This is a genomic window from Phyllobacterium myrsinacearum (assembly GCF_002980555.1).
Classification (GTDB): domain Bacteria; phylum Pseudomonadota; class Alphaproteobacteria; order Rhizobiales; family Rhizobiaceae; genus Phyllobacterium; species Phyllobacterium myrsinacearum.
In genome coordinates, this window is record NZ_PVBT01000004.1 from 56,306 (window position 1) to 113,976 (window position 57,671).

The window sequence follows — 57,671 nt, forward strand, 5'->3', positions numbered from 1 at the left end:
TTTTGCCTGTATTGATGGATTTTGCCGCGGCAAGATCGCGGGCGGCGAGGTCCAGGATGTCACTGGCGGCCTGGCGTGCCGCGGCAGCGTCGCGCATCCGCAATGCCTCGACCATGGCGCGGTGCGCCTTGATCGCTTCGCTTCTCTGGTCGTTGGACGTGGTGGCAGTGGTTTCGAGAACGAATTTCAGTGCCGCGTCGATCAGCCCGCCAATCTGACGGAACACCGGATTGTGGCTTGCCGCATACAGAATCTGGTGGAACGCTATGTCAGAACGCGAGAACTGTTCCACGTCGTTCGCAGCGTCGGCCATGCCCTGCCAGGCAAGTTCGAGATCGGCGATTTCCTGCAGCGTGGCCCTGCTCGCGGCAAGTTCCGCAACCAGTGGTTCTATGGCGCGGCGTGTTTCAAGGATGGCGTCAAACAGGCGGTCGTCCAGGAGGTGCGGCGCATGCCATTCCAGTACCTGGGGGTCGATGATGTTCCAGTTATCCGGATCACATACGGTTGTTCCGATGCGCGGACGGCTGCTGACCAATCCCTTGGCAGCCAAAACCTTCAGCGCCTCCCGAATAACCGTCCGGCTAACGCCATAGGCGTCGCCGAGGTCGCTTTCCCGCGGCAAAAGGCTGCCGCTTGGATAACGTCCGGCAAATATGTCACGTGCAAGCGCACGCACCACATCCGGCATCACGCGGGGGCGGCGTGTTTTCTGCGCGCCTGCAATCGACGGATCAGTGGCCTGGCTCATCATTTCTTCCCCTCTGTGACGCGACGGCGTCACAGCCTTATCGATCATCGTGCCGAGAATTCCAATCCCTCGAGCAATAGACTATTTATCATACCAGAGCAATTGACGGGTATGATAAAAATGATTAATTGTAGCACCACGATCGGAAAACGGGATCGTGCTTTTGGGAGGAATGACAATGAATTTAATCAAGACGGCGATTCTCGCCGGCGCACTCGCAACGATGTCTGTCGTGTCCATGGTTCCTGCCAGCGCGCAGGATGCCAAGATCGGATTCATCGTGAAACAGCCGGAGGAGCCCTGGTTCCAGGATGAGTGGAAATTTGCCGACCAGGCAGCCAAGGAGAAGGGATTTACTCTCGTCAAGATTGGCGCCGAGGATGGCGAGAAGCTGATGTCGGCAATCGACAATCTTGGCGCGCAAGGCGCTCAGGGCTTTGTCGTCTGCACGCCCGATGTGAAGCTCGGACCGGGCATTGTGGCCAAGGCGGCTGCGAACAATCTCAAGATGATGACGGTCGATGACCGTTTGGTCGATGCCGCCGGCAAACCGCTTGAGGACGTGCCGCATATGGGCATTTCCGCCACCAAGATCGGCGAAGCCGTCGGGCAGGGCATCGTTGACGAGATGAAGGCGCGCGGCTGGAAGCCGGAAGAGGTGGGGGCCATTCGCGTTTCCTACGATCAGCTGCCGACCGCCGTCGACCGTGTTGAGGGTGCTATTTCGGTGCTGAAGGCAAACGGCTTCAAGGCTGAGAATATCTTTCCGGCCCCACAGGCAAAGACGGATACCGAAGCTGCTCTGAATGCTGCGACCGTGGTGTTGAATGCCCATGCCGGTATCAAGAAATGGGTGGCTTTCGGCCTCAACGACGAGGCGGTGCTCGGTGCCGTGCGCGCGACGGAGAGCGTGGGCATTCCGGCAGATGGTGTGATCGGCGTCGGCATCGGTGGGGCGGACTCGGCAATCAACGAGTTCAAGAAGCCGACTGCGACCGGTTTTGTCGGGACTGTCATCATTTCCCCCAAGCGTCACGGCTATGAAACGGCCACCAACATGTATGAGTGGGTGGCGAACGGCAAGCAGCCGGAAAAGCTTACCCTGACATCGGGCGCTCTCGCCAAGCGGGATACCTTCCAGCAGGTGCGCAAGGAACTCGGTATCGAGTAATCCTCGCCGTATATTGAAATCCCTGGCGGCGGTTCGTTCCGCCGCCAAGCTGAAGGGGAAGCCACGTGTCGTTTTTACAATTCTCAAATCTCACGAAGACCTATCCTGGCGTGAAAGCGCTGTCCGGCATCAGTTTCGATGTGCGCAAGGGTGCCGTGCACGGATTGATGGGTGAGAACGGTGCCGGTAAATCAACCCTCATTCGTATTCTGTCCGGAGATCAGCATGCCAATGAGGGCGAAATACGCATTGACGGCGACGTTCAGGCATATGGCTCTTCAAGAGACGCCTTCGAACATGGTGTGATCGTCATCCACCAGGAGCTGCAGCTCGTGCCCGAGTTGACCGTGGCGGAAAACCTGTATCTTGGCCGGTTTCCGGCAAGGGCGGGTGTGGTTGCTTCCGCAAAAATGTTCGCTGATGTCACCGAAAAACTGAAAATTGCAGGAATCGATATCGATCCGCGCCGGAAGGTAAAGACACTGTCCATCGGTGAACGGCAAATGGTGGAAATCGCCAAGGCAGTGATGCTCGATGCACGGGTGATTGCTCTTGATGAGCCGACCTCGTCGCTTTCTTCCCGCGAAAGTGAAATTCTTTTCACACTGATTGACCGCTTGCGGGCTGAAGGCAAGGTCATCCTCTATGTTTCGCATCGGCTGGATGAGGTTTTCAGGCTTTGCGACAGTCTGACGGTTTTGCGCGATGGCAAGCTCGCAGCACACCATGAGACGTTGCAAGGTGTCACGCGTGATCAGATCGTTGCCGAAATGGTCGGGCGGGAAATCAACGATATCTGGGGCTGGCGTGGCCGTGAGGCAGGCGCCGTGCGTCTGAAGGTGGAGAATGTTTCCGGAGAACGCCTGCCGGAGCCTGCGAGCTTTGATGTGCGCGCCGGCGAGATTGTCGGCTTCTTTGGCCTTATCGGTGCGGGCCGTTCCGAACTGATGCGACTGGTCTTCGGAGCCGATCCGCAGTTTTCCGGTGTAACCTCGATCGATGGCGTCCAGGTGAAAGCCGGGAGCCCGCGCCAGGCGATCCGGTCGGGGATTGTTCTGTGCTCGGAGGACCGCAAGCATGATGGTATTCTCCAGGGACGCTCGATCGAAGAGAACATCAATGTTTCGTCACGGCGCCATTACAGCCCGTTCGGATTGCTTGACCGGAAGAGGGAGGTGGAGGTTGCGGAAACCTTCATCAAGCGCCTGAAGGTACGCACCCCTTCGCGCAAGCAAGACATCGTCAACCTCTCCGGCGGCAATCAGCAGAAAGTCATATTGGGCCGTTGGCTGGCGGAGCAGGGTGTGAAGATACTGATCGTCGATGAACCGACGCGCGGGATCGATGTCGGCGCCAAGTCCGAAATCTACGAGATTCTCTACGAACTTGCCGAAAGCGGGATGGGCATCGTCGTGGTTTCGAGCGAGCTGCCCGAGGTAATGGGTATCTGCGACCGTATCCTTGTCATGTGCGCCGGGAAAATCGCGGCCGGGTTAAACCGTGCCCAGTTTGAAGAAAATGCGATCCTGGCAGCGGCGCTTCCGGACGTGAAGCAGCCGACAGAAATTGCGTATTGAGGACACAGGCATGACCAATCAGTTGAAGAAGATTTTGCTGGGGGACCAGGGCATCGTCCTGATCTTCATCGTGGCCTTCACGATCGTGGCATTGCTGGTTCCCAATTTCCTGACAGAGCGCAATATGCTGGGCCTGCTGCAGTCGGTGGTTACGGTGGGGATTGTCGCCTGCACCATGATGTTTTGTCTCGCAGCGCGGGACTTCGATCTCTCGGTCGGCTCGACGGCCGCGTTCACAGGGATGGTGGCTGTCATGGCGTCGAATACCACCGGATCAATACTGGTCGGGATCGGCGCGGCACTTCTGTGCGGAGCGTTCGTCGGGTTCGTCAACGGCTTCGTCATTGCAAAGTTCAGGATCAATGCGCTCATCACCACACTGGCGACCATGCAGATTGTGCGTGGTCTTGCGCTGATATCGTCGGACGGGCGCGCCATAGGTATCAATGATCCGGGTTTCTATCAGTTGGCGCTCTCGAAATTGTTCGGTATCCCGACTCCGGTCTGGATACTTGCTGGCCTCTTCGTGATCTTTGGCTTTGTCTTGAACCGCACGGTCTTCGGCAAGAATACCCTGGCCATTGGCGGCAATCCGGAGGCGTCGCGCCTTGCCGGCGCCAATGTCGACAAGACCAGAATCTGGATTTTTGCCTTGCAAGGTGTGGTCTGTGCCGTGGCGGGGATACTGCTCGCGTCCCGTATTACCTCAGGCCAACCCAATGCAGCCGTCGGCCTTGAACTTTCAGTCATATCCGCCTGTGTTCTCGGCGGCGTATCGCTTGCGGGCGGACGAGCCACGATGGCAGGTGTTATTGTGGGCGTGATGATCATGGGCATTGCGGAGAACGTCATGAACCTTATGAACATTCCCGCCTTTTATCAGTATATCGTGCGCGGCCTTATCCTGCTCTTGGCGGTGATGCTCGACAATCTTCGGTCCAGCGCATTCATCAGGCGATAGAATGCCATCCGGGAAACAGTCAGTTCCAGTGGATTTTCTGGTCCTGCACAATGCGCGTATGACTGTCCGCGTCGCCTCAAAGGGCGGTGCTGTGGTGGATGGCAAAACGTCGGATGGCCGTTTCTTTCTGCGTCCCTACATCGGGACGGAACAGGAATTCACGGTGCAACGGGCGGCATGTTTTCCGCTTGTCCCAATCGGAAACCGGGTCGCCGGCAACGGTTTCCACTTTACCGGTAGGCGTCGATCATTCGTTCCGAATACGCAGGAAAGCCTTTATCTCCACGGCGATGGCTGGCTTGGCGACTGGAATGTGCTGGAGGCATCTGTTGAAGCGGTGACAATGGCGTTCAGCCGGAAGGCGGATGAAAATTCCCCTTATGCTTACAGGGCAACGCAAACAATCCGGCTCACAGGCGCCACGCTCGACATGCAGCTTTCCATAACCAATCGCGGTGATGAGATACTGCCGTTTGGTATGGGATTTCACCCCTTTTTTCCGCGAACGCCCGAAACGACCTTGAAGGCATCGGCAGTCCGTTGGTGGACGGAGGCGCCATCGCATCTTCCCCACACCCTTGAAGCGCCGCCTGAGGATATGGTTTTTGCAGGTTCGACACCGTTACCGGATCGCTGGATCAACAATGCGTTCGAGGGTTGGGACGGCAAGGCCGCCATCGCATGGCCTGAGCAGAATCTGTCTCTGCGCCTGAAAGCCACGGAAGACTTCGCGCGGTTCATGCTCTTTGCGCCAGACACTGACCGGAGTTTCTTCTGCTTCGAGCCGATGAGCCATACACCGAATGCGCTGGCCTCTGTCGAAGCCGATCCTATGGGTCTCGCATTGCTGGCTCCGGGGGAAGAGATCAGCGGCGGATTATCACTGACAATTCTTGATGGGAGTAAAGTGCTATGACGAACCGACTTGCCGGAAAAAGGATAGTTATCACAGGCGCCGCGCAGGGGATCGGTCTGGCAATCACCGAGGCGTGTCTGGCGGAAGGTGCCCGGCTTTTTCTCATCGATCGGGACCGTGCATTGCTCAAAAGCACGGTGGATGAATTGCGGGCAAAGTCAATTTCCGTTGGATTTGCCGTTGTCGATATCAGCGATGGCGTGGCTGTTAACGCTGCAGTCAATCAGGCTGCATCTGAAATCGGTGCAATCAACGCCCTGATCAACAATGCCGGCATCAATGTGTTCTCCACCCCTCTTGAAACCTCGGAAGAGCAGTGGAATCGTAACTTTGATGTGAATGTCAAAGGCGCATGGAACTGCAGCAAGGCCGTACTACCTTCAATGCTGGAGCAGGGCGGCGGCGTCATCCTCAACATCGCCTCGACACACAGCTTTACGATCATACCGCAGACCTTTCCCTATCCGGTCGCCAAACATGCCCTGCTTGGCCTGACAAAATCGCTTGCACTCGAATATGCGGGTGAAGGCGTGCGGGTGAACGCGCTGGCACCCGGTTATGTGGAAACGCAGAAGGTGCTCGACTACTGGAACAGCTTTGAAGACCCGGCTGCAGCGCGCACCAAGACACTTGCTCTTCATCCCGGCGGACGCATCGCCTCGCCGAAAGAGATCGCGCAGGCGGCTGTGTTCATGATTTCCGATGAGTGCCCGTTCATGAACGCCGCCTGCCTTGTCGTGGACGGCGGACTCAGCCAGCAGCAACACCCGAATAATTAGCAAAGACAGAGCATCAATCATGACGAAGAGACGATCCCAGCATTGGTTTGGCGGCAACGGTAAGGATGCATTCATCCATCGCAGCTGGATGAAAAATGGCGGGTTGCCGGATGATGCCTTTGACGGACGTCCGGTGATCGGCATTTGCAATACATTTTCTGAATTCACGCCGTGCAATGCGCATTTCCGCGGTCTCGTCGAACATATCAAGGCGGGCGTGCTGGAGGCGGGCGGGTTGCCGCTGGAATTCCCCGTCTTCTCCTGCGGCGAATCCAATCTGCGGCCAACGGCGATGCTGTTCCGCAATCTGGCGTCGATGGATGTCGAGGAATCGATCCGGGGCAATCCCATGGACGGCGTGGTCCTCATGGCAGGCTGCGACAAGACCACGCCATCTCTGGTCATGGGCGCGGCATCCTGCGACCTGCCGTCCATCGTCATATCCGGCGGCCCCATGCTGAACGGCCGCTTCAAGGGAAAGCAGATCGGTTCGGGAACGGATGTATGGAAATTCTCGGAGGATGTCCGGGCGGGCGTCATGAGCGAACAGGAGTTTGCCAATGCTGAAAGTGCCATGTCCCGGTCGCCGGGTCATTGCATGACCATGGGCACCGCATCGACAATGGCATCGATGGTTGAGGCATTGGGAATTGCCCTGCCGGGAAATGCCGCCTATCCAGCGGTCGATGCCCATCGCGCACGCCTTGCCCGCATGACCGGGCGCCGCATCGTTGAGATGGTGCATGAAGACTTGCGGCTTTCGGCGATCTTGAAGCGCGAAGCTTTCGCCAATGCCATCCGGATAAACGGGGCTATCGGGGGCTCGACCAATGCGGTTGTTCATCTGCTGGCCATTGCCGGACGGATCGGTTGCGAACTGTCGCTGGACGATTGGGACAGGTTCGGGCGTGACATTCCCACGATCCTCGACCTCATGCCATCGGGGCGTTTCCTGATGGAGGATTTCTGTTACGCAGGCGGGCTTCCGGCCGTCATGAAAGAGATTGCCGGCCTGATCGAGCTTGATGCAATGACCGTCACCGGCAGAACTGTGGGCGAAAACATTGCGCAGGCGGAAAATTTCGACCCGGAAGTCATCCGCCCGACGGAAAAAGCCTTGACGGCGCAAGGCGGCATTGCCGTGTTACGCGGCAATCTAGCGCCCTCGGGTGCGATCATAAAGCCGTCCGCTGCATCGCCTGGACTCATGCGCCATCGCGGACGTGCCGTGGTTTTTGAAGACATCGACCACTACAAGGCCATCATTGACGATCCGGCGCTGGATATTGACGAAACCTGCATCATGGTGCTGAAGAATTGTGGCCCCAAGGGTTATCCCGGGATGGCCGAGGTCGGCAATATGGCTCTGCCGCAGAAGTTGCTGCAGAAGGGCGTGCGGGACATGGTGCGTATCTCCGACGCCCGTATGTCAGGGACGGCTTTCGGGACGGTAGTCCTCCACGTCGCCCCGGAAGCGGCTGTCGGCGGTCCGCTGGCCTTGGTGCGCAATGGCGACTTCATCGAACTCGACGTTGACGCGCGAAAACTTCATCTGGATGTGTCTGATGCCGAACTGGACCTGCGCCGTCAGTCCTGGCAGGCTCCTGTTCCGGCGATGGATGGCGGGTACCAGCATCTTTATACAGAGCGCGTTCTTCAGGCTGACCGCGGGGCTGACCTTGATTTCCTGGTGGGGTGTCGCGGTGCCGGGATACCGCGTGAGAGCCATTAGAGCTTCGCCAGCTTCAACCGACGGACTGCAGAAACCGCGTGGTATGCTGCAGGACCTTCTCCATATTGGCGCGTGCGGCTTCGGGATCGCCGCGCGCTATCGCATCGGCAACCTCGCCGTGATTGTCGAGGTTGTGGGTGAATGTGCCAACCGTATGGGGAAAAACGGCATCCAGAATGGACTCGATTGTCTGGCGCAGGCTCTGCAGAACAGGGTTGTGTGTTGCGTCCAGAATCGCAAGATGGAACTGCTTGTCCGCGAGTATGGCCTCCTGCGGTGATGCGTGGCCTGTCTTCATCCGTTCATAGGCTGCGACAATCTCCAGGCGCTGTTTCTGTGTTGCCCGCAGAGCGGCAAGAGCTGCAGCGCCTGGCTCGATGATCTGCCGTGCCTCGGCGAATGCCAGAAGATCGCTCTTGGCGGCTTTGCCGTTTGCCAGCCAGCTGATGAGCTCGCCATCCATCCACATCCACTGCTCACGCGGGTTGACATGGGTTCCATGTCGTTGGCGGACGGTCACAAGGCCCTTGGCCGACAGGATCTTGGTGGCTTCGCGAATGACGGTACGGCTGACCTCGTATTCTTGCTCAAGCACCGTCTCCGAGGGCAGGAGTGCCCCGGGCTCAAACTCGCCGCTTGCGATGCGGGCGCCGAGCGCTACCACGACAATCCGGGTTCGGTTTGGCTTCCGGATTCTCATGGCTTTTACCTCATCGACCAATTGTTGTGTGCTTCATCACCCATACACAATCGGGGTGGAACTCCAAAAAAGTTTCTTGCCTATCAAACATCATATGTTAAACGTATGATGTTTGATAGGCCGCTTGGGAGAGCGGTTCTGGGGAGGAATAAATGACTGCTTACAACACGTCCGACGCGATCAGGCGCGTCAATCGACGCATTTTGCCCTTTGTGATGCTGCTTTATCTGGTCGCCTATATTGACCGGTCGAACATCTCCGTTGCGGCATTGGGGATGAACGCGGAATTGCAACTGACTGAGCGCATGTACGGAATTGCGGCTGGTCTGTTCTTTGCCACCTACATCGTCTTCGAAATTCCCAGCAATATCGCGCTGACACGATTTGGCGCACGCCGGTGGATCGCCCGCATCATGGTGACATGGGGGATCATCGCGGCAGGCATGGCGCTGGTAACAAGCGCTTATCAGCTTTACGGCATGCGGCTTCTGCTGGGCGCAGCGGAAGCCGGATTTACGCCGGGGATCATCTACTACCTTGCCAGATGGTATCCATCGAGGGATCGCGCCCATGCCATGTCATTCTTCTATATCGGCGCCGCTCTTGCTTCCGTTATCGGCTTGCCTCTTTCGGGATTGCTGTTGAATGCCCACGGTGTGCTGGGCGTTTCGGGCTGGCGGTGGGTTTTCCTCATCGAGGGCTTGCCGGCAATCCTGTTGGGTTTCCTGGTCCTTTGGTTCCTGCCGGACCGGCCTGCCGATGCACGCTGGCTGACGCCGGAGCAACAGAGCGGTCTGGAACAGGCGATCGAGAGCGAGCAGACGGCGGCGGCCGTATCGCACAAGGCCTCGTGGGTTGCAGCGTTTGCTGATGTGCACATCTGGTTGCTGGCGGTGTTCTGGCTGCTGCAGGCCTTCGGCACAATCGGGTTGACACTTTTCATGCCTTTGATCGTCAAAGATCTGTCTGGCAGCAACAATCTGATCGTCAGTCTGCTTTCAGCAGTGCCATTTGTTGCAGCCTGCATTTTCATGTTTCTCAATGGCCGGCATTCCGATGCGACTGGCGAAAGAGCTCTGCATCTCGGCCTTCCTCTTGTCGCATCCGGCGTTGCAATTATCGCGGCAGTCTTTTCCGGTGATATCTATGTCCGCTACGCCTTGCTCGTCCTTTCCGTTGGACTGAACTGGGCGGTCATTCCGATATTCTGGGCTGTCACCACGGAATATGTATCCGGCGTTGCCGCTGCTGTCTCCATTGCTTTGATCAACGCCCTTGCGAATGTCGCCGGTCTTGCACTGCCACCGGTTATCGGCAGCATCCGGCAGGCAACAGGCAACTATAATGTGGCCTTGGGCCTCGTTGCCGCTGCGCTTGTCATCGGAGGAATATTGGGCATTGCCCTTGCGCGCCGTGCTCGTTCCAATCTGCCATTGCCTGTTCTGAGGAAACAATTTTGAACGCTACATCCAATGATTTTTCCGGCATCCACGCCATTTTGTACGCCTTCTTCGACCGGGACGAAAAACTCGATCGTCAAGCCATGCGCAAACAGACAGAGATTGCCATTTCGACCGGTGTGCAGGGCATCGCTGCGCTTGGGTTGGCGACGGAAGTCGCCAAACTGACCGAACATGAGAGGCGGACAGTCATGGATTGGCTGGCCGAGGACAATGCCGGCCGTCTGCCGCTGGCCTTTACGATCTTCGGCACGTCTGTTGCCGAACAGGTCGCGCAGGTGCGCCATGCCGAACGGGTGGGCGCGAACTGGGTTATCCTCCAGCCGCCCATTGCCGGAAGCTTCAATGCGCAGGAATACATAGCCTTTTTCGGACGGGTGGCCGATGCCACGTCACTGCCCGTTGCTATACAAAATGCACCGGCATTTCTGGGCCGCGGCCTCGGGGCAGCGGATATGACGGCTCTTACCACCCATCACCCCAATATCAGCCTGCTGAAAGCCGAGGCATCGGCTGTGGATGTCGAAACCCTCATCCGGGCGATAGGCAGCAGCGTTCCGGTGTTCAATGGACGCGGCGGACTTGAACTGATCGATGGGCTCAATGGAGGCTGCGCCGGCTATATCCTTGCGCCGGATATCATCGATTATGCCGTACGGGCCTATAAGGATTACAGGTCAGGCAATCTGGCATCGGCGGAAGACACCTATGCGCAGATGCTACCCGCCGTGGCGTTTGTCATGCAGGGAATCGAGCATCTGATGTGTTACGGCAAACGCCTTTTCGCCGCACGGGCTGGGATTGAGGTTTTTGATCGAGCCCCGGCGATGCGCCCGACCGCTTTCGGTGAGCGGCTGGTGCAGCTTCACGCCGCGCGCCTCGGCCGCTTCACCCACAATGCCTCTTGGAGAATATCATGGTCGTAGAAAAACAGCTGATAAGCAAGATATCGTGGCGATTGATGCCATTTCTCGGCATCCTCTATCTGATCGCCTATATCGATCGGCAAAATGTCAGCTTTGCCAAACTGCAGATGGTCGATGCTCTCGGCATGAGCGAGTATGCCTATGGGCTTGGAGCGTCGCTGTTTTTTATCGGCTATTTCATCTTTGAAGTCCCAAGCAACCTGTTTCTGGAAAAATTCGGTGCGAGCCGATGGTTCGCGCGAATTCTCGTCTCGTGGGGCCTGGTGACCATAGCACTGGCATTCACGCAGAGCGCCGGCATGTTTTACATCCTTCGTTTTCTGCTGGGTGTGTGTGAGGCTGGCTTTTTCCCCGGCGTGCTTTATCTCATGACGTTGTGGTATCCGGCGCGTTATCGCGGCGCAATGGTCGGTCTCTTCATGATATTCAGCGCCGTGGCCAATGCGATCGGAGCGCCGCTTGGCGGATCGTTGTTGGCCATGGATGGCCTTCTTGGCCTCAAAGGCTGGGAATGGGTATTTCTTGTTACCGGCGTTCCTGCTGTGATTGCCGGGATCGTGACGTGGTTCTATCTGGACGACCGGCCGGAAAAGGCAACATTCCTGACAGCAGCGGAAAAGGATTGGCTGAAAAAGCGCATCGACGACGAGAATTCAAATCTCGGAACGGAAGGCGGCCATGCATTCAAGGCGCTCCTTGACCCGCGTGTCCTGCTTATGTCGGTATGTTTCATCGGCTTTCCGCTCTCGGCCTATGGTTTGAGCTATTGGTTGCCAACCGTTCTGAAAAGCTTTGGCATTGGCAATGTTGCCAACGGTTTTCTGAACATCATTCCCTGGGTGGTGGTGTCTGTGGCGCTTTATGCCGTGCCGCGTATGGCGGCGCGGGCACGCTGGCAGACGCCCTACATCGTCATACCAGCCTTTTTGGGTGCGATCTGCCTGGTCTTATCTGCCGTGATTTCCAATCAGACGCTGCAGTTTGCTTTTCTTTGCCTTGCTGCCGGTGGAATATTCGCCGGACAACCCGTGTTCTGGAGTATGCCCTCGCGGTTTCTCAGAGGCGCTGGCGCGGCGGCGGGGTTGGCCGCGATCAATTCGGTGGGCAATCTGGGCGGGTTCATTGCTCAAAACGTCGTGCCGTGGATAAAGGATGCGACGGGCAGCACGATTGCACCGATGTTCTTCCTCGCCGCATGTTTGACGGTGGCGGGATGCCTTGTATTCATCGTCGAGCGGCTGATTTCCCGGGGTGAAGAGCAGTCGCAAGAAAAAGGAAAAATTTCATGAAGCGGGTTCGAACCTTGGTTCGACGCCCGCAGGTGGTCAATGAAGATCGGTTCTGTCGACAGCGTTAGCACATTAACTTCAGGCAGCCGCAGCACTGACAAACCAACAGTTCCTGTTTTGCTTGGGGCGATATGCTGTTGTCGTGGATGGATGTAGCTGGACCCGTCTCCGAGAGATCATTAGTCTGTCCATGTTCGCCATAGCGGATTCCATTTGATTGACCACTGTGGACGCAATAACGCAATGCGAATGAAAGGGAGACTTCATGAGACTGGGATTCATCGGATCCGGCGCGATAACCGAAGCGGTCGTAACCGGCCTAATGAAATCAAGATCCGATGTCGAAACCCTTGTTGTCTCGCCGCGCAGTTCAAGCGTGTCTTCCCGACTTGACGAGATGTTTCCGATCGTGCGCATCGGAAAAGACAACCAGGATGTGGTTGACAGCGCCGACATCGTGTTTCTTGCGGTAAGACCGCAAATTGCCAAGGAAGTGATAGGGGAACTCAGATTTCGCGAAGATCAACATGTTGTGAGCTTTATTGCCGCTATCCAAATCGAAGCGCTTGCCAAGTGGATTGACGCGCCCGTCACGATTACCCGGGCAATTCCTCTTCCTTTCGTGGCTGATTTACAGGGAGCCACAGCCATATATCCACCTCATGATCTGATAGCCGATCTGTTTTCTTCGTTGGGAACCACAGTTCAGGCAAAAGATATCAAGCAGTACGATCTTTTTGGCGCAGCGAGTGCGTTGATGGGTACATATTTCGGCCTGTTAGAAACAAGCGCCCGCTGGCTTGAAGCGGAAGGAATGTCCTATGACCAAGCGAGTACCTATTTGAGGCAGCTGTTTGGGGGCCTGGCCCACGCAACGGGCGCATCGGAGGCGCGATCGTTTGAGGCGATGGCGTCCGATTTTTCGACAAAGGGAGGTCTGAATGAGCAGGTCTTTACGGAGTTTACCGGGAACGGTGGCACAAAGGCTCTGACACTGGCTCTCGAATCCGTACTCAAACGCATAGAGCAACGATAATGTGTGCCGAACAGCTGCCACAGGCAAAGTGGCGTTGCAGCAGCAGAACCTTCTCAACTCGTTCTAATTTGGACAAGAGTTTTCTATGGTCTAGTCTGTCGCTTTTTGGCCGGATTAACCGGCAGGCCTGAATACGGAAGACCAGGGGCCGTGGCTGGTGTTCGGCCCGAGCGCCGGTGCCTTATATCGTGTTTGTGGAAACCCGTCACCAGGCTTGTCTCATCCTGATTTTGAGATCATCAAGCACAGGGACGATCGCCAATATGAGAAGGATGGCTGCAAGGGCAAGCGATGCGGCAAAGCCGAGATGCTTGAAACCGATTGCGCCGGCGATACCGCCGACAAGAAACAGTGCGACAAGGGACGCCAGCAGCTTGAGTTTTTTGCGGTCAGCCTTGACGGAAGGCATATCGAGGCTGCTTGGTGGCGAATTCCAATAGAAGAGCTTACCCAGCTCGATGCCCATGTCTGTCACGAGACCCGTAACATGGGTTGTTCGTATGCGCGCGCCGGAGAGTTTGGTGATGATGGCGTTCTGCAAGCCCATGATGAAACACAAGAGCATGACTGTAGCCGGCACGAACAGCCATTCACGGTGCTCCAGGTTGCGGCCGAGCAGCCCAAAGCAGATCAGCAACATGGCTTCAACCATAAGCGGCAGAGCGTATTGGCTCTGAAGCTTTTTCCGCCGTGCCCAATTAACGAGTATCGCTGAACAGGCGGCTCCGGCCACAAAGGAAAGAAAGGCAGCAAGGCCCGCAAGCACAAGGCTCATGTCGCCGAGCACCAGATTGTCAGCCATGGCCGAGACAATACCGGACATATGAGAGGTATATTGGTGAACCGCCAGAAAGCCTCCGGCATTTGCAGCTCCAGCCACAAAAGTCAGGAATCGCGCAAGATGCCGGTCGGTCTTTTCGAACCGTTCTCTTCCGGTGATCTTGCGCAAATAGGAGATCATCAATCAACAGCGAAGGGCATCGAGTTGCACGGGTATGTCATGAAGGTCCTGCCGCTGCACGGTGCATCCCACAGCATCTGCATTTAATTGAGCTTTTGCGACGGTTGACGGTACCTTACACCTCTGCCACCCGTTTCGCTGCGCGCATGTTCGCCAATCAGTTCAATACCTGCGCGGTCAAGGGCGTTGACGACCTTCATCAGGCTGTCGACGATGCCGCGCACATCGCCTTCACTGGCTTCCATCCGTTGAATGGTCGGCAGGGAAACACCGGACATCTCCGCGAGGGCTTTCTGATCGATGCCAAGCAGCGCTCGCGCTGCCCGCATTTGGTTTGCAGTAATCACAATCGTATCCACTTTTATCATTGAGTAGTGATCTGCATCACCTTATCACTGATGTTTAAAACATCAATATGAAACGATAAAATATGCGCGCCCTCTTGGCAGGAATGAAAGTGGGCGTTATTCTCATCTTTATGACTCAACGTTACAAACCACAGCAAGATCTTAACGATACCTGGACGGTCATCGACGCGCGCACGGCACGAGCCGCCGAGATGGGCAGCCGTACCATTATTGGCATGAACCGGCGGGATGCCGAGGAACTGGCGGAACTTTTGAATAAATTGGAAGCGCAAAAGCCGGTAGCTCAGCCTGATCAGGGCTGACGCAATTTGCTTCTTTGATGAAAAGCGAACGACAGGATTGTGATGAAACCGCAAAAGAAACCGTTTGTCGTTGAAATCAAGCACGGCCGCCGGGGCCAAAAATCGCCCGTTGCGTCGATATGGGGTGACATTGACATGTCTACCTATGGTCTTTCCGAGGATAACAGGCCACGTGCATCTGAAGTTTCCCCCCGGATCAATGCAGCGGACGCCACTGATGGAGATGACCATGGCGATCAATGAAACACCGGTCGAGGTCAAAACCTCCGTAGCCTCGTCCGTGAGCATCGTTGTCGCGACGGGGCTTCACTACGTACAGGTCAATGACCGCGGCGTAAGGCACGAACTGATTGGGCCGTTTCGAACCCGTGAACACGCGCAGGCTGAAGTCGCAAAATGGACTGATCGCTTCAGCGCGGAACGACAACTACAATCTTATTGATCGCAATCGGCCGATGCGCGTCTCCGCTCGACTTTCGCTGTGCGTAAAAATCAGACCAAGAGTGTGTTCACTGAGCAATCTGGCGCTCACGCCGCTTTGATGCGCTTGCTCATATTGATGCCGGTCGTGCGGAATCCCCCGGCCTTGTAGATGTGCTGAGCCCGCATATTGTCTGCGGCGACGCGCAGACGGATCTGCTCAAATCCTTCCCTGGCAAGCGCAATTTCCAGAGCCAGCAATGCTTGCTTGCCATAGCCGTTACCCTGGCAGGCGGGAAGAATATGAAAATCACTGATGAACGCTGTTCTGGAATCCGTATCGGCGCGGTACCAAAGATAGCCGATGGTTTCGGCATTTTCTTTTTCGCTATCCGTTATGCAGAGCAAGACCTGTCCGGATGTATCTGGACCACTGGGCAGGTCCTCCGCAATTTCGCGTTTCGCCTGTACCACGGCTTCTGGACTGGACAGGCCGTAGTTTGCTGATATCTCGGCAGCATAGTCAGGGACGAAATAATCGAGATAGCTCGAAAACTCGCCCTGGCGCATGGGCCTGAAACCAATCATCGGCAATATTCCTTTTGTGGCATTTGCATCTTCTGGATACGACATTATTTGGATTTTGCCGAGCGGTCGATCTGCCCTTCGGCTGCGTTGTGCTTGTATTGGAGCGCAATCAGAATTCCCTTCATTGTGCGCAACGCTGTCAGGCACAGGATGAGCGCCAGGGGTATCCATAGAATGAAATGTAGCCACAATGGCGGGGCCAGTGTTACCTCTGTCCAAAGGGCGAGGCCAACAACAATGAAGCCGACGAGCAGCATCACCAGGACTGCGGGCCCTTCGCCCGTGTCGACAAAGGAATAATCGAGGCCACAATTCGTGCAGTGTTTGGGCAGTTTAATGAAGCCGTCAAACATTTTGCCCTGTCCGCAGCGTGGACAGCGGCCCTTGATCCCTGCGGAGACGGGATCGACTGGCGGATAGAGCGCTTTGTCTTCACTCATGATGTGTCCTTGCTGTTTTTCAAACGGCACCGAGATTTCTGCACCTATGCTACACCCGCGCAGTTTATCCAAGATGGTAATTGATGTTTGCCAGTTGCAGCGTATATATAAACGTTTTATAGTCAACTAGTGATGTTTTATACATCATAATTGATTCCAGGTGTTGAGATCAGATTGTTTGAATGAATTGACACATGCGCGGGGTCTCCGGCCGAGGCCGGTCGATGCACAAATTTACTGAGGTCGACTGCATAATGATACGGCTGGCGAAATTTCATTCCGAATTTGGTAAAATTGAAGTGCTTCGCGCCAAGAACACCGGTTCCGTCATTTACCGCCAGGGCGGTTTCTACCAATCCGAAAGCGATATAAATGGGGTAAGCGTTGCCCCCTATATTCATGCGATTTTTGGCCTTCTTGCTCAAACACAGGCCAGGGATGTCCTGATGATCGGCTGTGGCGGCGGCAGCTTGGGTACGATGCTCGACAAGACGGGTGTTCGGGTGACGATCGTTGACATCAATCCCACCGCCTTTTTCATCGCCCGGAAATATTTCGGATTACCCCGTCACATCGAATGTTACGTCGCAGATGGTTTGAACTTTCTGCATGCTGTTCGCCATCGCTACGATGCGATCATTCTGGATGCCTATACGGGAGGGGACATCCCTGACCACCTGTGTACGGAAACATTTTTTGAACTCGCGCACGCACGTCTTGACGAAACCAACGGTTGTTTGATCAGCAATATCTGGGCGCACAATGATCGCGACCAGTTTCCCAAAGAGATGGCGGAAAAGCTCAGCAATATCTGGACTGATGTGCGTCTTCTGGATACGCCGGGCCTGTGGGACCGAAACACCCTGCTCGTGGCGGGGGAGGTTGAACATTTCAACGCGCCAACGCTTTTGATGCCGCCAACGGATGTGGCAGATGATGTTGCGCGCGATCTCGAACGCTTCAGGTTCATCCCTTGGCGGCGGTCCGAACAGCTGGTGTAGAAACTGAGGTTATCTCATCCAGCAAACGCAATGAGGACTTCATTGAGAGGCGGAAAACAAGTCGTAGCAGCGTCAGCCGTCGTCGCGCGCCTGAAAGGTACCGGCCCGTAAATCTTATATCTGATCGGCTCGCATAGCGGTTACAAGCCGATCAAGGGGCGCTCTCTTTTCGAGGTGTTGTCGCCGATAAAAGCAGCGCCCTTGCATCTGCAATTGTTGCAGCATAGGCAACATGGGGTGGGCGTACACCGTGAGCACGCAACATGCGTCGCACAGCCGGCGATGCACCGGTAATATAGAACTTGACGCCGGCACGCTCTGCCTTGTGGGCAGAGGCCTCAATGACATTTGCTGCGGTGGAGTCAAGCAAAGGTACTGCTGTACAGTCCAAAATGAAGTTATGCCGTTGATCGGCGATGCGATCAAGGATTGTGCCAACGGTTGAAGCCGCGCCGAAGAAGAAGGCGCCTGTCAAGCGGTAGACAACCGTATCGGGATCGGTGCTGGTTGCTGCGTTGTATTCGCCGCGATCGCCATTGGAAGCGTCGGCCACGTCATCAACGGCAAAAGGTTCATGGGCTTCCAGTGCTACGTTCTTCGCCATGCGGTCGATGAATAAAATTGCACCGAGCGCAAAGCCAACGACAATTCCCTCGGTAAGATCGCGAAAGATCACCAGCCCAAATGTAACAAGAAGCACCAAGGCATCGCCGCGTGATGAACGAAGGAGCGCGCGGAATGCCTCCTTCTCGATCATGTTATAGGAAACGACGGCGAGAACGCCTGCGAGTGCGGCGAGGGGAATATAGCTTGCAAGTGGTGCAGCGACCAGCATGAAGACCAATAAGAAGGCTGAATGCAGGATGCCGGAGATGGGACTGTAAGCGCCGGCGCGGATATTGGTTGCCGTGCGGGCGATTGTGCCGGTGACACAGATGCCACCGAAGAGCCCCGATCCGATATTGGCAAAGCCTTGAGCAACCAGTTCGCAGTTCGATCGATGTCGTCTTCCCGTCATGCCGTCCGCCACTACCGCCGACAGCAAGGATTCGATTGCGCCGAGCAGTGCGAAACTGATGGCATCCGGCAGCACCGCAATCGCAAGCTCCGGCGTGAACACAGGAAGAGCAGGCATGGGTAGGGTACGCGGTATCCCGCCAAAGCGTGTGCCGAGCGTTTCAACGGGAAGGCTGAAGGCTGCGGCTGTCAACGAGGCAAGGCAGACCGCGATGAGCAAGCCCGGCCATGACGGTCGCCAGCGTTTGAGCGCGACGATGGTTGCAATGGTCAGCAGAGAAATTGTGACGGCGGCAAGATTGACGGTTCCTGCAGCTTCACCAAGCGCCATGATTTTCGGCAGAAGATCTCCCGGTTCCTTGCCCGCAAGATCAAGACCAAACAATTCCTTCAACTGGCTGGCAAAAATGATGACGGCAATCCCGGCGGTAAAGCCGACAGTGACGGGGTAGGGGATAAACTTGATGTAGGTTCCAAGTCTAAGATAACCGGTGATCGCAAGGAAGACGCCAGCCATCATCGTGGCAAGGATCAAGCCGTCAATACCGTGATGGCTCACAGTCGCCGCAACGAGGACGATGAAGGCACCGGCTGGGCCGCCAATTTGGAATCGGCTGCCACCCAGTGCTGATACGATCACGCCGCCGACGACTGCCGTGAACAGCCCCCGGTCGGGCGTAACCCCGGACGCTATGGCAATTGCCATCGATAGCGGCAAGGCAACGATTGCAACCGTGAGCCCGGCCATCATGTCAGCCTGAAATTTACTGCGGCTATAGCCTTCCCGCAAAACCGTTATCAGCTTTGGGGTGAAAAGCTCGGCAAAGCTTGGTGCTGTCTGCTGTGATTGCGACCGATGGGCTGTATCCAATTCAAACCCCTCTCAGGTGAGAGCGGCGGGATCGTCGGCATCCAACGTCGGCGGTCGCCGTCGCGACAACGACGACACGCTGATCGTCTCAGCGTGAGTATACCGCCTCCGTGTTTAATGAACAGTGGAGCCCGGGTCAGAGGCCACTTTTGGTTTTGCCTTGTTCAACATACAATCGACGCGATACCACTCTGAGTGGCTGCCACCTGTGATACGCTAGGAATGTCGCAATCCTGCGACTGGCTCACAAGTGGGAGTATTGTCGTTGCTTACGCTCAGAATGCGGCACGTGTTAAGACGCGCGGGAAGGGAAAGAACGGGCCAATACGTTTAAGCTTAGAACAAGAGCCTTACCCATGTTTTATCTGACATGGTTCACGTTTCGTCCAAAGTCCCGTACAATTTCGCGATGACCTTGTCACGACCCGGCCCCAAACCCGACGCCGCACCGATCCGCATCGTTGGCTGATACAGGCGTAATTTATGCCAAGCCTCTAGGGTGTCCCGCTTTTGCAATCCGAGAGGTTCTGACCTTTGATGCCGGCAGCGACCTCGCCAGCGACCTGCTTAAGCTCTTCGCGGGAGGCGCCATCGCGTGCCTGAACTGAAAGACCCTGCAGGATGGTGACGAGGTAGCGGGACAGCGAGACGGCACGATCCCGATCCACCCATGGTTGGAGTTTGAGCATAATGCTGTCCCGCATCAAACCTCGGCGCTCCGCCAGTTCGCGGGCTAGGTCGGCGTGGTCTTCGCCGCACTGGATCATGCCGCTCGAAATCATGCAGCCGCGTTCCTCGCCAGGCTCAGTGACGGCTTCGATGGCGTTCTTGAGGAGGGTTTCCACAGCTTCGCAAAGACTGGTCGTCTGACCAAGATTGTTCAGTGCCGTTGGCAGGCCGGAATATCGATCGAGCGCCTCACGATAGAGGCCAGCCTTGCTGCCGAACGCTGCATAGAGGCTCGGCGGCGCGATGCCGATCGCCGCCGTAAGATCATTCAACGAGACGCCCTCATACCCATGGCGCCAGAACAGGCGCATGGCGGTATCAACCGCGTGGTCCCTATCGAAGGTCCGCGGCCCGCCCCGACGTTTTTTCACGAGCTTATCCATAGCGATCACTAAAGACAACTTGACAGCACAATGCAAGCCTTTATCTTGTAGTGATCGCTAAATATAAGGATGAATATTGTGAATAATCGGATGTTGACGATGCAGAGTGAAGAGCCGCCGATCGGACTAGGCGTCTGCGGGGCGAGGCGTGCCAGCCGTGTCTTTATGGTGCGGGCGCTATGGATAGCCCTGATGATGATTATGCCGTCGGTCGCAATGGCATGGCAGAAGGATTATACTGTGAAGTCGCCGGACGGTGTCGACATCGCGGTTCAGGAGGCTGGCAATCCTGCCGGGCGGCCCATTGTCTTCATCCACGGATTGCTCGGGAGCCATATCGACTGGGAGAGCCAGTTGCACAGTCCTGACCTTTTACGTTACCGGCTGATCACATTCGATCTTCGCGGCCATGGACTTTCGGGGAAGCCACAGGATGCGCAGGCCTATGGCGACGGACGACGCTGGGCTGATGACCTGCGCGCCGTGCTCGAGGTGACAAAAGCCGAAAATCCGGTTCTTGTCGGCTGGTCGTTGGGCGGAGTGGTCGTTTCCAACTATGTTGCAGCTTACGGCGATGATGAGATCGGGGGGCTGGTTTACGTGGGCGGTGTCATTGAACTGAAAGCCGAGCTTTTAAAGCCGCATCCCGAAGTCTATGCGGGCCTTGCTTCGGACGACCTGAAGGTCCACCTCGATGCAATGCGCGACTTTCTGGCGCTGTGTTTTGCGACGCAGCCGGATCAGGTAACGTTCGAGCGGCTGTTGTCCAATGCGGCCATGGCATCGTGGATCATGACCCGAACAGTGCCTTCCATGACAGTCTTTGCGGCGGAAGGGCTGCCCAGGATCAAGGCTCCCATGCTGATGCTTTACGGCGAAAAGGATGCACTGGTCATGGCGCACCCGAGCCTTGAGCGGGCGAGGGCACTCAACCCGGCGGTTCGCTCGCAGATCTATGCCGATTCCGGACACGCGCCATTCCTGGAGGAAGCGCAGCGGTTCAATCGCGACCTGGCCGATTTTCGCGAATCTGTTTCAACACGCTGAAGACGACGGCGAGAGCGGTGGGGTATGCATGGCAACCGCATGGCGCAGGGGGATCGGTTGCCGTCGCCAGGCTTCTGGGCTGACTTCTGGCGTGGAGCCTTTTGAAGCCTGCGCCGTTGGTTTCAAAAGTTGCGGCTGTGATCGTCATGGGAGCGGCAATAGCGGATACCTGTGTCAAGGACATTCACGGTTTGCCGCTTTTGGTGGGCGCCTTGGCGGGTGCGCTTCTCCTGAAGAGAACATCTCCCGTTGGACCGATGTAGTGGGCAGTAAAGCAGGCCATGTTTCAAACAGGAGCCATTGATCGGCCTTGCGGGTATACCGCTCCAATTAACGGGCCGTTATCAACGTCAGTAGTGAGGGCGAGAACAAGATGGGGCGCCTGGCGCCTTCCCAGACAGCATCGCGTTGTGTTGATCTTGTCATGATCTCCGCGCACATGGTATCTTGGGCTTGAAGCGGCGGCTTGGAACGCGATGACGGGTGCTGTAGGTGCAAATTGTCGATTCCCTGCGCTGCTGTTGGCGGGATTTTTCTTTGCGCCGCCGGCAAACGCCTTCACACCAAGCGATATTTATGTAGTCGTGAGCGTTGTAACCGGTCAAGGCGTAGAAAATCGTGCAAAGGGCTTCGTGGATTGCCTGGATAAGGTTCTTCCTCGGGTGTCGGGCAGTTCGCGGTTGAGTGAGGGCGCCGAGATGCAAACTGCCCGCAAGCATGCCGCGGACTATATCGAGAGTTTTTCCTACCACGACAGGCTGGCAGGCCGCCCGATTCATGATGAGCAGGGAACCCATGATCGGCCCCACGATCTCACATGCCATTTTCGCAAGGACAGTATCGATGATCTGCTCGGGCGGCTCGGAGTTCGTCCATGGCTAGACAAACGGCCCGTGCTCGGAGTGTTATTGAAGGTGCGTCGTGGCCAAGCGAGTTATCAGGTAGCGGCCGGTAATAGCCGCGATCTGGCCATGCGAGAGGCATTCGCCGCCGCATCCGATCTTACAGGCATCGATGTGGTTTTCCCGTCCGGCGAGTATACCGGCTTACGATCGGTAGAGGGTACCATGCCTTTGTCGGGTGAGTTGGACTGGAGCGATAGCGAGGGCGGCTGGATCGCAACATGGGAACTGGACGTTCAACAGAGCGCAAACAAACTCCATGAAGCGAGGTGGCAGGTGCGGGGTGTCAGCTTTGACGACGCCTTCAGAAATGCCCTTAAGGGAGCCGCACAGATTCTATCTGGCAATGGCAAACCTGTCGGCGCGTTGACTCACGCCGAGAAATGACGGTTCTTTTCCCGCACTAGCCTATATGTCAGATGATGGCACGAATCTTGGCCCAAAACCCATCACCGGCACTTCGAAAGAAACCGTTTATGCGTTCCAAGACGCGTTTGCCTGACAAGCCTCAAAGCTATCTTCTAAACGTTTCGCTTCACCGGGGCGAGCTTGATCTTTCGTTGAAGGTCTTGCCGCACCGCTTTAACGGGCTTGACATATCTTTGGATACGCCAATAGGGTTTGGCCCGCGTCTCTGCAGAACTGCAGAGGATGCGCATCAAGCCATAGTTTTTAGCTTATAGAGGTTCCAATGCGCCGACTCATTTCTCACGAAAATCACATACGAAATTCTGAGAAGTTGAGGGTTCATGCGCACTTTGAATCTGGGCATCCTGGCCCATGTGGATGCAGGAAAGACTAGCCTTACCGAACGACTGCTTTTTGATGCGGGGATGATAGACAAGCTCGGCAGCGTCGATAGCGGCAATACGCAGACAGATAGCCTCGAACTCGAACGGCAACGTGGCATCACGATCAGGGCTGCCGTCGTGTCGTTTACCATTGGCGATACGGTGGTGAACCTCATCGACACGCCCGGTCACCCCGACTTCATCGCTGAAGTCGAGCGTGTGCTTGGACTATTGGATGCCGCAGTCGTCGTTGTTTCAGCGGTTGAAGGGGTGCAAGCCCAGACGCGCATACTGGTGCGTGCGCTGCGCCGTCTTGGCGTTCCTTTCATATTCTTCATCAACAAGGTTGATCGCCTCGGCGCGCGATATGATGAGGTGCTGAGGGATATTCCGGTTCAGCTGCCGGTCCGGCCCATTGCCATGTCGACCGTCGTCAATGGGGGCAGCAAACTTACCCAGGTTGAGGCATCCGACCCGGCGCACGAGCCGCTTTTCACGATCTTGTGTGAAACGCTGGCGGAGAATGACGACATGCTGCTGAGCGACTACGTGCAGAGCCCCGATAGCCTGACGGTCGAAAGGCTCGAACTCTCTTTGGCCGATCAGGTTGCCAAGGGTCTGGTGCACCCGGCATTTGGCGGAGCCGCAACGACTGGTGTTGGCATACCAGCCTTGAGTTCGGCCATTGCGACGATGCTACCCTCGCGCCGCCTTGATGCGGATGGCTCAGTTGCCGGCAAAATATTCAAGATCGAGCACGGATGGGGAGGTGAAAAGCTCGCCTACATGTATCTGACATCCGGCACGGTCCATCTGCGGCAACATTTAAATCTACCGAAGGGGCCGGCAAGGGTGACCGGAATCCATGTTTTCAGGGAGGGTCGAATTCACAATGTCGGCAGTTTCAGCGCCGGTCAGATCGCGCGTGTCAGTGGTTTCAGCAGTGCCCGGATCGGGGATGCGGTAGGCTCACATATCCTCCCTGGAGGTCAGCATCACTTTGCCTTGCCGACCCTTGAAACCCGCATCCTGGCCCGGCGGCCTTTCGATAAGGCGGCACTCTGGCTGGCGTTGAACCAGCTGGCCGAACAGGACCCGCTGATCAATCTGCGCAGGAACGATGTTGAAGGCGAAGTCTTCGTTTCATTGTATGGCGAGGTGCAAAAGGAGGTTATCCAGTCGACCTTGCTGACGGACTTCGGTCTTGAAGCAATGTTCGAGGAGAGCACGGTCATCTGTGCGGAGAGGCTTGTTGGAATCGGTTCCGGTCTCGAAATCATGTTTAAGGAGCCAAATCCATTTATAGCAACCGTTGGATTACGCGTCGAACCGCGGCCGGAAGGGGCGGGCAATAGCTTCGTATTGGAAGTGCCGATAGGCCAGATGCCCGCAAGTTTCTATCGAGCGGTCGAGGAAACCGTATTCGAGACGCTGAAACAGGGCATTTTCGGCTGGCAGGTCATCGATTGCCATGTGGCAATGACTGCGGCCCGGCACAGCTCCCCGACGAGCACGGCCGCTGACTTCCGGCAGTTGACCCCTTTGGTGCTGGCCACCGCCCTATCATCCGCCCAAACCGTCATATGTGAACCGATCGACCGCTTTCACCTCGAAGCGCCGACAGAGGCATTGAATGGCGTGCTCACCTTGCTTGCCAGATCCGGTGCAACAGCAGCGGATTCCGTGATTGCCAATGGCTCGGTTCGGCTGGAAGGCACCATAGCATCCAAGATGGTTCAAAATGTTCAGCAACAATTGCCGGGACTGACGAGCGGTATGGGGACTATGGAATCGTCCTTTGATCATTATGCTCCCATGGCTGGTCCACAGCGTTCGCGCCAGCGCTCTGATGCCAATCCGTTCAATCGGATCGAATATCTGCGGCGCCTGCGCCGAGACCTCTCTTGATCGGCGCGGCCGCCCCCGCGTGCCTGGTGCCCAAGGTGAGGGTTTTCATCGCTTGGCTCGTTTCATGGTTTGGACCGGGACCCTACTGGGATCAGGGATCAAAACCCATCGAGCCAGGCTGCGAGGCCGTCCAGTGTCTGCAGTCCGTATTCCACCGCGCCGAAGCCAATGACCACCTGACGCCGCTCGCGGCTGGGATGGAGCTGGCGCATGGTCAGCACCGTCTTGCCGTCAGTCTGCTCGTCGAAGGTCACTGTGGCGCGGAAACGGTCGGGGTCGTCAGGATCTGGCGTGCCATAATCCATCACGATCCGCTCGTTCGGCACGATCTCCAGAAAGCGCATGAGGCTTGGGAAGCGCTGCTGCTCGCCCTCGAATATGCCCACCATATCGAACCGCCAGACGCCGCCCTCGCGGATATCGGCTTCGTGGGTCTCGATGCTGAAGCCGGCCGGGCCGTACCATTCGCCAAGTGCCTTGGGGTCCATCCAGGCGGCAAAGACCTTGTCGCGAGGGTGGTTGAGCAGCTTCACCAGCACGATTTCGCGGTCGAGCGACCATGTCTCAAACAGGTTTGCCATGTCCTTCATTCTCCTCTTCCGCTTTATCCAGATAGACTTCCAGCCGATCCAGCCGCTCAGTCCAGCGCCGGCGCTCGGCTTCCATCCAGTCAGCCGCCTCGTCGAAGCGCGCATGCACCAGCCGGCACCAGCGGCTGCGCCCGCGCTTTTCGCTGGCGATCAGCCCGCAATCTTCCAACACCTTGAGATGTTGGGCGAAGGAGGGCAACGCCATGTCGAAAGGTTTGGCCAAGGCGCTGACCGGCAACTCGCCCTCGACCAACCGCGACACCACAGCGCGGCGGGTCGGGTCGCTCAGAGCGTGAAAGGCGAGGTCGAGCGGAGTCGAATGGTAAGGCATGTGCATCTGTAAAGTGATCGGGCGCGCCGGTCAAGGATAAAAAGGTACTTGCCTTAGTGTTCGGCGTCGAATAGAAAGGCATATGCCTTAGTATACGGCCTGGAATATTGGGACCGTTGTGCGGCAACCCTTTACAAGGAGGACTCCAATGGCAGTTCGTGTCGATCTCATTATCTCGCTCGATGGTTTCGCGACAACGACGGACCAGACGCCCGAAGCCCCGTTCGGTGAGGACTGGCCGCGTCTCGTCGGCGCATATGTGGCAACGCAAACGTTCCGTGAGCGCGTGCTGAAGGATACCACGGGAGCAGGAACCACAGGTATCGATGATGATTACGCGAAGGAATACTTCACGAATGTGGGTGCCGAGATTATGGGCGCTGGCATGTTCGGGCTCCACAATTTTCCCGACGATCCGAACTGGCGTGGCTGGTGGGGCGACGAGCCGCCATTCCGGGTTCCGGTCTTCGTCCTCACCCACAACCCGCGGCCGTCCATGGAGATGGCCGGTGGCACCACTTTCCACTTCCTCAATACCACGCCGGTGGATGCGCTCCAGCAGGCAGTTCGTGCGGCGCGCGGCAAAGATGTGCGGGTTGGCGGTGGTCCTACTGTCGTTCGCGCCTTCCTCAAGGCGGGCCTTGTCGATCGGCTTCATGTTGCGATCGCTCCGATTTTGCTCGGGCGCGGCATCCGCCTGTGGGACGATCTGCGCGGTCTGGAAGCGGGCTACACAACCAAGGCAGAAACGGCACAGAGCGGCACAATCCACCTCACTTTCCGCCGCTAGCCGGTGGCCCGTGACTTGAAGCCATCATCGGCTGTATAAATCGGGACGGCCGCCCTATAGAGATGGAAAGGAATGCATCCTGATCGATACGGGAGCGTCGAATTCTTGGGAGGCGACGATGGGCCTGACCGCGCTGCACCGCCAAAGCAACATCATGCCGGCATAAGGAATTCACAGTTGAGATTTTTCGGTTTCTTACTCGGCGCCTACGCCGGACTTTTGGCTCCGGCTTGGTCTGCGGAAAACGTCACGATCCCAGCCTACGCGCCAGCGCCCGGTGTCGAGCATGTCTATCGCGTTCAGATGGCAAGCGAGACCGACATGTCTTTCTGGTTCGACAACCCGGGCGCGTCGTCCGTTGCGATGCGCGGCGCGTATCTCCGGCGCATGATCATCTTATCGCGGGATGAGAAGAGCATGCGTGTTCGCTGGTCCCTTGATTCCGCTTTGCCGGAAGGTGTTTCCGGCGCCGCGTCCACCTATCAGCTCAACCCGCTCTATCAGAATTCTCTGCTGGCCTATGGCGTAAACCAGTTGGAGTTCGAAACAAATTTGAGCGGAATCCCCTCCAATGTGCTCGGCGCCGATGCGATTGTGGCCAACATGCAGAAAATGGCTGCAAATGGGCCAGGAGGAATATCAGCTGCGCCGGAAAGCGGCGTCAGTAACATCATAGAAGCGGTGCGCGCAAATCCACTCCAGATCGTCACCGCCCTGATACCGGAGGCGCTGGTGTTGGCAAATGGGCAAGGCGCCAGCGAAGAGACCCTTGAGATAGCGCAGGCCTATACGTCGTCGGGAACTGAAAGCATTAGTGGTGTCGATGTGCGTGCCGAGATCATCTGGACCCTGGAATCGACGGATACGGTCAGGCACACGGCAACTCTGTCTTTCTCTCAAACCGATGACCCCATTGCACTCAGCCAATCGCAGCAGGCGGCGACTGCCAAGATGATGACTGCCTTTCCCGAGCGGGCAAAGGCTCTGACAAGCGATCAACTTGCCGAGGTCAAACGCGCAAGCAAGAACCGAACCTCCCGCTTTGTCGTATCTCTGGATGATGGTTCGGTCCTGGAAGCATTGGAAACGGTGGCGGTTCGGTCGGGAGGCATGACCGTTCGCACGTTCACTCATGTGCGGCGCGAACAGGTGCCGGTCAGTCTACCCATTCCCGCTATACTGACATCTGCCACTTTGCTGACACCGGATCTGCGCGTCGAACCGCTGCCGTCAACCACAGCCACGCCAGCACGCGTCAACGATGATATTCAGGCATCCGCCCCTCCTGGCGGAACGTCACAGGCCCATGTGGCGGCTGCCGGGAACGAAAACCAGAATACGGTCATAGCGCCCATCTCGCTTCAGGTGAAAAGCGCGATATTGGGCGCGTCCCCCGTCCATCATGATATTGGTCTGAATATTGACCTCACGCCGGACAGCGCCGCAAAATTCAAGGACTTCACCCAGGCCGCCATAGGACAACAAACGCAAGTGTTGATCGACGACAAGGTTATCATGGAACCCTGGATAAGGGAGCCGATCGTCGATGGTCATATTGTAATAACCGATGCCGATAGGAAGAACTTGGAAATCTTGGCTGAGCGGTTGGCAATACCGGACGCTTCGATCTTCGTTCGTGTGGTGCCGTGAGAAAACAATCAAAACCGCTCAAGGCACGTTTGCCGATCCCGTGTTCTCCCGCAAGCCCATGAGCGCATATGCGGTGGAACCAGAGGTTCCGACCGGATATAGACCTGAATGGAGATCAGCATAGCGTTCGTAACAAATGTGATCATTGCTATGGCTTAGATATTGATGATGAGGTCTGTGATTTCGGTATTGCGGCTGAAGGCGCGCTCGGTGTTCCAGCTGAAGGCCGATTGCAGGGATTCGTGATCGATGTGATTGCGGTAGACGGCGGCTGCCTGTGTCCGGTTGTGCACCTTGAGCTTGCGAATGAGATTATGGACATGGACCTTGACCGTGTGGTCGGACAGGCTGAGGCGGTCGGCGATGGTTTTGTTCTGCAGCCCTTCGGAGAGCAGCTCGAGAATTTGATGTTCGCGCAATGTCAATGTATCGATGGGCTTGGCGGCGGACAGATGCGCCCGTTTGCCGTCCGCCAGAGACGGCTGCTGATGGCGGGCATGGCCGTCCTTTGCCAGTTTTTCCAGCGACTGCATGACGCCGTAGGGGTAGTATTCGCCGCCATTGAGCAGCAGCCATATGGCAGCCAGCCAGATGTCGAGTTTCAGCGTGAACGGAAGCAGGCCCTGGATTCTCCGGTCGCAGAACAATCTGTTCAATCCCTGCGATGCACATCCATCGCCATTGATCATCAGCGTGATGGATGCATTGGGAAAACATATCCGGCAGCGCTCGATGCAGTCGGGAAGATCGGTGATCAGCTCCGTCTGCAGGAGGACCAGGCCGATGCCCGGGTCGGGATCCTGGGCATCGGGAAGAAAGCTCGACAGCGTTATCCGGATATCGGCGAATGTTCTTTCCAATGACTTGACCAGTCCCTGGAAAACGACCCCTGTTTCAGCATAAATGAAGATGCTGTTGTCGGATTTGCTTTCAAAGTTCTTTCCGGGTTCGCTATTCATGCATTCGCTTAGGTTAAAAGGCACATTACTATTCATGCTTGCCCCCATTTTTGACAGGAATAGACCTGTAAGTTTTTGTTTTTTCGTTATTTTTCACGCGTAATTCAAAATGCCCGTCCGCGCGGCAATGCCCATTCGGCATTAATAAAGATTAAGTTAATTACTTGGGAGTGACGCGGGCGTGACTTGCCTAGGCTGATTGATAGTCTGTAGCGGTTTCGGATAGGCCGGATAGTTTGCTTGACGCGGTCCAGGTCATGATTTTGATAGTTCCAAGTTTTTACTTGGGCAGAAAATATAGTCTGATGGGCTTGTTCTGCTTAAACCTTTTGCAGGCATTGGCGGGCACGCACCCGAAGGACGCACCGTGCGTGGCAGAAACATAGGCACCCGCCTTTGCCACCGTAGTCCAAAGGTGACCCGGCGCCCACACCAGATTATATCGTTTGCCTGGAAGATGGGCAGACGTTCCAATCTCTCAAACGCCATATGAATTGGCCTGAAAAGACTACGGTCAAATAGCTATCCCTACAGCCAGATGGCTGTAGATGAATTGCAGGCTCTTCTTTTTGCTCATCTGACGGCACAATAAAGTCTGGTCGAGCCATGGGTTTCGTGGAGCTTCGCGAGGCAGATGGTTGCAGCTGAGGTGGAGTAACGACGATGGCGGATAACCGTCCCACAACGGAAGGGGTGTTCAGTACGGGCACCAGCCAGAATGCGATTCCGGGTTCCGCCTCGGGACATTTGGCGCTCGTCCCAACGTGGCTTCCCCTGGAGGTTGTGCCAAGCAGTTCAGCTGGCAGCGGCGGCGACGGCATCGCGATTGGCGTCATAAGCAGCACCCCCATGGCTGTCTTCGCGCCTTCAAACGCCGCAATTGCCGGACCGCATGCTGTGGTTGAGGCACTACAGGGCAACAATGCGTTGATGAATCAGCATTCCACCGAAATAGCTGGTATGGGCGGTAACGGCGGCCTTGGCAACGCTGTGCTCACCGGTGGCGGGGGCGACAATGTCCATCATGCCGGCAGCGGCGGCAACGGGATTTTCTACGGCGGCATGGTAAGTTCGGATGTCGGGAGTTTCGTCCCGGTCAATATTGCCGTAGCCGGAGGACCGGGAGCACACGCTATTGCCGATCAATCGAACAATTCGGCCATGCTGCAGGATGCTACCCAGATCGGTGGGGTCGGCGGCGCTGGCGGCGACCACAATGCAACAATCCATGATTCCCAGGGCGGGTCCGGGTCTGCGCTCACCTACGGCGGCGACCTGTATGCGGGGCAAGGCGGCAACGGCTATTTCGTCGGTAGTATGATCGACCTGAACGTTGCCATTTTCTCGCCGATCAATATTGCGGTCGGTGCTGCGGGCGGTTCGGCCGAGGCCCATCAGACCAACAATGCGGTCTTCGACCAGGGCGCCGTTCAAATCGCGGGCATTGGAGGCAATGGCGGTGGTTTCAATCTTAGCTCCGATACGATTTTCACCGGTGATCATGCCGCTGGCGAAGGCGGATCGGGTTTTTCGAACGGCAGCATGGTGGACGTGAATATAGGATATTTCCATCCCATCAACATCGCCGTACCTGCGGGCGGCACGGCCGACGCGCAACAACTTGATCACGTCCTTTACGATCAACATGCGTTGCAAATGGCAGGCATCGGTGGCCATGGGGGCGATGTCTCGCATGCCCATTCGGCGCTGGTAGACGACATTCTCTCGTTCTTGCATGTGTAAGCACATGATTTATCGGACGCGGCCGTGGACGAGCATGCCCCGGCGAGCAAAGCCCGGCTAATTTCCATTTCAAATACAATGAAACGTCTGCGGCGAGCAGATCGCCGTGAAGAGCCGCGCGGCTATAGCCGATCAGATGTCGTGACCATTCGTCCCCCCTATACAGCCATACCCTCCCCAAAAGAACGTCCCCGAATATCTAGCTAGTTCGCGATGCAAATGGCGGGCACTGTTCCAAGGCGATTATCTTGCTTGGCGATGACATCGCCGGGCACCAGGGCGTGGGAGAAACACCGACAAACGATATAAAGGGAGTATAGTTATGCCTATTCCACAATTATCCGATACGATCCAGCTCAATCATGCCAACGCAGGCGATGCAAATGCCGGCAACGGCGGCGACGGTTATAGCTATGGAGATATCAACTACAATCCCAGTGCGTATGTCGCCAATTCACAGACGGTGTATGGCGCAGATACGGATCTGCACAATGGCGATCACGTTTGGCAAACTGCGGATTGGGGCGCCGGGCCTGGTGGCCATGGCGGCGCAGCTGAAGCTGAGAACGGGACCCTTTCGTCCATCACGAACAATGGTGCAGGCGGCGCTGGCGGCGCTTCCACCTCGAATGGGAGTGAGACGAACGGCAGTGGCGGTGACGTAGCAGCAGTTTCTGCAGCAACGACTGCTACCCAGAACACCCAATTCTTTGCAGATCAGCATGCCACTATTCTCGCCGGCGTCGGCGGCAATGGCGGTAACGGCAATATTGCACGCGGTGGCGATATCTCGGCTGCAGTGGTTCACACCGATCCCACAACGACGACTCAGTCCGTATCAAATACGCTCGATCATTTCGACCACAGCCACGTCGATCTCGATCTGAGCCATTTGATCTGACGCTTCCGGCCCGTGAGGAACGTCGGGTCCAAACCGACGATCCTCATCGGCGGCCAGGTGTTTGCCTTGTCAGTACCGCGAAAACCGAGATCTGATAATGACAACGAATATCATACAATCCGAGCGCCAACCGACGCATCTGGTCGTGGCCCTTCGAGCCTGCGCAGGCGCTTTTGGCTTGGTTTTCATTTACAGTTGCGGTTACAATATCTTTCTACTCGCACCGTCGATCTATCTTCTCCAGATCTATGACCGCGTCCTGTCGAGCAGGAGCACCGACACGCTGCTGATGTTGACGCTTGTCATCGCCGTTGCTGTCGTTGTCGGCTCGGTGCTCGATATCGTGCGCCGCGCGGCGCTTACCCGTATTGGCAGTTGGCTCGATCATCGATTGCGGCCAGTTGTCCTGACCGCCGCGTTCGAATATGCAGCAAGGGTCAATACGAGTGTTGCCGCCGATTGCTATCGGGATCTCGCTTCGCTGCGTCAATTTCTCGATTCCCCTGCGAGCTCGCTGCTTTTCGACATACCGTGGGCGCCGGTCTTCCTGCTTCTGCTTTTTCTCGTTCACCCTCTGCTTGGAGCAATTGGCCTCTTGAGCGCGCTTATACTGCTGTTTCTGGCTGTTCTGACCGAGCTTGCGACACGTGAACCGCTTACCCATGCAAGTGCAGCACTGGCGCGGAGCTACTCCCGGTTTGGAACGGCGCTGAAATACATCCAAGTGGTCCGGGCAATGGGCATGCAGGATGGTGCCGCGCAGATCGTCTACCGCGATGCGGAGTTTGCGCGAATGGCACAGGACAACGCGATGCACCGGACCGAGATCATCCTTGGCTTCTCGAAATCCATCCGCACGCTGACGCAAATTCTGGTGATGGGTGCCGCCACGTGGCTGGTGCTTGCCGACGGCAGCAGCCCTGGCATTATTTTCGTCGCCAGCCTGGTGCTGGGCCGTGGGCTCACGCCGATCGAGGGGGCAATCGGCGCTTGGCGTTCCTTCGCTTACGCGCGCAGCGCTTTCAACCGTCTCAACAGGATGCTGATTGCCGTCGCATCGGATGCCGGGTCGCGCATGGTACCGGTGCCTGAATCCAGCAGCCTCGTGCTTCAGAATGTGAGCTTCGCCATGCCGTACGCCGACCGGCACATATTGAATGATGTTTCATTGCGCCTCGCGCCTGGTGATTGCGTAGCGCTTATCGGTTCGTCAGGGTCCGGCAAATCGACGCTTGGACGGGTCATGGCCGGCGTCCTGCAACCGACGAGCGGAAGCGCTCTGCTTGGCGGCGTGGATATATCCGCCCTACGTCTTTGCGGAGGCACACGCCATATCGGATACCTGCCGCAGGACATCGAGTTGTTCGGCGGCGCAATCAAGGATGTGATCGGCCGGCTTGATGGCGCCGATTCCACCAAGGCAGTCGACGCAGCCAAACTCGTCGGTCTGCATGAAGCCATCATGCGCCTCCCGCAGGGCTACGAGACCGACATCGGCGAAGGCGGCAGTTTGCTCCTGCGTGCACAGCGACAGCAGCTGGGGCTGGCAAGGGCGGCTTACGGCAATCCAGCCCTTGTCGTGCTTGATGATCCAAACTCAAGTCTGGACTATGACGGCGAGCGTGTTCTGTTCAATGCGATTCAGCGCATGAGAGCCAAGCGGATGACGGTTGTCATTATCACGCACCGGTTGGGCGTTCTTCCAGTCACCAACAAAATTGCGATCATGCGGAACGGCAGCATCGATGCTTTCGGAGACAGTGACGAAATTTACGACGCCTATCTTCAACCGCCAGCACGAACAGGGACATAGGAGGCAGCAAAATGGCCCTCGTTCAATTCGACATGCCGCTCAAGTTTTCAGGTGTGTTTAATACTTTGCGCCACGCCGTGGTAAAGCCGGGTCAAACGAAGAAGCACTTTGTCTATGTGCCGGTTGCTGGACCAAACAACGGAGCGCTAGCTCCTGCTTCCCCAATGCCGAGGCTTCGAAACGTTGCCTTGTTAGGCAACCTGTTGATCGGCGTCTTCATTATTGGCCTAGGCACCTGGTCGGTCCTTGCGCCACTCAAAAGCGCGGCAATCGCCGCAGGCGTTGTCGAGCCTGAAACAAGCCGCAAGGTCATCCAACATCTGGAAGGGGGTATCGTGCGGCAAATCCTCATCAAGAACGGCGATACCGTGAAAGCCGGCCAGCTCCTCTTCCAGCTAGACGACACGAAATCACGGTCGGAGCGCGACAGTCTCCAGGGACAGCTCTGGGATGCCAAGGCAAGTCAGGCGCGCCTGAGTGCGGAACAGAGGGGTAGCGAGCGAGTTGCCTATAGTGCGGATCTCGAAACCCTCAGAGTGACCAATCCGGCAATCGAGGGCATTCTTGACGGACAACAGCACATCTTCGAGACGCGCCGGCTGGTGATGAAATCCGAGATCGCCATCACACAGAAGAAAATGGATCAGGTGCAGGAGGAAATTTCAGGTCTCATGGCGCAGAAGGCGGCGCTGACGCAGAGAGTGGAAATCGCACGGCAGGAGCTCGATGCCGTCGGCCCGTTGGCGGCCAAGGGGCTTGAACGAAAGACCGGGCTGCTTGTTCTCGAGAGGGAAATAGCAGATCTCGACGGTCAGCTCGGGGAAGTCGTCGCCCAGATATCGCGCGCATACCAGGTCATCAGCGAAAGCCAAGCCTATCTTGTGAAAATCGAAAGTGACCGGTTAAACGAAGTCGCTCAAGGCATGCGCGACGCTGAAGGCCAGATATTGCAACTGAGCGAAAGACTACGGGCAATAGACGATCAGCTCGCGCGGACTGAAATCAGGGCGCCCGAGGATGGGGTGGTCATTGATCTGCGTATTCACACTGCCGGCGGCATTATTGGTGCGGGCGAGCCGCTCGTCGATCTCGTACCGCGTAACGGCAATCTTGTTGTGTCGGCACATGTGCGGCCAGAAGATATCAATCGCGTCCATTCAGGGCTTGAGGCGCAGATTCATCTGCTTCCCTACAACCAACGTCGCGTACCATTGTTGAAAGGTATGGTCGAATACGTCTCTGCCGATCGCCTCGTTGATAAGCAAAGCGGCCAACCCTACTACGCCGCAACAATCCGCGTGACCGACGAACGGCTGGCAAAAATACACGATGTCACGCTGATTCCGGGCATGCCTGCACAGGCGCTGATCGAAACCGGGGAGAGCAGTGTGGCATTTTACGCCGTCAGGCCGCTCCTCGACAGTTTCACCCGCGCGTTTCGCGAAGATTGACGCGACACAGGCGATCCATTCCGGCAATGGCATCGCCGGTTATATTCGGGACTGTGTTTTTGCCAGTTGGCCACTGTCGTCATGCAAAGCAATGCATGAGTTATTGCACGGAAATGTCTGGCGTTGCTTTTTGCCCGAGCCGGGCGACCACTTCGGTCCTATTCTGCACCTGCAGTTTTCGCATGATGTGCTGCAAATGCATTTTCACTGTATGATCCGAAAGATTCAGCTTGCACGCTATGACCTTGTTGGGATGTCCGCATTGCAGTTCCGCAAGAACATCCGCTTCGCGTGGGGTGAAGTCCGCAATTGACATGAAATGTGTATTGTTCTCGATTATTTTGTGCGGCGTATTCTGGGGTTTGCTTCGCATTGCTGAAGCGTTCGGGTGTGCGACGAATGGATGGGGATAGAAAACACCACCGGCAAGGATGAGTCTCATCCCCGCAAGCGCGATATCGATCGGAATTGAGGTTGTGAAGTAGCCGCGTATACCCATCTCAAGTGCCTGAGAGGCCGCCAAGACATCGTCCGTGTTGGAGAGAAGGGCGATCGAAGCCTCAGGAAATGTGTGTCGAATGAAATCAAGATCGTGGCACAGACTGGCGCTCGCGAGAGTTCTTCCAGCCATGTCCAGCGCAATGAGATGCACATCCATTCCGAGGGCACTATCGAGAGTCTCGACAGAGACCATATCGATCAGATCCCAACCTGCAAGCTCGTGCTGGAGAAGCCGGATGATCGTTGTACGCACGAGTGTATGCGGTTCTATGATGATTGCGGCCGGCGCATTGTGTGCCTTGCGGCGTTTCGCATCTTGACCGATGGACACCTGTTGCTCCCTGTTTGGATGTATTCCAATTCGTTTTAACAACCCATATTATTCCGGTTCTTTCTTCATGTCATGATTAGAGGGGGATTAACGCCCACGTGACATCCGCATACATCGATTGGGTTACATACGCCTTCCATTTCCTGCCGATCCACAGATCCGACCGCCTGTTCCAGGCAGCCAATCCGAAGTCGGGCGCCTTGAAACCTAAATGATGTTCATGAGGTTTTCATATTCCTGCTCTGCCACGCCATAGTAACCCCCGGCGTCTTCGATCAAGCCAACGCGATTGAGAACGGTTGTCTTTCCGCGGGACGAACGAATGTAACCTTTGCCTTCCAGGACATGGAGTGTTTCCGTGACCCGCGGCCGGCGCACGCCAAGCATGACCGACATGAATTCGTGCGTCAGAGAGAGGTCATTTCCATTTGTGCGATCATGCACCATCAGGAGCCACCGGGCCAACGAGCATCTGAACTAGGAGCCAATTGATGGCGTTGGCCGATATGTGCGGCGCTGTAGCACGATCAATCGGTGCGATTCACAAGGGCGAGCAGTGTCACATCACCCGGATGACCGGCTATTACCACAGTGCCTTATAGACGCTGAAGCATTCATGCATGCCAATGTGGGCAATAAAATCGCTCTTTCAGACATTGCCGGTGCCGTGGGTTGCAGCGAACAAGCTCTACTTCGGATGTTTCAAGAGTATCGGGAGATGGATCCCTTGGCCATTCTTTCAGTGCTGCGGGATTGAAAGAATCTTGAAGTTCCAGCCGTTATTGCACAAAGCGACATCCCGGTGGTCAGATTTTCAAATCGCCGCGGCGGTCCTTTGTTTCATTCGCTGATCCACGGCTAGGCTTGAACGTCAACCGTACCCATCATACCAAGCTGTTCGTGCTCAAGGATGTGGCAATGATACATGCGCGGTCCCGGTAGATCCTGACGCAACAGTATCCGGACCGTCTCGCCGGCCACAACGTTCACCGTATCCTTCCACGCGCGATAGGATGGCGTGGTAACCTTCCCGTCCTTCTCGTGCTCTACCACTTGAAACTGCGTTCCATGCACATGGAACGGATGATCCATATCCGCCTCGTTAATGACTTCCCAAAGCTCGACTTGCCCGGCTTTCGAGACTTCGTCTATGCGGTCCATATCGAAACTGGCACCGTTGATCAGGAACTTCATCCCCATGCTGTCGGAAGGCATGGACATGGTGGCGTGATCCATGCCTTGCATCGACATGCTGCCATGGTTCATTCCACCCATGGTTTCCGTCAGTACAAACCGGCGTGTGACGACCGGCTTCCCAAGAGATTCGATGGCGCGCAGCTTCGCCGGTAGGGGCGGCGTCGCGGCCGCCGGCTCGTCGGATACGTTCGCGGTCAGTAGGATCTTGCCAGCCTCGTCGGGCTTGCCCGGCCCCATCCAACCGCGCTCATACTCGAGCGTAATGAGCTTGGCCGCTCCCGGCTTGTCGAAGGAGACGATCAGATCAACGCGTTCGGCCGGCGTGAGCAGCAGCTCATCGATGGCGATGGGCGCTTCGATCAGGCCGCCGTCCGTTCCGATGAGGGTCATGCTGGCATTCTCGAACTTGAGCCGCAGGAATCGCGCATTCGTCACGTTGTAGAGACGCAGACGGCGCTTTTCGCCAAGTGCCACAGCCATCTGCGGGTTCTTCTGGCCATTGACGAGCAGATGATCGCCAACACGGCCATTCATAAAATCGGTCATTGTGCTTTCCGGTATCGTCCCGTCGGGGGCGATCCTGAGATCGGTGAGCATGAGGACCGTGTCGCCGTATTCCGCCGGGATGGGATCGTCTTTCGGTTTGACCAGAAAGATACCGGCGAGCCCGCGATAGACCTGCTCGGCGGTCAGACCATGGGGATGCGGATGAAACCAGTAAGATGCCGCGCTGCCTTCCGGCAGTTCAAACGCGTAGACGCGCTCGCCGCCTGAAACTACGGGGTCAGCCGGATTGCCATCCTGGTCGGCTGGCACGGGCATGCCATGCCAATGGATCGTTGTCGGTTGGCCGGGAATCCCGTTCCTGAAGCTGATCTCGACTCTGTCGCCCTCATGCGCCTCGATCACGGGATTGGTGCCGTTATAGAGAAGCACTGGCGTATCGATTCCTTCGGCGAACCGTACGACACCTGGTTCTGCTGCCAACTCTGCTTTGAATATGCCGGGTACGGCCGACTGGTTGGACAGGCGTGGCAACGCCTGAAGCGGCTGCCCCTCCGGCAAAACGGGAAGGGTGCTCGTCACGGGCATGGTGTGATTGCCATGGCCGCTCATGCGGCCCATATCGTGTTTCATCTGGGCTGCCGCAGGCCCGGCAACGACGAGGCCTGTAAGACTCGCTAGAAAAGTCCGCCGATGCATTGATCGTCTCCTTTCAGTCGTTTGACAGTGAGCGGCAAGGCCGCACAACTGGTCTTGAGTTTCGTTTTCTTCGCCAACGGCGGTTCCTGGAATCCGCGCGTCCGGTTGCTGCTTGCAGCGGTCCGCGCGCTAAGGCGTCATCATGTCAGCTCATGGTCGCCGGATAACCGGCTTCTTCGAGAACCCCTTGAAGGGCCGCTGGGGTAGCGGTCGTCTCGACCTTGACCATGCCTGTTGCCGGATTGGTCTCGATTCTGGCGTTGGGATCGACTGACTGGATCACCTTGGTCACGGATTTGGCGCAGCCGCCGCAGGTCATGTTTTCGATTTTAAGTTCCATGAGAATTCTCCTTGGTTTGGCCTCATGCGTTCAAAGGTGGGGCTTCCAACCGTGGTAAGGTCAAGGGGTGTGAAAAAGGAAAATTTGCTATTGACCTTCCCATGGTTGGAAGCCCCACCTTCCCTCCGAACTTCAATTTCGGAACGATAAAGGAGGCGGCTATGAATGCTCCCGTTCGAACAACAGACCTATCTGCAACGATATCGCTATCCATCGAGGGTATGACCTGCGCATCCTGCGTCGGGCGCGTTGAACGCGCGCTGAAGGTGATTCCCGGCGTAACGGAAGCGGCCGTCAATCTGGCGACAGAGCGCGCCACGATCCGCGGAACCACCGATACGGCTACGCTGATTGCAGCGATCGAACACGCCGGTTATGAGGCAAAGGTGGTCGGCGCAGCTGCAAATGATGGCGGTCTGGATGAGAATGCAGGGCGCGCAGAGAAGAAGGAAACGGAGCGTCGCGGACTGACCCGCGACTTCACTATCGCGGCGGTGCTTACCGCGCCGATTTTTCTCATCGAGATGGGATCGCACCTTATTCCTGGCGTGCATGGCCTCATCGAATCGACGATTGGCATGCAGTGGAGCTGGTACATCCAGTTCGCACTGACAACACTTGTGCTCTTTATTCCGGGCATTCGTTTTTATAACAAGGGGCTCCCGGCGCTTTGGCGTCTCGCCCCCGACATGAACTCGCTTGTGGCCGTCGGTTCGCTTGCGGCCTATGGGTATTCGTTGGTCGCGACCTTCGCACCCGGCTTTCTTCCGCCCGCGGCCATCAACGTCTATTTTGAAGCCGCCGCGGTTATCGTGACGCTTATTCTGCTCGGCCGCCTGCTCGAGGCCCGTGCCAAGGGCCGGACATCCGAAGCGATCAAGCGCCTGGCTGGCCTTCAGGCTAAGACGGCGCGTATCCGCAGGGGCGGCCAGACGGTCGATCTGCCTGTCGGCCTGGTCATTTCCGGCGATATCGTCGAGGTTCGCCCCGGCGAACGCCTGCCTGTCGACGGCGAGGTGGTCGAAGGCGCCAGCTATGTGGACGAGTCGATGGTTACCGGCGAGCCAATCCCGGTTTCAAAGTCCGTGGGCGGTGCGGTCGTCGGCGGCACAGTCAACCAGAAGGGCGCGTTCGCGTTCCGCGCGACCGCTGTCGGCGGCAATACGGTGCTTTCGCAGATCATCCGCATGGTCGAAGAAGCTCAAGGTTCCAAACTGCCAATCCAAGCGCTGGTCGACAAGGTCACCATGTGGTTCGTACCGGCTGTCTTCGCCGTAGCGGCGCTGACCTTTGCGACCTGGCTCGTCTTCGGCCCGTCGCCCGCGCTCACCTTCGCGCTGGTCAACGCCGTTGCCGTCCTGATCATCGCTTGCCCGTGTGCCATGGGCCTGGCAACGCCGACCTCGATCATGGTGGGCACCGGCCGTGGCGCCGAACTCGGCGTGCTCTTCCGCAAGGGTGAAGCGCTCCAGTTGCTGAAGGACGCCAAGATCGTGGCGCTCGACAAAACCGGCACTCTGACCGAGGGCAAGCCGGTGCTGACCGATCTGGAACTGTCCGTTGGCTTCGTCCGTCCCAATGTCCTGGGTCTTATCGCAGCTGTCGAGGCCAGATCGGAACATCCGATTGCCGGTGCGATCGTGGAAGCGGCGGCCGGGGAGGGCATCGCTCTGCCGGCCGTGTCGGACTTCGAATCGATGACGGGCTTCGGCGTCAAGGCCAAGGTCGACGGCAAACGCGTTGAGATCGGTGCAGACCGCTACATGGCCGAACTGGGCTATGACGTGGCAGCGTTGTCCAACGTTGCCGAGCGTCTGGGCAACGAAGGCAAGTCGCCCCTATACGCCGCAATCGACGGCGTGCTCGCGGCAATCATCGCCGTGGCTGACCCGATCAAGGACACGACGCCTGCGGCAATCAGAGCTCTGCATGCACTCGGCCTGAAGGTTGCGATGATCACGGGCGACAATGCCCGCACGGCCAGGGCCATAGCGGCTCGTCTGGAGATTGACGAGGTGGTGGCGGAAGTGCTGCCGGACGGCAAGGTCGATGCGGTTCGCCGTCTCAGGGCCAAGTATGGCAAGCTTGCCTTTGTGGGCGATGGCATTAACGACGCCCCGGCGCTGGCGGAGGCGGATGTGGGTCTCGCCATCGGGACAGGTACGGACATCGCAATTGAGGCGGCGGATGTCGTTCTCATGTCGGGCAGCCTGCGGGGCATAGCAAACGCGATCGCTCTGTCAAAGGCGACGATCGGCAATATCCGGCAGAACCTGTTCTGGGCGTTTGCCTATAACACCGCTCTGGTTCCCGTCGCGGCGGGCCTTCTCTACCCGGCCTACGGCATCCTCTTGTCGCCAGTCTTTGCCGCGGGCGCCATGGCCTTGTCGAGTGTGTTCGTGCTCGGCAATGCGCTGCGATTGCGCAGGTTCAAAGTGGCGAAGTGACAAGCCGCAACAGCCGGCCCTATATCCGAGGCGGCTGTTGCACCGTTTCAAGGAGATTATTGATGAACATTGGACAGGCATCTAAAGCATCGGGCGTTTCGGCTAAGATGATCCGTTACTACGAGCAGACCGGCCTCATTCCGGCTGCAGACCGGAAATCTTCCGGCTACCGCGATTACTCGGACACCGATGTCCATATGCTGCGCTTCATCCGGCGCGCACGCGATCTCGGCTTTTCGGTTGCCGATATCAGCGATCTTCTTGGCCTGTGGCGTGACGACACCCGGCGGAGCGCCGAGGTCAAGCATCTGGCGCAGGGCCACATCGACGAACTTGAAAGGAAGATCAAGGGTCTTCAGGACATGGCCCATACGCTTACCGAGCTCGTCAACGCCTGCCATGGTGACCATCGCCCCCACTGCCCAATCCTGCAAAGCCTCGAAACTGATCGGAAGGATGAGGATTTGTCTGTCCAGTCCCGCCGCGGTGCAGTCGCGCGCCGGTTGCAATGAGGGCCGGCCAGAGCAACTTTAGCAGAGCGCAACATCAGTCGCATGGCTTTCGGCCAAGCAACCGCGGACACTATTGTCTTGGAAACACGAATTCGACGCGCCGGTTCAGTGCTCGCCCGTCTGGATTGTCGTCGCCGTTTTCAAGGGTGTTGGGTGCTACGGGGCGGCTGTCCCCAAAAGCCTTGACCGATAGGCGCGTCCTTTCGGCTCCGCGTGCCATCAACCATTCGGCTACGGCTTGCGCCCGCCGAAGGGACAGATTCTTGTTGTAACGGGCAGAGCCTTTGGCGTCGGTATGACCCTCAATGACGATGGAGCCGGTGGAAACCGATTTGACCAAACGCGCAATATCGTCGAGCGTCGATTCCGCAGCCGGCCGGACACTGGCTTTGTCGAAATCGAACAGGATATCGCCCGTCATTGACACCCTGACGGTCTGCTTGTCCTGTCGTACTGAAAGACCGCTGTGTTGGGCGGCAAGCCCATCGGCCTTGGCAGACAAATCCGATATGGCGCTATCCAGATCAGAAGGGAGGCCCTTCAGCTCCAGGATGGTGGCTTTAAGGCCACGGACGTCGCGGTTGTAGACTAGATCCTGCGCGAAGGACCAGTTTACTCCCGCTACCATCATCACGGCTGCAAGGCCGAACCGGCTGACTCCAGGCATGACTAACGGTCAGTAATTTTGATTGCGTCGAGTGTCTCGACCCCAGGTATCGTCAACGATACCTCAGTCACCTCCTTCGGCGGGGCGGGAAATCTGCCATGCCAGGAGCCTGCAATCGGTGAACCTTTGGTGGTCTTTATAACCAGATATGGATCGGTCAATGGCTTGTCGTTGCTGTCCGTCAGCAAGAGGTGTTTCTTGTTGCCGGCAAGAAGGTAGAAACTGTTTTCGTAGTCGGTCTTGCTGATCGAATCGTAAATCCGCTCCAATTTGTCCGGGACGACAGGTTTGAAGCGCAACTTGATGGTGAGGATATCGTCTTTGCGAACCGCCTCGACCACCTGTGCCTCTGCATTGCCACCATTGGTCAATCCCACAGCCAGAGGTGTAGCCGGGGCGGTCTCCGTTTGGGTCTGGGCAGAAACTGTGTTGGAAAATCCTGCGATCACCAGCGCGGCAACAAGCGCGCAAAAGGCAGTGGCGGTTTTAGTCTGGCGCACAATATGAATCCTCTTTGTTTCAGATGCATGTACCGTCCATATTGCACGCGAAACGAACGGACATATGCCCGCTTCCGAGATTGCAATACTGCGGTTCTACTGTTCAGATGGTTCTCCCGGGAAAGACCGAAACTGAGACGGCAAAATGATGCCTGTGCCCTAAGGGCTGTCGGTTGCGACTCTGAGCAGTTTCGGTTCTCGATACGGTCCCGTCAACCCTTGAGATGCAATTTTCCAGCGAGACGGCAGAGCAACCGAGCATTCCCGCGCATAAATGGGCAGATGGATACCGCTCGTTTGGCGAGCCGTGCCGCATCTGCAACCTTATTCCGTTTTGGAATAAGCAGTCTGAAATTGCATTAGCCAACTCCCAAATTTACCGACTATAAAATTTGCGACTGCGGAAAAACAAAAAAATCGCGGCAAAGGGACATGATGATGTTTGAGGGGGACGGATGGATACGGAAATCCTGCCGAACAGGGAATTTCGTCTGGTTGTCAGCACGACACATGAACTTTCCGTTCTAGAATACGGTGATCCTGAGGGCATCCCAGCAGTGCTCCTGCATGGCGGGCCTGGCGCCGGTGTGTCGGCAAAACAGATCGCAAGCTTCGATCTTGCTGCCTATCGCGTCGTCACTTTCGATCAGCGCGGCGCGGGACGTTCGACACCAACAGCAGAGATTTCCGAAAATACCACGCAGCACCTGATTGCCGACATGGAACGGATACGCGAGGTTCTTGGCATCGAGCAGTGGCTGGTTGCAGGCGGTTCCTGGGGATCGTGTCTCGCGCTCGCCTATGGCATTGCTTTTCCGCAGCGATGCCTTGGATTTCGGCTGCATGGCATTTTCCTGGCGGACCAGGATGACATCGACTGGTGGTTTCACGGCTGCAGGGCCATTTTTCCAGATCATTGGCAGGAATTCGCTGAATTCATCCCTCCCGAGGAACGCGGCACTCTTCTGAAGGCCTATTATGCACGGCTGACCTGCGGTGATCAGGCTGTTGAGCTCGCTGCCGCCAAGGCCCTGCGTGGCTTTTCAGCCCGTACCCAGACATTCGAACCAAGCCTTGATCATGTAAGACAGCTATTGCATCCGGATGCGGCCTTGGCTGTTTCGCGGATTTTCACCCATTATTGCATGAATCGGGCGTTCTTGCCGGAAGGCCACCTGCTGGAAAACATCGATCTCATCCGTCATCTGCCAGCGGAAATCGTGCAAGCGCGGTACGACACCGTAACGCCGATGGCGACGGCGTGGAAGCTGAGGAATGCCTGGCCGGAAGCCGCCTTCACGATTGTCACCCTTTCCAATCATCAATCGACGGTTGGGCCCATGGCGAAAGAACTCGAAGCAGCCTCCCGGCGGTTGGCAACTGCGATCAAATTTGCCGCACCGGCCGCCGCCGCTGGTTAATCCCATTGACGAAAGACAGATATGACGATGCTCGACGCACTGCAAACTGATCCCGCGCTTTCGATGTCACACTACATTGATATCAGCAAAGCGGTAAAACCCGCCGTTTCGCCCGATGGCGAGCTGCTGGCTTATTTGAGTGACGAAAGCGGTACGCTGCAGGTCTGGGTGCGTCCACTGGCGGGCGGTCCAGCCCGTCAGTTGACCACCCTGTCAGAACCGGTTGGTAATCTTGCCTTCAACCCAAAGAGCCGCGACCTCCTGATCACAACGGATTGGGGAGGCGACGAGCGTCATCAGCTCTGGCTGATCGAAAATGCCAAGGAAGAGCCACGCCTCCTGACGACCGACACGACCGTTGTTCATGGCTGGGGATGCTGGTCGCCTGATGGCTTGCAGATTGCCTATTCGGCCAATTATCGCGACCGCGCGCATATGGATCTCTACGTGATGACGATCGCAACGGGCGCGGTGAAATGCGTCCATCAAGGCGAGGGATGGCGCACACCTTTTGCCTTTTCTCCCGACGAGGCGTCCCTGCTGGTCAATGATTGCCAGAGGGCGATGATGGATCAAGATTTCTGCAGACTCGATCTTGCCACGGGCACCTATGAAAATATCTTACCCCATATGGGGCGGGCGCGTTACCTCGCACCCAAATTCTTCAAGGACAATTCCGGTATTCTCATGATCTCCGATCAGGAGAGAGAATATCTCTCACTGATGGTAAAGTTGTTCGAGGCTGACACCCTCGTGGAACTTGCAGCCTTTGCAGAGCAGGATATCGAGGCACTGGCGATAGCGCCCGATCAAGCCAGGATCGCGCTCATCGTCAATCGCCAGGGATGGAATGATCTGGTCGTCATCGACCGTTCCGGAAATATCCTGAAGCAGCTCGCAACCCCCATGCCTTGCGTGATTGGTTCCGTTGCTTGGACACCCGATGGCACGGCGCTCGTCATGCCAATCGAGGGTGGGGCCACGTCAGGCGATATATGGCGCTGCGATGTTGAGACCGGCACGTTCACGCGGCTGACGGATGTGCCCAAAGCCGCTGCCGGATTGCCGGACTTTATCGAGCCGACCGTGACCAGTGTCGCGGGCTTCGATGGGCTCGACATTCCTTATTTCGTCTATCGGCCGAAAGTTGCGGCGGGACCGGACGGCTATCCGGTCATGATCATCGTCCATGGCGGGCCCGAGGCGCAGTGGAAGCCGGATTTTCGCGCTGACATTCAATACATGCTGGCCAAGGGAATCATGGTGGTGGCGCCGAATGTTCGCGGCAGCACCGGCTATGGCCGCCGCTATCAGCATCTGGATGACCGGGAACTGCGCATGGACAGCGTTGCGGATCTCAAAGCCGTGCGCATCGCCGTGGGCGCATGGCCAGACGTGGATGAAAGCCGCATCGGGGTGTTCGGCCGCTCCTATGGCGGGTTTATGGTGTTGTCAGCCTTGACCGAATATCCGGATTTGTGGCGCTTGGGCGTGGAATATTACGGAATCGCCAATTTTCTGACCTTGCTGCAGACGACTGGGCCGTGGCGCAAGCAACTGCGCGCTGCCGAATATGGCGATGCGGAAACCATGCGCGACCAGCTGGAGCGCTATTCGCCCATCCACCGGATTGATGCCATCAAAGCGCCGTTGATGATTGCGCACGGCTTGGAAGATCCGCGCGTGACGCCATGCGAGAGCGAGATGGTTTATTCCTGCCTGCGCGGCCTGGGCAAGCCGGTGGAATATCTGCGCGTTCCGCATGAAGGGCATGGCTTTGCCCGTATCGAAAACCGTCGTCGCGTCTTTGGCGCTCTGGCCCGCTTCATCGCCGAGAATCTTTGAATTGAACAATCTGGGAGTGACACCATGAAAAATGGTGATGTGATATGGGATCTGGTCGACTGCAAAAGGAGCGCGTTTGAGGCTCTGAGTGACCGTGTCTGGGCAATGCCCGAGATAGCCTATACCGAGTACAAGTCCTGTGCTGAACATACATCCATGCTGCGCGCGCAAGGATTCAACATTACCGAATGCGTTGCCGGCATTCCAACAGCGGTGATGGGTGAAGCGGGCGAGGGCGGGCCGGTCATCGCGATTCTGGGCGAATATGACGCGCTGCCGGGCCTCAGTCAGGAGGCTGGGATTGCCGAGCCGCGCCCGATCCCAGGCACAGGGCATGGTCATGGCTGTGGTCACAATATGCTTGGCTCGGCTGCTCTTCTTGCAGCTACTGCCGTCAAGGATTGGCTGGAGACAACAGGCGCACGCGGCCGCGTGCGCTATTATGGCTGTCCAGCGGAGGAAGGGGGCGCGGCCAAGGCGTTCATGGTGCGTGCAGGGGCTTTCGATGATGTCGATATTGCCATTTCATGGCATCCGGCATCGTTCACCCAAGTGGACGATGCGCAATCGCTTGCCAATACGCGGATGGATTTTGAGTTTACCGGCCGGGCCTCTCACGCCGCCGCCGCACCGCATCTGGGGCGCTCCGCCCTCGATGCGGCGGAACTGATGAATGTCGGCGTCAATTACCTGCGGGAGCATGTGCCTGCCGATTGCCGGATGCATTACGCCTATCTGAATGCCGGCGGCATCGCTCCCAACGTCGTGCAGGCCAAGACCAAGATCCGTTATGCGATCCGCGCCACCGATTTGCCGGGCATGTTCGCACTCAATGAACGGGTGAAGAAGGTAGCGCAGGGCGCGGCCATGATGACCGAAACCACGGTCGATATTTCGATCATGAGTGCGGTGTCGAACCTGCTGGGCAATACACCGCTTGAAACCATCATGCAGTCCAATATGGAACGGCTGGGCGGTGTGCCGTTTGATGATGCGGACCGGGCGTTTGCCGCAAAAATCCAGGCTACGCTCTCGCGGGAAGACATCGAAACCGACTATCAGCGTGTTGGCCAGCCGCTCGCGGACAACGCGCCGCTTTGCGACTATGTGCTGCCGCGCGAGCAGAAAGGCGTGCCGATGATCGGTTCGACCGATCTGGGCGATGTCAGCTGGGCGGTGCCTACCGTCCAGGCACGTGTGGCCACCCATGCCATCGGTTCGCCGGGTCACTCCTGGCAGATCACGGCGCAGGGCAAAATGCCTGCTGCGCACAAGGGGATGGTCTACGCCGCCAAGGTCATGGCCGGAACCGCGTTGGATGTCTTGCGAGACGAAGCCCTGTTGAAAGACGCCAAGGCTGATCATCAGGCACGCCTCGCGAAAACACCCTATACCTGCCCAATCCCACCGGAGGTTAACCCGCCACTCCAACCGCGCCCGGCGGAGTAATCCGGTCTGGCACCGTGTCGGCGAGGACGCTGTGCCCTCCAAGCTACATGAAAATCATAAAAGGGGACGAACATGAGCGATTTGAAGACCAGAACAATTTTGCGCCGCAGCACGGCGCTTATCCTTGTTGCAGGCCTGGCAGGTATCAGTTTTGCCGCAGAAGCGGCATCGCCACCCAATACGCTGGCAATGGCCTGGAATATCGATGCCATCAGCACGTTTGATCCGGCGCAGATCGGCGAAGCGGCCACCAATGAGATCATCCAGAATATCTGCGATCCGCTCGTCGATTTCGATCCCGCCGATGAAACCAAGCTTGTGCCCAAGCTGGCAAAAAGCTGGGGCGTTTCCCAGGATGGGCTGCAGATCACTTTCCACATGCGCGACGATCTGGTGTTTCCGTCCGGCGAAAAGGCAACCGCAGGAGACATGGCGTGGTCGCTGCGCCGTGTTGTCAAACTTGGCTTTGGCAACGCCGCGACGCTGACTGAATATGGTTTCACCAAGGATAATGCAGACCAGAGCATCACCGCCCCGGACGACAAGACGCTGGTGTTCAGGCTTGATAAGCCCTATCCAGCCAACCTCATTCTGGCCGCCATTGCCGCCAATCGTGTTGCCGCACTGCTCAATCAGAAAGCGCTGATGGCAAATCAGGTTGATGGGGATATGGGCAATAAATATCTTGCCACACGTTCCGATTGTGTCGGGCCCTACAAGCTCATGCGGTGGAACCCGGCGGAAGTTGTCATCCTACAGGCGAATACCAATTATTGGGGCGAAGCGCCGAAGCTGAAGCAGGTGTTGATCCGCCACGTCTCAGAAGCCGGAACGCAGCGCCTGCTGCTGGAAAAGGGCGATATCGACATTGCCCGTGATCTGACGCCTGAAGATTTGCGCGACCTTGAAACCCAGAACAAGGCAACAGCCTCACGTGCTTTGAAACCGTCGCTGTTCTATTGGAATTTCAATAATGCAGATCCGGTTTTCGCCAATGAGAAAGTGCGTCTGGCGATGCGCTATCTCATCGATTATGAAGGCCTTGGCAAAACGGTCATCCACAATGTGGGCGTTCCGCGCGCAAGCTTCGTTCAACTCGGTGCATTTGGTGCGCTCGATGAAAGGGAAGGCCAGCCGTTCAAGCTCGACGTGGAAAAGGCCAGGGAGCTTTTGAAAGACGCTGGCTATCCCAACGGCTTCGAAACAACAATGTTCATCAGCACCGCGCCTTATGCGGCTCCGATTGCACAAAGCATTCAGGATGCTGCTGCCAAGGCGGGCGTGAAGATCAAGATCGAGCGCATGGCCAATGCGCAATTGTTCAGCCGTATCCGCGGCCGTGAATTCCAGACGTCTTTGATGGGCTGGCAGACAACAGTGCCGGATGCGCATGGCAACGCCTCGCGCCAGATTTTCAATCCGGACAACCGCGCCGAAGCCAAGCAGACCATGTATCCGAGCTGGCGTGCCAGCTATTTCGACGAGGCGGTCAACAAACAGGTAGACGACGCCCTGTTTGAAAAAGATGAATCCACGCGCAAGCAGAAATATATCGATCTGCAAAAGCAGATGATGGAGAAAGGTCCGCACGCCTTCATCTTCCAGATCTACAATGTTGCCGGCGTCAGCAAGGCCATGAAGAACTGGAGCTGGAACGGATTCCGCGTCTATTACGATCTGGCGGCGAAATAACGCGTTTCAAGACCCCGCCGGTCCCATCGCGGACCGGCGGCCTCCACGTTGATCAGGTGATGTCTGCAACTGCCTCAAGGCGCATTGGTCGTGCGGGGGCGAACATTACCGGACGTGGGGTGGATTTCGCATCCTTATTCCTCTTGTTCAGGATCAAAGCCGATGACGACGCACGACATTCTGGAAGACCTGGAAGGCGAGGAGGAGTTCGGGCCCGTACTTCTGTTTCTCGCCGCCGCCGCACGCCTGATCTTTTCCGTGGCCATTACGCTTCTGGGCTTGGTCACGCTGACATTTTTCATCAGCCGTCTTTTGCCGCTTGATCCGGTCGTTGCCATGCTGGGCGATAATATCTCCCAGGAGGCTTACGACATGATGTATCGCAAGCTTGGCCTCGACCAGCCGCTGATTGTTCAATATGGCCTGTATCTCAAGAATGCCATGATGTTCGATTTCGGCAATGCGCTGACGTCGGGACGCCCTGTGCTGGAGGATATTGGCCGCGTCTTTCCGGCGACCATCGAACTGGCCACGGTCGCCATCATCATCGGGACCGGCTTCGGCATTCCGCTTGGCGTGTTCTCGGCCATGTACCGCAATTCACTGCTGGATCATGCCGTGCGCATGATCAGTCTGCTTGGCTATTCCACCCCGAATTTCTGGCTTGGCCTTATGGCGCTCCTCATCTTCTATGCCACGCTCGGGTGGATCGGCGGGCCGGGACGCATCGACTTTCTCTATGAATATACGGTCGAGCCGACGACGGGCTTCCTGCTCATCGACAGCGCAATGCAGGGGCAATGGGACGCCTTTGGCAATGCCGTCAGTCACGTCATCATGCCCGCCCTGATCCTTGCTTTCGGCTCCATGGCCTATATCAGCCGCATGACGCGCGGTTTCATGATCGAGCAGCTCAATCAGGAATACATCATTACCGCCCGCGTCAAAGGGCTTTCCTGGGCACGCACTGTCTGGGGGCACGCTTTCCGCAATGTCGCCGTTCAGGTGGTTACGGTTGTTGCGCTCTCCTATGCATTTCTGCTGGAGGGAGCTGTCTTGACGGAAACCGTGTTCGCTTGGCCGGGGTTTGGCCGTTATCTCACCAATGCGCTTCTGGCCGGTGACATGAACGCCGTCGTCGGATGCACGTTGATCGTCGGCATTCTGTTCGTCGGCATCAATCTGATCAGCGATCTTCTCTATCGCATTTTCGATCCGCGAACCCGATAGGAGCCATAGATGAGCAATGAACTCACGACAAATCCGGTGCGCTCTTTCAGTTCTCTGCGTGAATGGCTGACCGCGCCCGTGCCGACCTCTGCGTTGCAAGCCAATGCACAGCAGTTGCGGCGTTCCTGGTTGAAGCTTCTCTCCAATACCTCAGCCGTCTTTGGCCTCGTTGTGATTGTGCTGCTGGTTCTGGTGGCGTTGTTTGCGCCCTATATAGCCACCCATGATATCGGAACCAATGATCTGGCGAACCGGCTGCAAAGGCCGTCATGGGCCCACTATTTCGGGACTGACGAATTGGGGCGCGATATTTTCAGCCGTCTCGTCTTTGGCTCGCGCATCACACTCTATATTGTCACACTGACAGCGATTATCGCTGCGCCAATCGGGTTGATCGTCGGCACCACTGCCGGCTATATCGGCGGCTGGGTCGATACGGCTTTGATGCGCATTGTCGATATCTTTCTCGCCTTTCCCAGTCTCGTTCTCGCCCTGTCTTTTGCCGCTGCGCTTGGGCCCGGTATTGAAAACGCGGTCATCGCGATTTCGCTTGCCGCCTGGCCGCCGATCGCACGTCTTGCCCGCGCGGAGACCCTGACCATTCGCTCGTCCGACTATGTCGCCGCGATCCGCCTGCAGGGCGCATCCACGATGCGTGTGATTGCAAAACACGTCGTGCCGATGTGCATCCCCTCGGTCGTCATCCGCATCACGCTCAACATGTCTTCGATCATTTTGACAGCTGCGGGCCTCGGTTTTCTGGGCCTGGGCGCCCAGCCGCCAAGCCCAGAATGGGGCGCTATGCTTTCCAGCGGCCGTGAATTCATGATGACCTCGTGGTGGCTTGCTGCGGTGCCGGGCTGCGCAATTCTTCTTGCCAGTCTCGCCTTCAACCTTTTGGGCGATGGTCTGCGCGATATTCTCGATCCACGGAACGGATAAAGATCATGACAAAACCTCTGCTTGAAGTTGATGATCTCTGGGTATCGTTTCCGGGTGTGAAACACGATATCGACATTGTGCGCGGCATCAGTTTCTCCATCGGGCGTGAGAAGGTGGGAATTGTCGGTGAGTCCGGGTCGGGCAAATCGATGACGGGCCGCTCGGTGCTGAAACTGACACCGAAATCTGCACAAATTCGCGCGAAGACAATGCGTTTTGATGGCGTCGACCTGCTTTCCGCCAGCGAACGGAAGATGCGCACGATACGGGGAAACCGTATTTCCATGATCCTGCAGGATCCGAAATACTCACTCAATCCCCTGATCCGCATCGGCGATCAGATCATGGAAGCCTATCGTCTCCATCATCGCGCAGGGTCTGCGGTAGCCAGGCAAAAAACACTGGCCATGCTGGAAGCCGTCCATATTCGTGATCCGGAACGTGTCATGAAACTGTTCCCGCATGAAATATCGGGCGGCATGGGACAGCGCGTGATGATCGCCATGATGCTCATTCCAGAGCCGGATATGATCATCGCCGACGAGCCGACATCCGCCCTGGATGTGACGGTGCGCCGGCAGGTGCTGACTGTCCTGGATGAACTTGTCAGCCGTTCCGGCACCGGGCTGATGTTCATCAGCCACGACCTCAACCTGGTCGCCGATTTCTGCGACCGCGTTCTGGTGATGTATGCGGGCCGCATCATGGAGGACCTGCCTGCCAAGGAACTGCATAAGGCCCGGCATCCCTATACGCAGGCGCTTTTGGCCAGTCTTCCGCGGTTGGATCACCCGGTCGACATGCTGAAAGTTCCAGAGCGTGATCCGGGCTGGTTGAGTGGTGCAACTCTGAGCGAGGGACAGGCATGATGAATGACATTGGGGGACCACACGTTGATGTCTCGAATCTGTCGGTTATTTTCGGCAAAGGCCGCAAACGGACCGCCGTGGTCAAGAAAGCTCGCTTTCACATTGCGCGCGGCCAAGCCTATGGCTTGATCGGAGAATCCGGATGCGGCAAGTCGACGATTTTGCGCGCGCTCGCAGGATTGATCCCGCATTATCAGGGCAGCTTTATCTTTGACGGTCAGCCGATGACCGGCGCGCGCGACAAGGCGTTCTTCCGCCGGGTGCAGATGGTGTTTCAGGATCCCTACGCTTCACTGCACCCGCGCAAACAGGTGTACAAGGTACTTGCTGAATCTCTTGCGATCCATGACATGGACCGCAGGGAAGAGCGTATCCGCGATGTGCTTGCAGCTGTCGGGCTCGGGCCAAACTTCATGTACCGCTATCCGCATGAATTGTCAGGCGGCCAACGCCAGCGCGTGGCGATTGCCCGCGCGCTGATCATTGAACCTGAGGTGCTGCTGCTGGATGAGCCGACCTCGGCGCTGGACGTGTCGGTTCAGGCGGAAATTCTCAATCTTCTGAAGACGCTGCGCCGCGAGCGAAACCTCACCTATCTCATGGTCTCGCATGATCTGGCCGTGGTCGCGCATATCTGCGAGCGCGTCGGTGTCATGCACAAAGGCATTATACTGGAAGAACTCACCGCAGACGATCTGCGGCAATCGCGGGCTCGGGATTCCTACACGCAGGATTTCCTGCAGGCGAGCGTCGAGGCGGTCGCACACAATCATGACAAGGACATGCAATAATGAACTATCATTCGGCAGCCAATCCGGCAGGGCAATGGGAGCGGATCAAGGACCCTTCAGCCGCTGGTTGGCTGGATAAGGGGCTGGAAGCGGTTGATGCCTGCGCCGATGCGCAGGAAACCGATGCTTTGATGATCGTGCAGGGTGGCAAGATTGTTTACACCTATGGCGACATCACCCGCAAATATCTCTGTCATTCGATCCGTAAGAGCATTCTGGCCGCCCTGATGGGGCGGGATGTCGAAGATGGAACCATTGATCTGAGCCAGACGCTCGAAGCACTGGACATTGATGACAATGATGGACTGAGCGCGGTCGAAAGGCAGGCGACAGTCTATGACCTGCTGACCGCCCGTTCGGGCATTTATCACGCTGCCGGTTATGAAACACCGTGGATGCGGATGATCAAGGAAAAGCGGTATTCCCATGCTCCGGGCACCTTCTGGTGCTACAACAACTGGGACTTCAATGCGCTCGGTACGATCTTTGAGCAATTGACAGGCAAGACGGTTCATCAAGCCTTCGACGAACGTATCGCCAAGCCTTTGCAATTTGAAGATTTCTCGCTTGCCGGTGAAAAGCCGGATGGTTGGCATGACCATTTCACCGAAAGCCGCCATGCAGCCTATCCGTTCCGCTTGTCGACACGGGATCTGGCCCGCTTCGGCCAGCTTTACCTGCGCCATGGGTCATGGAACGGCACGCACATCCTGCCGCAGGGCTGGGTACAGGAATGCGTCATGCCCTATTCCCACGCCGGTGCGCGCGGGGCCTATGGTTATATGTGGTGGCTGGAGCGCGACGGTGTATTTTTCCCTGGAGTGGTGACGCCGAAGGGCAGTTATGCCGGCTTTGGCGCGGGCGGCCATTTCTGCATTGTCCTGCCGGCACTGGACATGGTGCTCGTACACCGGGTCGATACCGATGTGCAGGGACGGCAGCTTGACCGTCACAAATTTGGACGGCTGCTGAAGCTGGTTCTAGACGCATTTCAGGGGTAGGCAGCATGCAGGGAGAAGACATGAGCGTGGCCGCCGCCATAGCGGAAGCCAGCACCAGGCCTGTGACGAGCGCCAATGCCCGCTGGCTGGCGCGAAATGCCATCATCGATACGCTGGCTTGCATGGTGGCGGGGCGTACGGACCCAAGCACATGCAGTGTCAGGGACGCCTTTGCCGGACCGGGCAGCGATGGCGAGGCGCTCCTGGTAACTGGCGGTAAATCCAGCCCCATGCTGGCAGGGCTCATCAACGGCACTGCCGCACATGCGCTGGATTACGATGACAATTTTCTACCCGGAATGAGCCACGCATCCGCGGTGTTGGTCCCGGCCATTCTGGCCTTGGCAGATATGGAAAAGACAAGCGGATCACAATTGATCGATGCCTATCTGGCGGGCCTGCAGGCGCAAGCATTCGTCGGGGATGGTGTCGGGCAGGCGCATTATACTGCCGGCTGGCACGGCACATCGACGATTGGCAGTATCGGCACGGCTGTAGCCACGGCCCATCTATTGGGGCTCAATGTCGAGGCGACCGCCCGTGCATTGACCATTGCAGTGAGTTTCGCATCCGGTACGAAGGGGCAGTTCGGTACTCTCATCAAGCCGTTTCATGCGGGAATGGCGGCGCGCAATGCCGTTGAAGCTGCTTTGCTTGCGCGGGCTGGAATGCAGGCTAGGTATGACATTCTGGAAGGGGAGCAGGGGTTTCGCGAACTTTTTGCCGGTGATCCGCAGATCAATTGGCAAACAAAGGATATACTCGCGCCGGCTGCGCATATCATCGAAACGGCCGGCGTGATGCCAAAGCGCCATCCATGCTGTGGTTCCACGCACATGATTGTCGATGCCTTGCTCGATCTGGCGAACGAACATGGCTTTGGTGCCGAAGATGTGAAGGCTGTCGATACGCTGGTCGGCATCGCCAATTATCGCAATCTGGCCTATCCCATACCCGCCGACCAGATGCAGGCACGTTTTTCCATGCAATACTGCGTCGCCCGCGCCTTGCGGCAAGGTTATCTCGGTCTTTCCGATTTTACGCCCGCAGCTGTGCGGTCCTTCGCGGGTGACGACCTGCTCGGCGCGGTGACCATGCAGAGCTACAGTTTGGAAGAAGAATGCACAGCAGCGGAAAAGCTGCCGCATGTGGTGACGATAACGCTGCGCGATGGCCGGGTTCTGCAAGGAGCGCGTCAGTTTGCTGTCGGCACCAACCGGCAGCCATTTTCTGACTCAGACCGTTTGCGAAAGTTCCGGGACTGCTGCGACGGCGTGGAAAACGTTGACGAAATCTACGGTCATTTGCAGGACATCGACACAGCCGGAAACCTGAAAATCATACGGTCCCTGTTCGTGTAAAGCTCTTGTGGCAGGCGCCGGGCAAATTCCTTCGCGGCGGGCTTAGACCGCCAGTTGCGACGCCCGCCGCCAAAATCGTTCCGCATGCCGGTTACGAAACTGCGGCGTGCGGTACACTCTGATATCGACCAGCAGATCGGCGTCGGGATCGCCCGCCCGAACGAGAACGCCGCGTTTTAGCTCGTCCGCAACAAGGCCCTCGGGGATCCACGCTACGCCGTGGCCGGAAACAGTCATTGCCTTCAGAGCAACGGACATGCCGTTTTCGTAGACAGTGTTGAGCTGGAATTTGTGCTTGTCGAAAAGCCAGGGCAGGGCTGAGGAAAAAAACGAGTTGCCGCGGTAGCTGAGATAATCAGTCGGACGCGAGCGATCCTTGAGACTGTGCAACGGACTGCCGGCGGGGCCACCGGCCGAAACCGGAATGACCCTTTCAATTCCGAGAGGAAGGAACGGGAACCTTTTCAGATCTTCCATCTGCGGGACCGCATCATGTGCATAGGTGAGAAAGAAGTCGCAATCACCATTCACGAGGGTCGAGATGTTGCCGAGGAACGATGAGTGCGGATCGGCGAACCGCGCGCGAAAATTGTCGCCGGATGCTTCCAGCGCAGCCATCCAGGCAGGAAAGAATGTCAGGGAAAGTGTATTGAGCGTGGCGAAGGATAGTATTTCCCACATGGGTGCGTAGCGCTCGGCCAGAGAGCTTCTAACGCCATGCAGCAGCTCCACGGCATCCTGAGCCCGGGGCAGAAAACTCTGACCCGCTGCCGTCAGCCGAATGGGATTGGTTGAGCGGTCGATCAAGGGTATGCCGACCCAATCTTCCAACTGCTTGATTCTTCTGCTTAAGGCAGACTGCGTGATATGGCGGTCATTGGCCGCTCTTGAAAAGCTGTAGTGCTGAGAGAGGCTCAGGAAATCTTCAAGCCATTTCAATTCCATGTATATATCCAATAAATACAGTGCTGTTGCGTCGGCAAACTGTATTCCAAAACGAGCATCGGTTTTTCAAAGTCATGCAAGGCGGACCATATCAATGAATGCCCGTGAGAAATAGGGCCAGGCGGACCAATATTGCCGAAAATGGTGCTGGGGCATCTTGCATTGTTGAACAGCGGGCAGGGCTCGGCCGTTCTGATAGGCCTAGCGCTTGGGGGAGGGCTATCTGGCGATGAAGCGAACCCTATGATCGTCCCCAACCGGGAGAAACTCCGTGGCAGGAGGTGACTGATAGACGTCATGTGTGCCGATTTCTTCGGGATAGTAGGAAAAGCCCGATAGGGGCGGCGGCTGCATGTCCTTGCGGGTCATGTCTTCCTGGCGGATGATCATGAACGGATCCGGAATGGCGGCGAGCAGGCGGCGCGTATAGGGATGGACCGGATTGGCAAAAATGCTTTGCCACGGGCCTTCCTCAACGATCTGGCCGAAATACATCACGGCGATCCGGTCACTCATATGTTCAACAACACTCAGGTCATGACTGATCATGATGTATGACAGGTCCAGCTGTGCTTTAAGCTCCAGAAGCAGATTGATAATCTGCGCCCTGATTGACACATCGAGCGCGGAAACCGGCTCATCGAGAACAATGATTTTGGGGTTGAGAATCAACGCGCGCGCAATCCCGATACGCTGGCGTTGACCGCCGGAAAATTCGTGCGGAAAGCGCTTCGCCTGCTCCGGTTTCAACCCGACCATTTTCAGGGTTGCCGCAATACGGTCTTCGACTTCACCTTGGTTGCATAGTCCATGCAACCTCAGGGGGACAGCAAGGGCACTGTAAATTGTCTGGCGCGGATTGAGCGATGCATAGGGGTCCTGAAACACCATTTGCGCCATGCGTGCACGTTGCATACGTCCCGGCTGCTCAGCGCCGGTGATCGGCTTTCCATCGAAGGAAATGCTGCCCTGCGTGGGCTTCTGCAAGCCCAGTATCGTCAATGCCAGGGTAGATTTGCCGCAGCCCGATTCACCGACAATCGACAGGCATTCGTTCTTGTGAAGACTGAGGCTGAGATTGTTGATCGCCCGCACAGCTTGATGTGAACGACGGAACAATCCAGCCGAAACCGGGAAGCACACGCTCAAATTTTCAATTCGCAAAAGGGTCTG

General features: G+C 56.9%; 51 protein-coding genes and 3 pseudogenes (2 of these 54 running past the window's edge). 34 read left to right on the top strand and 20 right to left on the bottom strand.

Annotation, left to right across the window (positions count from 1 at the left end; all coding sequences use genetic code 11):
- A protein-coding gene (locus C5750_RS14890; protein WP_105734708.1) for a FadR/GntR family transcriptional regulator crosses the window boundary here: on the bottom strand, positions 1–751 show its 5' portion. Its footprint begins 8 nt before the window's first position; the window shows 751 of its 759 coding nt (coding positions 1–751); it begins with the start codon at positions 749–751; the stop codon falls past the left edge of the window.
- 178 nt (positions 752–929) lie between these two features.
- Here C5750_RS14890 and C5750_RS14895 point away from each other — a divergent pair, with 178 nt between their 5' ends.
- From C5750_RS14895 to C5750_RS14920, 6 genes are all read left to right on the top strand, one after another.
- Positions 930–1,922, top strand: coding sequence for an arabinose ABC transporter substrate-binding protein (locus tag C5750_RS14895; RefSeq protein ID WP_105735011.1), 993 nt, complete (start codon positions 930–932; stop codon positions 1,920–1,922).
- A gap of 65 nt (positions 1,923–1,987) precedes the next feature.
- Positions 1,988–3,499, top strand: a complete 1,512-nt coding sequence (gene araG, locus C5750_RS14900) for an L-arabinose ABC transporter ATP-binding protein AraG (RefSeq protein WP_105734709.1) — start codon at positions 1,988–1,990, stop codon at positions 3,497–3,499.
- 10 nt (positions 3,500–3,509) lie between these two features.
- Positions 3,510–4,460, top strand: coding sequence for an L-arabinose ABC transporter permease AraH (araH, locus tag C5750_RS14905; protein ID WP_105734710.1), 951 nt, complete (start codon positions 3,510–3,512; stop codon positions 4,458–4,460).
- A gap of 28 nt (positions 4,461–4,488) precedes the next feature.
- Positions 4,489–5,376, top strand: a complete 888-nt coding sequence (locus C5750_RS14910) for an aldose 1-epimerase (RefSeq protein ID WP_162800219.1) — start codon at positions 4,489–4,491, stop codon at positions 5,374–5,376.
- A complete protein-coding gene (locus C5750_RS14915; protein ID WP_105734712.1) occupies positions 5,373–6,155 on the top strand; it encodes an SDR family oxidoreductase in 783 nt (260 codons plus the stop codon). The genes C5750_RS14910 and C5750_RS14915 overlap by 4 nt, the downstream gene beginning before the upstream one ends.
- 19 nt (positions 6,156–6,174) lie before the next feature.
- On the top strand, positions 6,175–7,887 hold the full coding sequence (locus C5750_RS14920; protein WP_105734713.1) for an IlvD/Edd family dehydratase: 1,713 nt from the start codon (positions 6,175–6,177) through the stop codon (positions 7,885–7,887).
- Between the two features lie 13 nt (positions 7,888–7,900).
- Here C5750_RS14920 and C5750_RS14925 read toward each other — a convergent pair whose 3' ends face one another.
- Entirely contained in the window at positions 7,901–8,587 is a 687-nt protein-coding gene (locus C5750_RS14925; RefSeq protein ID WP_105734714.1) for a FadR/GntR family transcriptional regulator, read from the bottom strand.
- Positions 8,588–8,739: 152 nt separating this feature from the next.
- Between C5750_RS14925 and C5750_RS14930 the strand changes: the two genes are divergently transcribed.
- The 4 genes from C5750_RS14930 (at position 8,740) to C5750_RS14945 (ending at position 13,298) form a co-directional block, all read left to right on the top strand.
- Positions 8,740–10,047: an MFS transporter gene (locus tag C5750_RS14930; protein ID WP_105734715.1), complete on the top strand. Its 1,308-nt coding sequence runs from the start codon at positions 8,740–8,742 to the stop codon at positions 10,045–10,047.
- Complete coding sequence (locus C5750_RS14935) at positions 10,044–10,973, top strand: dihydrodipicolinate synthase family protein (protein ID WP_105734716.1); 930 nt, start codon at positions 10,044–10,046, stop codon at positions 10,971–10,973. The genes C5750_RS14930 and C5750_RS14935 overlap by 4 nt, the downstream gene beginning before the upstream one ends.
- On the top strand, positions 10,964–12,262 hold the full coding sequence (locus tag C5750_RS14940; protein ID WP_105734717.1) for an MFS transporter: 1,299 nt from the start codon (positions 10,964–10,966) through the stop codon (positions 12,260–12,262). The genes C5750_RS14935 and C5750_RS14940 overlap by 10 nt, the downstream gene beginning before the upstream one ends.
- A gap of 265 nt (positions 12,263–12,527) precedes the next feature.
- The gene (locus C5750_RS14945) at positions 12,528–13,298 is read left to right on the top strand and encodes a pyrroline-5-carboxylate reductase (protein ID WP_105734718.1); all 771 of its coding nucleotides are present in this window, start codon (positions 12,528–12,530) and stop codon (positions 13,296–13,298) included.
- Between the two features lie 220 nt (positions 13,299–13,518).
- Here the strand turns inward: C5750_RS14945 and C5750_RS14950 are convergent.
- From C5750_RS14950 to C5750_RS26385, 3 genes and pseudogenes are all read right to left on the bottom strand, one after another.
- A pseudogene (locus tag C5750_RS14950) lies at positions 13,519–14,262 on the bottom strand (YoaK family protein); the annotation flags it as partial.
- Between the two features lie 80 nt (positions 14,263–14,342).
- Complete coding sequence (locus tag C5750_RS14955; RefSeq protein ID WP_105735012.1) at positions 14,343–14,606, bottom strand: helix-turn-helix domain-containing protein; 264 nt, start codon at positions 14,604–14,606, stop codon at positions 14,343–14,345.
- A gap of 17 nt (positions 14,607–14,623) precedes the next feature.
- Complete coding sequence (locus tag C5750_RS26385; protein WP_130502108.1) at positions 14,624–15,169, bottom strand: hypothetical protein; 546 nt, start codon at positions 15,167–15,169, stop codon at positions 14,624–14,626.
- On the opposite strand from C5750_RS26385, the gene C5750_RS14965 reads away from it, so the two are divergent.
- Positions 15,159–15,371 carry a hypothetical protein gene (locus C5750_RS14965; RefSeq protein WP_130272999.1) on the top strand — a complete coding sequence of 71 codons (213 nt, stop codon included), beginning with the start codon at positions 15,159–15,161 and terminating at the stop codon, positions 15,369–15,371. The two genes, C5750_RS26385 and C5750_RS14965, sit on opposite strands and share 11 nt — an antisense overlap.
- 86 nt (positions 15,372–15,457) lie before the next feature.
- Here the strand turns inward: C5750_RS14965 and C5750_RS14970 are convergent, their stop codons facing one another.
- Both C5750_RS14970 and C5750_RS14975 read right to left on the bottom strand, forming a co-directional pair.
- Positions 15,458–15,937 (bottom strand): GNAT family N-acetyltransferase, encoded by a 480-nt coding sequence (locus C5750_RS14970; RefSeq protein WP_105735013.1) that lies wholly within the window; start codon positions 15,935–15,937, stop codon positions 15,458–15,460.
- A gap of 44 nt (positions 15,938–15,981) precedes the next feature.
- Complete coding sequence (locus C5750_RS14975; protein ID WP_105734722.1) at positions 15,982–16,377, bottom strand: DUF983 domain-containing protein; 396 nt, start codon at positions 16,375–16,377, stop codon at positions 15,982–15,984.
- Between the two features lie 194 nt (positions 16,378–16,571).
- On the opposite strand from C5750_RS14975, the gene C5750_RS14980 reads away from it, so the two are divergent.
- Positions 16,572–17,378, top strand: a complete 807-nt coding sequence (locus C5750_RS14980) for a spermidine synthase (RefSeq protein ID WP_110003332.1) — start codon at positions 16,572–16,574, stop codon at positions 17,376–17,378.
- Between the two features lie 151 nt (positions 17,379–17,529).
- On the opposite strand, the gene C5750_RS14985 is transcribed toward C5750_RS14980, so the two are convergent.
- On the bottom strand, positions 17,530–19,266 hold the full coding sequence (locus tag C5750_RS14985; RefSeq protein WP_245421119.1) for a SulP family inorganic anion transporter: 1,737 nt from the start codon (positions 19,264–19,266) through the stop codon (positions 17,530–17,532).
- A 494-nt stretch (positions 19,267–19,760) separates the two neighbouring features.
- Positions 19,761–20,378, bottom strand: coding sequence for a TetR/AcrR family transcriptional regulator (locus C5750_RS14990; RefSeq protein ID WP_105734725.1), 618 nt, complete (start codon positions 20,376–20,378; stop codon positions 19,761–19,763).
- A 192-nt stretch (positions 20,379–20,570) separates the two neighbouring features.
- Between C5750_RS14990 and C5750_RS14995 the strand changes: the two genes are divergently transcribed.
- From C5750_RS14995 to C5750_RS15005, 3 genes are all read left to right on the top strand, one after another.
- Positions 20,571–21,425 (top strand): alpha/beta fold hydrolase, encoded by an 855-nt coding sequence (locus C5750_RS14995; protein WP_245421120.1) that lies wholly within the window; start codon positions 20,571–20,573, stop codon positions 21,423–21,425.
- Between the two features lie 476 nt (positions 21,426–21,901).
- Complete coding sequence (locus C5750_RS15000; protein ID WP_105734726.1) at positions 21,902–22,714, top strand: DUF2066 domain-containing protein; 813 nt, start codon at positions 21,902–21,904, stop codon at positions 22,712–22,714.
- Positions 22,715–23,076: 362 nt separating this feature from the next.
- Positions 23,077–25,026, top strand: a complete 1,950-nt coding sequence (locus C5750_RS15005; protein ID WP_105734727.1) for an elongation factor G — start codon at positions 23,077–23,079, stop codon at positions 25,024–25,026.
- 98 nt (positions 25,027–25,124) lie between these two features.
- Here C5750_RS15005 and C5750_RS15010 read toward each other — a convergent pair whose 3' ends face one another.
- Both C5750_RS15010 and C5750_RS15015 read right to left on the bottom strand, forming a co-directional pair.
- On the bottom strand, positions 25,125–25,616 hold the full coding sequence (locus C5750_RS15010) for an SRPBCC family protein (RefSeq protein WP_199538086.1): 492 nt from the start codon (positions 25,614–25,616) through the stop codon (positions 25,125–25,127).
- Complete coding sequence (locus tag C5750_RS15015) at positions 25,591–25,947, bottom strand: ArsR/SmtB family transcription factor (RefSeq protein ID WP_105735015.1); 357 nt, start codon at positions 25,945–25,947, stop codon at positions 25,591–25,593. The genes C5750_RS15010 and C5750_RS15015 overlap by 26 nt, the downstream gene beginning before the upstream one ends.
- A 148-nt stretch (positions 25,948–26,095) precedes the next feature.
- Here C5750_RS15015 and C5750_RS15020 point away from each other — a divergent pair, with 148 nt between their 5' ends.
- Positions 26,096–26,737 carry a dihydrofolate reductase family protein gene (locus C5750_RS15020; RefSeq protein ID WP_105734728.1) on the top strand — a complete coding sequence of 214 codons (642 nt, stop codon included), beginning with the start codon at positions 26,096–26,098 and terminating at the stop codon, positions 26,735–26,737.
- A 177-nt stretch (positions 26,738–26,914) separates the two neighbouring features.
- Complete coding sequence (locus tag C5750_RS15025; RefSeq protein ID WP_105734729.1) at positions 26,915–28,387, top strand: SecDF P1 head subdomain-containing protein; 1,473 nt, start codon at positions 26,915–26,917, stop codon at positions 28,385–28,387.
- A 155-nt stretch (positions 28,388–28,542) separates the two neighbouring features.
- On the opposite strand, the gene C5750_RS15030 is transcribed toward C5750_RS15025, so the two are convergent.
- Entirely contained in the window at positions 28,543–29,346 is an 804-nt protein-coding gene (locus C5750_RS15030) for a helix-turn-helix transcriptional regulator (protein ID WP_110003338.1), read from the bottom strand.
- 435 nt (positions 29,347–29,781) lie between these two features.
- Between C5750_RS15030 and C5750_RS27025 the strand changes: the two are divergent.
- The 5 genes and pseudogenes from C5750_RS27025 to C5750_RS15055 form a co-directional block, all read left to right on the top strand.
- Positions 29,782–29,868, top strand: a pseudogene (locus C5750_RS27025) (MucR family transcriptional regulator); the annotation flags it as partial.
- 141 nt (positions 29,869–30,009) lie between these two features.
- Positions 30,010–31,089, top strand: a complete 1,080-nt coding sequence (locus tag C5750_RS15040; RefSeq protein WP_105734731.1) for a hypothetical protein — start codon at positions 30,010–30,012, stop codon at positions 31,087–31,089.
- A 322-nt stretch (positions 31,090–31,411) separates the two neighbouring features.
- Entirely contained in the window at positions 31,412–31,990 is a 579-nt protein-coding gene (locus C5750_RS15045; protein WP_105734732.1) for a PE-PGRS family protein, read from the top strand.
- A 97-nt stretch (positions 31,991–32,087) separates the two neighbouring features.
- The gene (locus tag C5750_RS15050; protein ID WP_105734733.1) at positions 32,088–33,803 is read left to right on the top strand and encodes a type I secretion system permease/ATPase; all 1,716 of its coding nucleotides are present in this window, start codon (positions 32,088–32,090) and stop codon (positions 33,801–33,803) included.
- Positions 33,804–33,814: 11 nt separating this feature from the next.
- Positions 33,815–35,254 carry an HlyD family type I secretion periplasmic adaptor subunit gene (locus C5750_RS15055; RefSeq protein ID WP_105734734.1) on the top strand — a complete coding sequence of 480 codons (1,440 nt, stop codon included), beginning with the start codon at positions 33,815–33,817 and terminating at the stop codon, positions 35,252–35,254.
- 100 nt (positions 35,255–35,354) lie between these two features.
- Here C5750_RS15055 and C5750_RS15060 read toward each other — a convergent pair whose 3' ends face one another.
- From C5750_RS15060 to C5750_RS15075, 4 genes and pseudogenes are all read right to left on the bottom strand, one after another.
- The gene (locus tag C5750_RS15060) at positions 35,355–36,086 is read right to left on the bottom strand and encodes a response regulator transcription factor (protein ID WP_245421121.1); all 732 of its coding nucleotides are present in this window, start codon (positions 36,084–36,086) and stop codon (positions 35,355–35,357) included.
- 207 nt (positions 36,087–36,293) lie between these two features.
- A pseudogene (locus C5750_RS15065) lies at positions 36,294–36,551 on the bottom strand (Crp/Fnr family transcriptional regulator); the annotation flags it as partial.
- 393 nt (positions 36,552–36,944) lie between these two features.
- Entirely contained in the window at positions 36,945–38,486 is a 1,542-nt protein-coding gene (locus C5750_RS15070) for a multicopper oxidase family protein (protein ID WP_105734735.1), read from the bottom strand.
- Positions 38,487–38,631: 145 nt separating this feature from the next.
- Positions 38,632–38,826, bottom strand: a complete 195-nt coding sequence (locus tag C5750_RS15075; protein WP_105734736.1) for a heavy-metal-associated domain-containing protein — start codon at positions 38,824–38,826, stop codon at positions 38,632–38,634.
- A gap of 11 nt (positions 38,827–38,837) precedes the next feature.
- Between C5750_RS15075 and C5750_RS15080 the strand changes: the two genes are divergently transcribed.
- Together C5750_RS15080 and cueR are read left to right on the top strand one after the other, a co-directional pair.
- Positions 38,838–41,273: a heavy metal translocating P-type ATPase gene (locus C5750_RS15080; RefSeq protein WP_425350465.1), complete on the top strand. Its 2,436-nt coding sequence runs from the start codon at positions 38,838–38,840 to the stop codon at positions 41,271–41,273.
- Positions 41,274–41,335: 62 nt separating this feature from the next.
- Positions 41,336–41,785, top strand: a complete 450-nt coding sequence (gene cueR / locus C5750_RS15085; RefSeq protein ID WP_105734737.1) for a Cu(I)-responsive transcriptional regulator — start codon at positions 41,336–41,338, stop codon at positions 41,783–41,785.
- A gap of 70 nt (positions 41,786–41,855) precedes the next feature.
- Here cueR and C5750_RS15090 read toward each other — a convergent pair whose 3' ends face one another.
- Both C5750_RS15090 and C5750_RS15095 read right to left on the bottom strand, forming a co-directional pair.
- The gene (locus C5750_RS15090) at positions 41,856–42,452 is read right to left on the bottom strand and encodes an OmpA family protein (RefSeq protein WP_105734738.1); all 597 of its coding nucleotides are present in this window, start codon (positions 42,450–42,452) and stop codon (positions 41,856–41,858) included.
- 2 nt (positions 42,453–42,454) lie between these two features.
- The gene (locus C5750_RS15095) at positions 42,455–42,952 is read right to left on the bottom strand and encodes a hypothetical protein (protein ID WP_245421122.1); all 498 of its coding nucleotides are present in this window, start codon (positions 42,950–42,952) and stop codon (positions 42,455–42,457) included.
- A gap of 455 nt (positions 42,953–43,407) precedes the next feature.
- Between C5750_RS15095 and pip the strand changes: the two genes are divergently transcribed.
- From pip to C5750_RS15145, 10 genes are all read left to right on the top strand, one after another.
- Complete coding sequence (gene pip, locus C5750_RS15100) at positions 43,408–44,373, top strand: prolyl aminopeptidase (protein WP_105734739.1); 966 nt, start codon at positions 43,408–43,410, stop codon at positions 44,371–44,373.
- A gap of 21 nt (positions 44,374–44,394) precedes the next feature.
- The gene (locus C5750_RS15105) at positions 44,395–46,218 is read left to right on the top strand and encodes a S9 family peptidase (RefSeq protein WP_245421123.1); all 1,824 of its coding nucleotides are present in this window, start codon (positions 44,395–44,397) and stop codon (positions 46,216–46,218) included.
- 24 nt (positions 46,219–46,242) lie between these two features.
- On the top strand, positions 46,243–47,667 hold the full coding sequence (locus C5750_RS15110) for a M20 family metallopeptidase (protein ID WP_105734740.1): 1,425 nt from the start codon (positions 46,243–46,245) through the stop codon (positions 47,665–47,667).
- Positions 47,668–47,739: 72 nt separating this feature from the next.
- A complete protein-coding gene (locus C5750_RS15115) occupies positions 47,740–49,359 on the top strand; it encodes an ABC transporter substrate-binding protein (RefSeq protein ID WP_105734741.1) in 1,620 nt (539 codons plus the stop codon).
- Positions 49,360–49,521: 162 nt separating this feature from the next.
- Positions 49,522–50,589: an ABC transporter permease gene (locus tag C5750_RS15120; RefSeq protein ID WP_105734742.1), complete on the top strand. Its 1,068-nt coding sequence runs from the start codon at positions 49,522–49,524 to the stop codon at positions 50,587–50,589.
- Positions 50,590–50,598: 9 nt separating this feature from the next.
- Complete coding sequence (locus tag C5750_RS15125) at positions 50,599–51,531, top strand: ABC transporter permease (protein ID WP_105734743.1); 933 nt, start codon at positions 50,599–50,601, stop codon at positions 51,529–51,531.
- 5 nt (positions 51,532–51,536) lie between these two features.
- Complete coding sequence (locus C5750_RS15130) at positions 51,537–52,400, top strand: ABC transporter ATP-binding protein (protein WP_105734744.1); 864 nt, start codon at positions 51,537–51,539, stop codon at positions 52,398–52,400.
- Complete coding sequence (locus C5750_RS15135; protein WP_245421124.1) at positions 52,397–53,191, top strand: ABC transporter ATP-binding protein; 795 nt, start codon at positions 52,397–52,399, stop codon at positions 53,189–53,191. The genes C5750_RS15130 and C5750_RS15135 overlap by 4 nt, the downstream gene beginning before the upstream one ends.
- Positions 53,191–54,192 carry a serine hydrolase domain-containing protein gene (locus C5750_RS15140; protein ID WP_105734746.1) on the top strand — a complete coding sequence of 334 codons (1,002 nt, stop codon included), beginning with the start codon at positions 53,191–53,193 and terminating at the stop codon, positions 54,190–54,192. The genes C5750_RS15135 and C5750_RS15140 overlap by 1 nt, the downstream gene beginning before the upstream one ends.
- Positions 54,193–54,212: 20 nt before the next feature.
- Positions 54,213–55,553 carry an MmgE/PrpD family protein gene (locus C5750_RS15145; protein ID WP_245421125.1) on the top strand — a complete coding sequence of 447 codons (1,341 nt, stop codon included), beginning with the start codon at positions 54,213–54,215 and terminating at the stop codon, positions 55,551–55,553.
- A 42-nt stretch (positions 55,554–55,595) separates the two neighbouring features.
- On the opposite strand, the gene C5750_RS15150 is transcribed toward C5750_RS15145, so the two are convergent.
- Positions 55,596–56,498 carry a LysR family transcriptional regulator gene (locus tag C5750_RS15150; protein WP_105734748.1) on the bottom strand — a complete coding sequence of 301 codons (903 nt, stop codon included), beginning with the start codon at positions 56,496–56,498 and terminating at the stop codon, positions 55,596–55,598.
- 219 nt (positions 56,499–56,717) lie between these two features.
- Positions 56,718–57,671, bottom strand: the 3' portion of a protein-coding gene (locus C5750_RS15155) for an ABC transporter ATP-binding protein (protein WP_105734749.1). The gene runs 9 nt beyond the window's last position; only the last 954 of its 963 coding nucleotides appear in the window; its start codon lies beyond the right edge, outside the window — the gene reads right to left on this strand; the stop codon is at positions 56,718–56,720.

Excerpts from the sequence above, each read along its gene's own strand:
- C5750_RS14895 (WP_105735011.1), top strand. The coding sequence starts at position 930 with ATGAATTTAATCAAGACGGCGATTCTCGCCGGCGCACTCGCAACGATG.
- araH (WP_105734710.1), top strand. The coding sequence starts at position 3,510 with ATGACCAATCAGTTGAAGAAGATTTTGCTGGGGGACCAGGGCATCGTC.
- C5750_RS14915 (WP_105734712.1), top strand. The coding sequence starts at position 5,373 with ATGACGAACCGACTTGCCGGAAAAAGGATAGTTATCACAGGCGCCGCG.
- C5750_RS14920 (WP_105734713.1), top strand. The coding sequence starts at position 6,175 with ATGACGAAGAGACGATCCCAGCATTGGTTTGGCGGCAACGGTAAGGAT.
- C5750_RS14925 (WP_105734714.1), bottom strand. The coding sequence starts at position 8,587 with ATGAGAATCCGGAAGCCAAACCGAACCCGGATTGTCGTGGTAGCGCTC.
- C5750_RS14930 (WP_105734715.1), top strand. The coding sequence starts at position 8,740 with ATGACTGCTTACAACACGTCCGACGCGATCAGGCGCGTCAATCGACGC.
- C5750_RS14940 (WP_105734717.1), top strand. The coding sequence starts at position 10,964 with ATGGTCGTAGAAAAACAGCTGATAAGCAAGATATCGTGGCGATTGATG.
- C5750_RS14945 (WP_105734718.1), top strand. The coding sequence starts at position 12,528 with ATGAGACTGGGATTCATCGGATCCGGCGCGATAACCGAAGCGGTCGTA.
- C5750_RS14965 (WP_130272999.1), top strand. The coding sequence starts at position 15,159 with ATGGCGATCAATGAAACACCGGTCGAGGTCAAAACCTCCGTAGCCTCG.
- C5750_RS14970 (WP_105735013.1), bottom strand. The coding sequence starts at position 15,937 with ATGATTGGTTTCAGGCCCATGCGCCAGGGCGAGTTTTCGAGCTATCTC.
- C5750_RS14975 (WP_105734722.1), bottom strand. The coding sequence starts at position 16,377 with ATGAGTGAAGACAAAGCGCTCTATCCGCCAGTCGATCCCGTCTCCGCA.
- C5750_RS14980 (WP_110003332.1), top strand. The coding sequence starts at position 16,572 with ATGCGCGGGGTCTCCGGCCGAGGCCGGTCGATGCACAAATTTACTGAG.
- C5750_RS14990 (WP_105734725.1), bottom strand. The coding sequence starts at position 20,378 with ATGGATAAGCTCGTGAAAAAACGTCGGGGCGGGCCGCGGACCTTCGAT.
- C5750_RS14995 (WP_245421120.1), top strand. The coding sequence starts at position 20,571 with ATGATGATTATGCCGTCGGTCGCAATGGCATGGCAGAAGGATTATACT.
- C5750_RS15000 (WP_105734726.1), top strand. The coding sequence starts at position 21,902 with ATGACGGGTGCTGTAGGTGCAAATTGTCGATTCCCTGCGCTGCTGTTG.
- C5750_RS15005 (WP_105734727.1), top strand. The coding sequence starts at position 23,077 with ATGCGCACTTTGAATCTGGGCATCCTGGCCCATGTGGATGCAGGAAAG.
- C5750_RS15010 (WP_199538086.1), bottom strand. The coding sequence starts at position 25,616 with ATGAAGGACATGGCAAACCTGTTTGAGACATGGTCGCTCGACCGCGAA.
- C5750_RS15015 (WP_105735015.1), bottom strand. The coding sequence starts at position 25,947 with ATGCCTTACCATTCGACTCCGCTCGACCTCGCCTTTCACGCTCTGAGC.
- C5750_RS15020 (WP_105734728.1), top strand. The coding sequence starts at position 26,096 with ATGGCAGTTCGTGTCGATCTCATTATCTCGCTCGATGGTTTCGCGACA.
- C5750_RS15030 (WP_110003338.1), bottom strand. The coding sequence starts at position 29,346 with ATGAATAGCGAACCCGGAAAGAACTTTGAAAGCAAATCCGACAACAGC.
- C5750_RS15040 (WP_105734731.1), top strand. The coding sequence starts at position 30,010 with ATGGCGGATAACCGTCCCACAACGGAAGGGGTGTTCAGTACGGGCACC.
- C5750_RS15045 (WP_105734732.1), top strand. The coding sequence starts at position 31,412 with ATGCCTATTCCACAATTATCCGATACGATCCAGCTCAATCATGCCAAC.
- C5750_RS15050 (WP_105734733.1), top strand. The coding sequence starts at position 32,088 with ATGACAACGAATATCATACAATCCGAGCGCCAACCGACGCATCTGGTC.
- C5750_RS15055 (WP_105734734.1), top strand. The coding sequence starts at position 33,815 with ATGGCCCTCGTTCAATTCGACATGCCGCTCAAGTTTTCAGGTGTGTTT.
- C5750_RS15070 (WP_105734735.1), bottom strand. The coding sequence starts at position 38,486 with ATGCATCGGCGGACTTTTCTAGCGAGTCTTACAGGCCTCGTCGTTGCC.
- C5750_RS15075 (WP_105734736.1), bottom strand. The coding sequence starts at position 38,826 with ATGGAACTTAAAATCGAAAACATGACCTGCGGCGGCTGCGCCAAATCC.
- cueR (WP_105734737.1), top strand. The coding sequence starts at position 41,336 with ATGAACATTGGACAGGCATCTAAAGCATCGGGCGTTTCGGCTAAGATG.
- C5750_RS15090 (WP_105734738.1), bottom strand. The coding sequence starts at position 42,452 with ATGCCTGGAGTCAGCCGGTTCGGCCTTGCAGCCGTGATGATGGTAGCG.
- pip (WP_105734739.1), top strand. The coding sequence starts at position 43,408 with ATGGATACGGAAATCCTGCCGAACAGGGAATTTCGTCTGGTTGTCAGC.
- C5750_RS15105 (WP_245421123.1), top strand. The coding sequence starts at position 44,395 with ATGACGATGCTCGACGCACTGCAAACTGATCCCGCGCTTTCGATGTCA.
- C5750_RS15110 (WP_105734740.1), top strand. The coding sequence starts at position 46,243 with ATGAAAAATGGTGATGTGATATGGGATCTGGTCGACTGCAAAAGGAGC.
- C5750_RS15115 (WP_105734741.1), top strand. The coding sequence starts at position 47,740 with ATGAGCGATTTGAAGACCAGAACAATTTTGCGCCGCAGCACGGCGCTT.
- C5750_RS15120 (WP_105734742.1), top strand. The coding sequence starts at position 49,522 with ATGACGACGCACGACATTCTGGAAGACCTGGAAGGCGAGGAGGAGTTC.
- C5750_RS15125 (WP_105734743.1), top strand. The coding sequence starts at position 50,599 with ATGAGCAATGAACTCACGACAAATCCGGTGCGCTCTTTCAGTTCTCTG.
- C5750_RS15130 (WP_105734744.1), top strand. The coding sequence starts at position 51,537 with ATGACAAAACCTCTGCTTGAAGTTGATGATCTCTGGGTATCGTTTCCG.
- C5750_RS15135 (WP_245421124.1), top strand. The coding sequence starts at position 52,397 with ATGATGAATGACATTGGGGGACCACACGTTGATGTCTCGAATCTGTCG.
- C5750_RS15140 (WP_105734746.1), top strand. The coding sequence starts at position 53,191 with ATGAACTATCATTCGGCAGCCAATCCGGCAGGGCAATGGGAGCGGATC.
- C5750_RS15145 (WP_245421125.1), top strand. The coding sequence starts at position 54,213 with ATGAGCGTGGCCGCCGCCATAGCGGAAGCCAGCACCAGGCCTGTGACG.
- C5750_RS15150 (WP_105734748.1), bottom strand. The coding sequence starts at position 56,498 with ATGGAATTGAAATGGCTTGAAGATTTCCTGAGCCTCTCTCAGCACTAC.